Source organism: Rhodococcus sp. NPDC058639, assembly GCF_042717545.1.
In the GTDB taxonomy this organism is placed as follows: Bacteria; Actinomycetota; Actinomycetes; order Mycobacteriales; family Mycobacteriaceae; genus Rhodococcus.
Map to the genome: position 1 here is coordinate 56,386 of NZ_JBHXRF010000009.1, position 57,671 is coordinate 114,056.

At 66.9% G+C, this 57,671-nt stretch carries 50 protein-coding genes (1 of these 50 running past the window's edge); 25 read left to right on the forward strand and 25 right to left on the reverse strand.

The window, feature by feature from the left end; all coding sequences use genetic code 11:
* Positions 1 to 2 precede the first annotated feature (2 nt).
* Both ACFWU2_RS18280 and ACFWU2_RS18285 read left to right on the forward strand, forming a co-directional pair.
* Positions 3 to 500: a hypothetical protein gene (locus ACFWU2_RS18280; RefSeq protein WP_378608961.1), complete on the forward strand. Its 498-nt coding sequence runs from the start codon at positions 3 to 5 to the stop codon at positions 498 to 500.
* Positions 497 to 940, forward strand: a complete 444-nt coding sequence (locus tag ACFWU2_RS18285; RefSeq protein ID WP_378608963.1) for a ferritin-like domain-containing protein — start codon at positions 497 to 499, stop codon at positions 938 to 940. Before ACFWU2_RS18280 ends, ACFWU2_RS18285 begins: the two co-directional genes overlap by 4 nt.
* Before the next feature lie 84 nt (positions 941 to 1,024).
* Here the strand turns inward: ACFWU2_RS18285 and ACFWU2_RS18290 are convergent, their stop codons facing one another.
* Positions 1,025 to 2,002 (reverse strand): DUF5692 family protein, encoded by a 978-nt coding sequence (locus tag ACFWU2_RS18290; RefSeq protein WP_378608966.1) that lies wholly within the window; start codon positions 2,000 to 2,002, stop codon positions 1,025 to 1,027.
* 161 nt (positions 2,003 to 2,163) lie between these two features.
* On the opposite strand from ACFWU2_RS18290, the gene ACFWU2_RS18295 reads away from it, so the two are divergent.
* Positions 2,164 to 2,775 (forward strand): TetR/AcrR family transcriptional regulator, encoded by a 612-nt coding sequence (locus ACFWU2_RS18295; RefSeq protein ID WP_378608969.1) that lies wholly within the window; start codon positions 2,164 to 2,166, stop codon positions 2,773 to 2,775.
* Between the two features lie 37 nt (positions 2,776 to 2,812).
* Here ACFWU2_RS18295 and ACFWU2_RS18300 read toward each other — a convergent pair whose 3' ends face one another.
* From ACFWU2_RS18300 to ACFWU2_RS18310, 3 genes are all read right to left on the reverse strand, one after another.
* Positions 2,813 to 3,628: a phytanoyl-CoA dioxygenase family protein gene (locus ACFWU2_RS18300; RefSeq protein WP_378608974.1), complete on the reverse strand. Its 816-nt coding sequence runs from the start codon at positions 3,626 to 3,628 to the stop codon at positions 2,813 to 2,815.
* A gap of 66 nt (positions 3,629 to 3,694) precedes the next feature.
* A complete protein-coding gene (locus tag ACFWU2_RS18305; RefSeq protein ID WP_378608980.1) occupies positions 3,695 to 4,357 on the reverse strand; it encodes an O-methyltransferase in 663 nt (220 codons plus the stop codon).
* Between the two features lie 35 nt (positions 4,358 to 4,392).
* Complete coding sequence (locus ACFWU2_RS18310) at positions 4,393 to 6,126, reverse strand: proline--tRNA ligase (protein ID WP_378608983.1); 1,734 nt, start codon at positions 6,124 to 6,126, stop codon at positions 4,393 to 4,395.
* Between the two features lie 53 nt (positions 6,127 to 6,179).
* Between ACFWU2_RS18310 and yaaA the strand changes: the two genes are divergently transcribed.
* Positions 6,180 to 6,923: a peroxide stress protein YaaA gene (gene yaaA / locus ACFWU2_RS18315; protein ID WP_378609502.1), complete on the forward strand. Its 744-nt coding sequence runs from the start codon at positions 6,180 to 6,182 to the stop codon at positions 6,921 to 6,923.
* A 45-nt stretch (positions 6,924 to 6,968) separates the two neighbouring features.
* On the opposite strand, the gene ACFWU2_RS18320 is transcribed toward yaaA, so the two are convergent.
* From ACFWU2_RS18320 to mqo, 3 genes are all read right to left on the reverse strand, one after another.
* Positions 6,969 to 8,417: an MFS transporter gene (locus ACFWU2_RS18320; protein WP_378609505.1), complete on the reverse strand. Its 1,449-nt coding sequence runs from the start codon at positions 8,415 to 8,417 to the stop codon at positions 6,969 to 6,971.
* A 59-nt stretch (positions 8,418 to 8,476) separates the two neighbouring features.
* Positions 8,477 to 9,715 (reverse strand): uroporphyrinogen-III C-methyltransferase, encoded by a 1,239-nt coding sequence (gene cobA / locus ACFWU2_RS18325; protein ID WP_378609508.1) that lies wholly within the window; start codon positions 9,713 to 9,715, stop codon positions 8,477 to 8,479.
* Positions 9,716 to 9,839: 124 nt separating this feature from the next.
* Complete coding sequence (mqo, locus tag ACFWU2_RS18330; RefSeq protein ID WP_378608986.1) at positions 9,840 to 11,369, reverse strand: malate dehydrogenase (quinone); 1,530 nt, start codon at positions 11,367 to 11,369, stop codon at positions 9,840 to 9,842.
* A 219-nt stretch (positions 11,370 to 11,588) separates the two neighbouring features.
* Between mqo and ACFWU2_RS18335 the strand changes: the two genes are divergently transcribed.
* Positions 11,589 to 12,653 (forward strand): alpha/beta hydrolase, encoded by a 1,065-nt coding sequence (locus ACFWU2_RS18335; RefSeq protein WP_378608989.1) that lies wholly within the window; start codon positions 11,589 to 11,591, stop codon positions 12,651 to 12,653.
* Positions 12,650 to 14,023 (forward strand): mycothione reductase, encoded by a 1,374-nt coding sequence (gene mtr, locus ACFWU2_RS18340; protein ID WP_378608992.1) that lies wholly within the window; start codon positions 12,650 to 12,652, stop codon positions 14,021 to 14,023. Before ACFWU2_RS18335 ends, mtr begins: the two co-directional genes overlap by 4 nt.
* 59 nt (positions 14,024 to 14,082) lie before the next feature.
* Here the strand turns inward: mtr and ACFWU2_RS18345 are convergent, their stop codons facing one another.
* On the reverse strand, positions 14,083 to 14,649 hold the full coding sequence (locus tag ACFWU2_RS18345) for an alpha/beta hydrolase (protein ID WP_378608995.1): 567 nt from the start codon (positions 14,647 to 14,649) through the stop codon (positions 14,083 to 14,085).
* A gap of 144 nt (positions 14,650 to 14,793) precedes the next feature.
* Here ACFWU2_RS18345 and ACFWU2_RS18350 point away from each other — a divergent pair, with 144 nt between their 5' ends.
* Positions 14,794 to 15,408, forward strand: coding sequence for a DUF1360 domain-containing protein (locus ACFWU2_RS18350; protein WP_378608997.1), 615 nt, complete (start codon positions 14,794 to 14,796; stop codon positions 15,406 to 15,408).
* A gap of 54 nt (positions 15,409 to 15,462) precedes the next feature.
* Here the strand turns inward: ACFWU2_RS18350 and map are convergent, their stop codons facing one another.
* On the reverse strand, positions 15,463 to 16,320 hold the full coding sequence (gene map, locus ACFWU2_RS18355; RefSeq protein WP_169620576.1) for a type I methionyl aminopeptidase: 858 nt from the start codon (positions 16,318 to 16,320) through the stop codon (positions 15,463 to 15,465).
* A 62-nt stretch (positions 16,321 to 16,382) separates the two neighbouring features.
* On the reverse strand, positions 16,383 to 18,011 hold the full coding sequence (locus ACFWU2_RS18360) for an AMP-binding protein (protein WP_378609000.1): 1,629 nt from the start codon (positions 18,009 to 18,011) through the stop codon (positions 16,383 to 16,385).
* Between the two features lie 113 nt (positions 18,012 to 18,124).
* Here ACFWU2_RS18360 and ACFWU2_RS18365 point away from each other — a divergent pair, with 113 nt between their 5' ends.
* The gene (locus tag ACFWU2_RS18365) at positions 18,125 to 18,982 is read left to right on the forward strand and encodes a LuxR C-terminal-related transcriptional regulator (protein WP_378609003.1); all 858 of its coding nucleotides are present in this window, start codon (positions 18,125 to 18,127) and stop codon (positions 18,980 to 18,982) included.
* A gap of 45 nt (positions 18,983 to 19,027) precedes the next feature.
* Complete coding sequence (locus ACFWU2_RS18370) at positions 19,028 to 20,407, forward strand: APC family permease (protein WP_378609006.1); 1,380 nt, start codon at positions 19,028 to 19,030, stop codon at positions 20,405 to 20,407.
* 4 nt (positions 20,408 to 20,411) lie between these two features.
* On the opposite strand, the gene ACFWU2_RS18375 is transcribed toward ACFWU2_RS18370, so the two are convergent.
* The 5 genes from ACFWU2_RS18375 to dxr all read right to left on the reverse strand — a co-directional run bounded on the left by ACFWU2_RS18375 (position 20,412) and on the right by dxr (position 26,764).
* The gene (locus ACFWU2_RS18375) at positions 20,412 to 22,253 is read right to left on the reverse strand and encodes a penicillin-binding transpeptidase domain-containing protein (protein WP_378609009.1); all 1,842 of its coding nucleotides are present in this window, start codon (positions 22,251 to 22,253) and stop codon (positions 20,412 to 20,414) included.
* Between the two features lie 46 nt (positions 22,254 to 22,299).
* Positions 22,300 to 23,136 carry a GNAT family N-acetyltransferase gene (locus tag ACFWU2_RS18380; protein WP_378609012.1) on the reverse strand — a complete coding sequence of 279 codons (837 nt, stop codon included), beginning with the start codon at positions 23,134 to 23,136 and terminating at the stop codon, positions 22,300 to 22,302.
* A gap of 73 nt (positions 23,137 to 23,209) precedes the next feature.
* Positions 23,210 to 24,364 (reverse strand): flavodoxin-dependent (E)-4-hydroxy-3-methylbut-2-enyl-diphosphate synthase, encoded by a 1,155-nt coding sequence (ispG, locus tag ACFWU2_RS18385; protein WP_169620570.1) that lies wholly within the window; start codon positions 24,362 to 24,364, stop codon positions 23,210 to 23,212.
* Positions 24,365 to 24,409: 45 nt separating this feature from the next.
* A complete protein-coding gene (locus ACFWU2_RS18390) occupies positions 24,410 to 25,627 on the reverse strand; it encodes a M50 family metallopeptidase (protein ID WP_378609037.1) in 1,218 nt (405 codons plus the stop codon).
* Positions 25,628 to 25,642: 15 nt separating this feature from the next.
* Positions 25,643 to 26,764, reverse strand: coding sequence for a 1-deoxy-D-xylulose-5-phosphate reductoisomerase (gene dxr / locus ACFWU2_RS18395; protein WP_378609511.1), 1,122 nt, complete (start codon positions 26,762 to 26,764; stop codon positions 25,643 to 25,645).
* A gap of 185 nt (positions 26,765 to 26,949) precedes the next feature.
* Between dxr and ACFWU2_RS18400 the strand changes: the two genes are divergently transcribed.
* Positions 26,950 to 27,198, forward strand: coding sequence for a DUF2631 domain-containing protein (locus ACFWU2_RS18400; protein ID WP_378528274.1), 249 nt, complete (start codon positions 26,950 to 26,952; stop codon positions 27,196 to 27,198).
* A 115-nt stretch (positions 27,199 to 27,313) separates the two neighbouring features.
* Here ACFWU2_RS18400 and ACFWU2_RS18405 read toward each other — a convergent pair whose 3' ends face one another.
* From ACFWU2_RS18405 to ACFWU2_RS18415, 3 genes are read right to left on the reverse strand one after another with little or no spacing between them, the layout of a single operon-like run.
* Positions 27,314 to 28,096 (reverse strand): enoyl-CoA hydratase/isomerase family protein, encoded by a 783-nt coding sequence (locus tag ACFWU2_RS18405; RefSeq protein ID WP_378609040.1) that lies wholly within the window; start codon positions 28,094 to 28,096, stop codon positions 27,314 to 27,316.
* Between the two features lie 16 nt (positions 28,097 to 28,112).
* Positions 28,113 to 29,384: an acetyl-CoA hydrolase/transferase family protein gene (locus ACFWU2_RS18410; RefSeq protein WP_378609043.1), complete on the reverse strand. Its 1,272-nt coding sequence runs from the start codon at positions 29,382 to 29,384 to the stop codon at positions 28,113 to 28,115.
* Positions 29,381 to 30,586, reverse strand: a complete 1,206-nt coding sequence (locus tag ACFWU2_RS18415) for a CaiB/BaiF CoA transferase family protein (RefSeq protein ID WP_378609046.1) — start codon at positions 30,584 to 30,586, stop codon at positions 29,381 to 29,383. Before ACFWU2_RS18415 ends, ACFWU2_RS18410 begins: the two co-directional genes overlap by 4 nt.
* Positions 30,587 to 30,696: 110 nt before the next feature.
* Between ACFWU2_RS18415 and ACFWU2_RS18420 the strand changes: the two genes are divergently transcribed.
* The 3 genes from ACFWU2_RS18420 to ACFWU2_RS18430 all read left to right on the forward strand — a co-directional run bounded on the left by ACFWU2_RS18420 (position 30,697) and on the right by ACFWU2_RS18430 (position 33,873).
* Entirely contained in the window at positions 30,697 to 32,214 is a 1,518-nt protein-coding gene (locus ACFWU2_RS18420) for a class I adenylate-forming enzyme family protein (RefSeq protein WP_378609049.1), read from the forward strand.
* A 46-nt stretch (positions 32,215 to 32,260) separates the two neighbouring features.
* Positions 32,261 to 33,037 (forward strand): SDR family NAD(P)-dependent oxidoreductase, encoded by a 777-nt coding sequence (locus tag ACFWU2_RS18425; RefSeq protein ID WP_378609052.1) that lies wholly within the window; start codon positions 32,261 to 32,263, stop codon positions 33,035 to 33,037.
* Positions 33,038 to 33,513: 476 nt separating this feature from the next.
* Complete coding sequence (locus ACFWU2_RS18430; protein WP_378609070.1) at positions 33,514 to 33,873, forward strand: hypothetical protein; 360 nt, start codon at positions 33,514 to 33,516, stop codon at positions 33,871 to 33,873.
* A gap of 311 nt (positions 33,874 to 34,184) precedes the next feature.
* Here ACFWU2_RS18430 and ACFWU2_RS18435 read toward each other — a convergent pair whose 3' ends face one another.
* Complete coding sequence (locus ACFWU2_RS18435; RefSeq protein ID WP_378609073.1) at positions 34,185 to 35,756, reverse strand: ABC transporter substrate-binding protein; 1,572 nt, start codon at positions 35,754 to 35,756, stop codon at positions 34,185 to 34,187.
* A 277-nt stretch (positions 35,757 to 36,033) separates the two neighbouring features.
* On the opposite strand from ACFWU2_RS18435, the gene ACFWU2_RS18440 reads away from it, so the two are divergent.
* The 3 genes from ACFWU2_RS18440 to ACFWU2_RS18450 are packed head-to-tail and all read left to right on the forward strand — an operon-like array spanning position 36,034 to position 39,955.
* The gene (locus ACFWU2_RS18440) at positions 36,034 to 37,017 is read left to right on the forward strand and encodes an MDR family oxidoreductase (RefSeq protein ID WP_378609076.1); all 984 of its coding nucleotides are present in this window, start codon (positions 36,034 to 36,036) and stop codon (positions 37,015 to 37,017) included.
* 12 nt (positions 37,018 to 37,029) lie between these two features.
* The gene (locus tag ACFWU2_RS18445) at positions 37,030 to 38,226 is read left to right on the forward strand and encodes a MaoC family dehydratase N-terminal domain-containing protein (RefSeq protein ID WP_378609078.1); all 1,197 of its coding nucleotides are present in this window, start codon (positions 37,030 to 37,032) and stop codon (positions 38,224 to 38,226) included.
* Positions 38,227 to 38,251: 25 nt separating this feature from the next.
* A complete protein-coding gene (locus tag ACFWU2_RS18450) occupies positions 38,252 to 39,955 on the forward strand; it encodes an AMP-binding protein (RefSeq protein ID WP_378609085.1) in 1,704 nt (567 codons plus the stop codon).
* A gap of 59 nt (positions 39,956 to 40,014) precedes the next feature.
* On the opposite strand, the gene ACFWU2_RS18455 is transcribed toward ACFWU2_RS18450, so the two are convergent.
* Positions 40,015 to 41,193: an alpha/beta hydrolase family protein gene (locus tag ACFWU2_RS18455; RefSeq protein WP_378609088.1), complete on the reverse strand. Its 1,179-nt coding sequence runs from the start codon at positions 41,191 to 41,193 to the stop codon at positions 40,015 to 40,017.
* Between the two features lie 59 nt (positions 41,194 to 41,252).
* On the opposite strand from ACFWU2_RS18455, the gene ACFWU2_RS18460 reads away from it, so the two are divergent.
* Positions 41,253 to 41,894 carry a TetR/AcrR family transcriptional regulator gene (locus ACFWU2_RS18460; RefSeq protein WP_378609091.1) on the forward strand — a complete coding sequence of 214 codons (642 nt, stop codon included), beginning with the start codon at positions 41,253 to 41,255 and terminating at the stop codon, positions 41,892 to 41,894.
* A gap of 37 nt (positions 41,895 to 41,931) precedes the next feature.
* Here the strand turns inward: ACFWU2_RS18460 and ACFWU2_RS18465 are convergent, their stop codons facing one another.
* From ACFWU2_RS18465 to ACFWU2_RS18485, 5 genes are read right to left on the reverse strand one after another with little or no spacing between them, the layout of a single operon-like run.
* Positions 41,932 to 43,023, reverse strand: coding sequence for an acyl-CoA dehydrogenase family protein (locus ACFWU2_RS18465; protein ID WP_378609093.1), 1,092 nt, complete (start codon positions 43,021 to 43,023; stop codon positions 41,932 to 41,934).
* Positions 43,020 to 44,216 carry an acyl-CoA dehydrogenase family protein gene (locus ACFWU2_RS18470; RefSeq protein WP_378609096.1) on the reverse strand — a complete coding sequence of 399 codons (1,197 nt, stop codon included), beginning with the start codon at positions 44,214 to 44,216 and terminating at the stop codon, positions 43,020 to 43,022. Before ACFWU2_RS18470 ends, ACFWU2_RS18465 begins: the two co-directional genes overlap by 4 nt.
* On the reverse strand, positions 44,213 to 45,010 hold the full coding sequence (locus ACFWU2_RS18475; protein WP_378609118.1) for an enoyl-CoA hydratase/isomerase family protein: 798 nt from the start codon (positions 45,008 to 45,010) through the stop codon (positions 44,213 to 44,215). Before ACFWU2_RS18475 ends, ACFWU2_RS18470 begins: the two co-directional genes overlap by 4 nt.
* Positions 45,007 to 45,960, reverse strand: a complete 954-nt coding sequence (locus ACFWU2_RS18480) for an acyl-CoA dehydrogenase family protein (RefSeq protein WP_378609121.1) — start codon at positions 45,958 to 45,960, stop codon at positions 45,007 to 45,009. Before ACFWU2_RS18480 ends, ACFWU2_RS18475 begins: the two co-directional genes overlap by 4 nt.
* Positions 45,957 to 47,129, reverse strand: coding sequence for an acyl-CoA dehydrogenase family protein (locus ACFWU2_RS18485; protein ID WP_378609124.1), 1,173 nt, complete (start codon positions 47,127 to 47,129; stop codon positions 45,957 to 45,959). Before ACFWU2_RS18485 ends, ACFWU2_RS18480 begins: the two co-directional genes overlap by 4 nt.
* Positions 47,130 to 47,250: 121 nt before the next feature.
* Between ACFWU2_RS18485 and ACFWU2_RS18490 the strand changes: the two genes are divergently transcribed.
* The 8 genes from ACFWU2_RS18490 to ACFWU2_RS18525 form a co-directional block, all read left to right on the forward strand.
* Positions 47,251 to 48,054, forward strand: a complete 804-nt coding sequence (locus ACFWU2_RS18490) for a FadR/GntR family transcriptional regulator (RefSeq protein WP_378609127.1) — start codon at positions 47,251 to 47,253, stop codon at positions 48,052 to 48,054.
* Positions 48,055 to 48,439: 385 nt separating this feature from the next.
* Positions 48,440 to 50,029 carry an SMP-30/gluconolactonase/LRE family protein gene (locus ACFWU2_RS18495; protein WP_378609130.1) on the forward strand — a complete coding sequence of 530 codons (1,590 nt, stop codon included), beginning with the start codon at positions 48,440 to 48,442 and terminating at the stop codon, positions 50,027 to 50,029.
* An 8-nt stretch (positions 50,030 to 50,037) separates the two neighbouring features.
* On the forward strand, positions 50,038 to 50,883 hold the full coding sequence (locus ACFWU2_RS18500; protein WP_378609133.1) for an SDR family NAD(P)-dependent oxidoreductase: 846 nt from the start codon (positions 50,038 to 50,040) through the stop codon (positions 50,881 to 50,883).
* A gap of 26 nt (positions 50,884 to 50,909) precedes the next feature.
* Positions 50,910 to 52,286, forward strand: a complete 1,377-nt coding sequence (locus ACFWU2_RS18505; RefSeq protein ID WP_378609136.1) for an SRPBCC family protein — start codon at positions 50,910 to 50,912, stop codon at positions 52,284 to 52,286.
* A 33-nt stretch (positions 52,287 to 52,319) separates the two neighbouring features.
* Positions 52,320 to 54,146, forward strand: coding sequence for a flavin-containing monooxygenase (locus tag ACFWU2_RS18510; protein ID WP_378609139.1), 1,827 nt, complete (start codon positions 52,320 to 52,322; stop codon positions 54,144 to 54,146).
* Between the two features lie 45 nt (positions 54,147 to 54,191).
* The gene (locus ACFWU2_RS18515; protein ID WP_378609142.1) at positions 54,192 to 55,115 is read left to right on the forward strand and encodes an SDR family NAD(P)-dependent oxidoreductase; all 924 of its coding nucleotides are present in this window, start codon (positions 54,192 to 54,194) and stop codon (positions 55,113 to 55,115) included.
* Positions 55,105 to 56,811 (forward strand): thiamine pyrophosphate-binding protein, encoded by a 1,707-nt coding sequence (locus ACFWU2_RS18520; protein ID WP_378609145.1) that lies wholly within the window; start codon positions 55,105 to 55,107, stop codon positions 56,809 to 56,811. The genes ACFWU2_RS18515 and ACFWU2_RS18520 overlap by 11 nt, the downstream gene beginning before the upstream one ends.
* Before the next feature lie 63 nt (positions 56,812 to 56,874).
* Positions 56,875 to 57,671, forward strand: the 5' portion of a protein-coding gene (locus tag ACFWU2_RS18525) for an aldehyde dehydrogenase family protein (RefSeq protein WP_378609148.1). Its footprint extends 640 nt past the window's final position; 797 of the gene's 1,437 nt are visible here — the first part of the coding sequence; the start codon lies at positions 56,875 to 56,877; its stop codon lies off the right edge, out of view.

A 57,671-nucleotide genomic window follows, 5' to 3' on the forward strand; every position in this document is an offset into this window, starting at 1 on the left:
CGATGTCAGTTACCCGTACCACCCTGTCCCGACGAGCGCTGTTGCGATGGTCCTCGGCGACGATCGGCGGGGTCGGTGTCCTGGGAGTCACCGGATGCGGGCTCTCCGACGACGACACCGAATCCGAGCCGGATCCGCTGCTGGCGCAGGCAGCAAGCGCGCGGCGGGATGCCGCGACCGCCCGCGCACTCACGGCCCAGTACCCGGATCGGGCGGGCGCGCTGAGCGTGATCGCCGACGAACGCACCGCGCACGCCGACGCGTTGGATGCGGACGTCGCTCGCATGGCGGGAATCACTGCCGAGACGACCACGTCGGGTGCCTCGTCCACCACTTCTGCGCCCGGCGCGGAGCAGCCCACCATCGAACAGTTGCGGGAAATGCTGGTCCGGTCGCAGCGCAGCGCGGCGGACCTCGCTCGCACGCTCACCGGCTACCGAGCCGGTCTCCTTTCCTCGATCAGCGCCGCATGTGGAGTCCAGACGGAGGTTCTGCTGTGAGTTCCCCGGAGCTCGGGCCCGAGCAACAAGCCCTTGTCGACGCGCTGGAGGCGGAGCATTCGGCCGTCTTCGGGTACGGACTCGTCGCCGCGTTCGCGGACCCCTCCCGTTCGGGTGAGGTCGCCGCCGACACCGCCGCGCACCGTGCCCGACGCGATGCGACCATCGACGCACTCCAGTCCGCCGGAGTAACACCGCCCACCGCCGCGCCCGGGTACACCGTGCCGTTCCCGGTGACCGACCCCGTCGAAGCCGCGCGACTGGCCGTGCAGATCGAGAGCGACACGGCGGTCGCGTGGCGGTCCGTCGTCGAGCGCGCCCGCAGTGAGGCGACGCGCGGAAACGCGCTCGACGCGCTCACCGAAGCCGCTCTGCGCGCTGCCCGCTGGCGTGTCGTGGAAGGGGTTCCCCCGACCGTCGCTTTTCCCGGCCGGCCCTGACAGCGGCGCCGTGGCCGAGCCCGCAGGCTCGACCACGGCGCGTGGTGTGTGCTGCTTGCCCGGCCGGAGCCGGACGCGCGACGGTCAGACCGTCGCCAGTCGGCCCGACTCCCGGGACTCGGGCAGGACCGACGGCGACTCGACCGGGAGGTTCGCGTCGCGCACCTCGCGGTACTGGCGCAGGTGGGTGTACAACTCGTCGCGCAACGGGTTGCGGTGCCGCGTGACGATGGTGAACACCTGGTAGGCCGCGACGGCGATGTTGGCCGCGAGCGACAGGGCCGACACGACGAACAGTGCGGTCGGGTTGTGCGACGACTCGACGGCGAACTGCGACGAGGTGACGAACGTCGGGACCGCCATCGTGAACATCATCCACAGGGCCAGCGTGTGGGCGCGGTGCTGCAGCCAGGCGCCCTTCTTGATGAAGAAGGCGGGGATGGTGCAGGAGATGAGCAGGGCCGCACCGGCGTAGAAGGCGTGGTCACCGACGCAGTTGTAGACATAGGCGAAGTTCCACAGGTCGTACGCGATGATCCAGAACCACATCATGTCGGGCCAGATCATGTCCTTGGACCGGTCGCGCGAGACGATGATGCCGGCCCAGCCGCAGATGGTGACCAGGTTGAGGATCCCGGCGATGCCGTTCATGTAGTTCCACGGACCGCCGACCATGAAGACGCCGTCGTGCATGCCCTGCAGGCCCGCCACCTCGAAGTCGCGAATGACTGCCTCGCCGATGTTGATCGCCAGGATCAGGGCGGGGAACGTCAGCATCCAGCGGTTCTTCGCCAAACGCGGGACGTACCGGATGAGCATGAAGCCCAGGCACCCGATGAGTGCCGAGTACACCTTCACCCAGTGGAACCAGGTGCCCGTCGACGAGCCTGCGCCGGCCGTCGTCGGCCACACGAACAATGTCAGGACGAGAGGCAGCGCCACGAAGAAGCCGAGACCGGCCCACTTCCAGCGGCGCGTCACCTCGTTGAGGGCGATGAGGGCGGCCAGGACGACGCACCACATCACCCAGGAGTACCAGGGAATGGATTCGAACAAGAACATCGAAGCTCCTCTTCGCGGCCCGCGGCGTGCGTGCCGTCCGGATATCTTTCGCGGCCCGCGGCATGCGTGCCGTCCGGATATCTACGGTAGGAAACCCGGCACAGAACGTCACTAGACATCTGACGCGATGTGTCCAGGGACGTCGGGCGGTACCGTGAGCCATGGCCGACGAACGCGCCGATACGCACCGACGTGCAGGTGCACGCGACGCCCTGGCGGCCGCGCTCAAGGCCCGGCTACGGACCGAGCCGCTCGACAAGGTGACGGTGACGGAGCTGACGCGCGACTGCGGACTGACGCGGCAGGCGTTCTACTACCACTTCCCCGACGTGCGGCACCTCGCGGTCTGGGTGTTCGAGAGCGAGGTCGCCGGCCGGGTCCGCGCGTTCGCTTCAGAGGAGGGCTGGGCCGACGGCCTGGTCCGGTTGATGCTGTACATGCGTGACAACCGCTCGTCGACGCTCGGGGTGCTCGACGGGCTGGGCAGATCCGGGCTCGAGCGCTTCCTGTTCGGGCAGATGCGGCCCATCACCGAGGACGTGATGGACCAGGACGGCGGTGGACCGGCGCGCACGCAGGACCGCGTCCTGGTGGTCGACTTCTACACCTCGGCGGTGCTCGCCGTGGTGCTGCGGTGGGTCTCGGACGGCATGGTCGAGCACCCGTACCGCGTGGTCGGCGATCTCGAGATCATGCTGCACGGCGCGGTGCGGGAGTCCGTCCGCCGGCTCGATGCTCGTGCCACGCCCCCGCGGCGAGCTCAGGGCCGGTGACCGGTAGGGGCCGACCTTTCCCGGACAGTCCGGACCTTCACCGGTTCAGTGCGCGCCGCACCGCCATCTCCACCGGGGCAGTGCCGGTGGCGTCGAGCCGGAAGGGTGCGACCGTCTCGATCGGCGGCTGGGCGATGATGCGCGGTGGCCGAATTCCGTTCCCCTGCCCACTGTTCGGCGGTTGCGCGCTGCGCATCGGCTGGGCCGCATGCACCAGGAACGGGTGGCACACGTAGACGTCGCCCGCGGCACCTGTCGCCTCGACCATGGGCCGGGACGGTGCATCGAGCATGCCGTCCTCGTCCATGGCGCGGCACAACTCCAGCAACGAACGCCCGTCGCGGTAGTCGACGAGGTACTCGGGCACGTCGAGGTGGGAACCCACCTTGATCCTGGTGGGAGCGTCGTCCGGTCCTACGTCGGTGAGCAGGAACAGCACCAGCAGACCCCGGCCGCGTGAGCGGAGATCGACGTACGGCCAGGTCTGTCCCTCGACGACGAAACTACCGTCGACGTGCCATCCTGTATCTCCGGGATCGGCGGGATGCGGAAATCGGATGGGAAACGTGCCGAGACCGCGGGGCCGAACCCAGCGGCCGGTTCCCAGCAGACGGTCGTAGACGTCGAGAAGGACCGGCATCGTGGAGGCCTCGACGAACGGTAAATCCCATCGGCCTCCGACCCGCACGACGGGTTCGGTCCAGGTGCCCGGGTCCGATCGGTCTGCGTCGAGGTCTTCCCAGAGGAGGTCGCAGCACCGTTCCGTAGTCTCCCGCGGAACGGCACCTGCGATCCGCAGATATCCCTCTTCGATGAAGCGCTCGGCGTCGGCGGTTTCCCGGATATCGCTCACACGAACAATGTTCGGCGGCCCGGACACCGGGCGCCACCGATTTTCGGCCGGACCGGCAGTACCGGCCTACGGTTGCTGTTCGACGACGAGTGCCAACGCGAAACCGTCCCAGCCCTTGACCCCCACGGTCTGCAACGCCGTGGCGTCGAGACGGGGTTCGGCCGCCAGCACGGCGAGCAGTTCGCGCGATGCGCGGACCTTCGAGTCGTCGTCGTCCGGATCGCTGATCCCACCGGCACGGACCACGTTGTCGACGACGATCACCGTGCCCGGACTCGACAACCGCAGCGCTTCCCGCACGTAGTTGCTGTTGTTCTCCTTGTCGGCATCGATGAACACCAGGTCGAACGGTCCTTCGAGGTGCGGGAGCGTGTCGAGCGCCGCACCGACACGAATGTCGACGCGCGCTCCGACGCCGGAACGGTCGAGGTTGGCACGCGCCACCTCGGCGTGCCGGGGCTCGTACTCGAGGGTCGTCACGTGTCCCGACTCGCCGACCGCGCGTGCCAGCCAGATCGTCGAGTACCCACCGAGCGTGCCTATCTCCAGCACCCGGCGGGCGCCTCGGATTCGGGCCAGCAGGTACAGGAACTTGCCCTGAACCGGCGCGACGTCGATGGGCCGCAGTCCCGCCGCCGCGTTCGCCTCGAGGGCGGCGTCGAGGGCGGGATCGTCGCCTATGAGGAAATCGGCGAGATAAGTGTCGGTCGCGCTCCAGTTCTCGGACATGGGCCCATTCTGACCCACCGGCTCCGAGTACGCGGTCAACGCCCGAGGATCTCCCGTACTGCCTCGCCCACCGGCACCTCGCTCGACTCTCCGGTGAGGCGGTTACGCACTTCGACGTTGCCGTCGGCGAATCCGCGTCCCACCACGACGACCAGGGGCATGCCGAGCAGTTCCGAATCCTTGAACTTCACACCGGGCGACGCTTTGCGATCGTCGAAGAGCACGTCCAGGCCGGCATTCGACAATTCCTCGACCAGGTTCTCCGCACCGGCACGAGCCTGCTCGTCCTTGTTGGCGATGACGACGTGCACATCGAACGGCGCGACCTCGGACGGCCAGCGCAGGCCCTTCTCGTCGTGCTGCTGCTCGGCGATCACAGCCACGAGCCTCGACACGCCGACGCCGTACGACCCCATCGTCGGGCGCACCGGCTTGCCGTTCTCGTTGAGCACATCGACGGCGAACGCGTCGGTGTACTTACGGCCGAGCTGGAAGACGTGGCCGATCTCGATGCCGCGGGCGGACACCAAGGGGCCGGCACCGTCCGGCGACGGGTCACCGTCGCGGACCTCTGCGGCCTCGACCGTGCCGTCGGCGACGAAGTCACGCCCGGCGACGAGCCCGAAGACATGCTTGCCGTGCTCGTCCGCGCCGGTGATCCACGCCGTTCCGTCGACCACGCGCGGGTCGACGAGGTAACGGACGCCGTTGGCAAGCAGCGCCTTCGGACCGATGTAGCCCTTGACGAGGAACGGGTTGGCGGCGAAATCGGACTCGTCGAGTAGCGCGACCTCCGCCGGCTCGAACGACGCCTCGAGACGCTTGTCGTCGACCTCGCGGTCTCCGGGGATGCCGATTCCGACCAGTTCCCACTCCCCGCCGGGCTGTCGAACCTTGACGAGGATGTTCTTCAGGGTTTCGGAGGCGTCGACCTCACGGCCGAGGATCGTGGTGGCCGCCTCGACGAGCGAACCGATCGTCGGGGTGTCCGGGGTGTCGTGGACGACCGCGTCCGGCAGTCCGTCGAACGGAATCGGTGCGGGCGCGAGCGTCTTGACGGCCTCGACGTTGGCGGCGTAACCGGACTCGACACACCGGACGTAGGTGTCCTCACCGACCTCGCTCTCGGCCAGGAACTCCTCCGAAGCGCTGCCGCCCATGGCACCCGACGTCGCGGACACGATCACGTACTTCACGCCCAGGCGGGCGAAGATCCGCTCGTAGGCGTCGCGGTGTGCCCGGTACGACTGTGCGAGGCCCTCGTCAGTGAGATCGAAGCTGTACGAGTCCTTCATCACGAACTCGCGGCCGCGCAGGATGCCGGCGCGGGGGCGCTCCTCGTCGCGGTACTTGGTCTGCACCTGGTAGAGGGTGACCGGGAAGTCCTTGTACGAGTTGTACTCACCCTTGACGGTGAGCGCGAACAGTTCCTCGTGAGTGGGCCCGAGCAGGTAGTCGTTGCCCTTGCGGTCCTGGAGACGGAACAGTCCGGCGCCGTACTCGGTCCAGCGGTTCGACGTCTCGTAGGGCTCGCGCGGCAGCAACGCGGGCAGGGAGATCTCCTGCGCTCCGATGCTGTTCATCTCCTCGCGGACCACTCGCTCGACCTGACGCAGCACCTTCAGCCCCAGTGGCAGCCACGAGTAGATGCCCGGCGCGATCCGCCGCACATACCCGGCCCGGACGAGCAGTTTGTGGCTGGCGACCTCGGCATCGGCCGGGTCGTCGCGGAGAGTGCGGAGGAACAGGTGCGACATGCGAGTGATCACGGTCGATGAGCCTACCGCTCGCCGGAATCGGGCTCTCGGTACGGTGGGCTGTTGTGCTGGTGCTTCTCCCCCCTTCCGAAACCAAATCCACCGGCGGCGACGGCGGGCCGCTGGATCTCGGCGACCTCTCGATGCCGCAGTTGACCGAGACCCGAGAGCTGCTCGTCCGGGCTCTGGTCGAGCTCGCCGCCGACTACGACGCGTCGAGCCGGGCGCTCGGCCTGGGCGCGAACGGAGCAGACGAGATCGAACGCAACGCCAAGTTGTGGGTCTCCCCCACCCGCCCCGCACTCGAGCGGTACACCGGGGTGCTGTTCGACGCCCTCGACGCCGCAAGTTTCACGAAGGTGCAGCGTGAGAAGGCGTACCGGCGACTGGCCGTCGGCTCGGCGCTGTTCGGTGCCGTGCGTGCGAGCGACCCCATTCCGGCCTACCGCCTCTCGGGGGGCTCGAAGCTTCCCGGGTTCGGCACCCTCGCGGCGTTGTGGCGGCCCGAGTTGACCGACGCGCTCGCCGCCGAGGCCGGAGGTGACCTCGTCGTCGATCTCCGTTCGGGTGCCTATCAGCAGCTCGGTCCGGTCCCCGGCGCGATCACCGCGACGGTGCTGACGGAAAAACCCGATGGCACCCGCTCGGTCGTGAGTCATTTCAACAAGCACCACAAGGGGCTCCTCGCCCGCGCACTGGTGCAGACCCGGGCCGAGCCGGCCGACGTGCGGGGTCTTGCGCGCGTGGCGTCGAAGGCCGGACTGCGGGTGGAGATCGCCTCCCCGACGGAACTGGTCGTCCTCACCTGAATCCCGGACTCCCGGCGGAACGCGCCGGGAGTCCGGGGTGACACCTCACCCGGACTGAGCGGACTTCTCGGCTTCCTGAGCCTGGGCCACCTCTTCGGAGGTGAACCGGATGAAGAACGCCGCGATGCCGGCGATCACCGCGCACGCGGCGCATCCGACGAGGGCGAACATGTACCCCTCACCCTGCGCGGTAAGTTGTGCGGCGGTCATGTCCGCGACCGCGCCGGGCGTGCCTCCGAGCGACATCGTCTTCGAGGTGGCCAGCGCGCCGATGACGGCGAGGCCGAGAGGTCCTCCGAGCGTCTGCGCGACCTGCGCGATGGCGGACAGCGGCCCGATCTCGTGCGCTCCGACGCCCGCGATGGCGCACAGCGGAAGCGGAACCACGGCCAGACCCACCCCGAACCCGACCACGAGCACCAGCACGAACAGCGTCGGGAAGTATCGCACCGTCTCGTCCATCGTCGACCCGTAGAGCAGGCTCAGGCTCATGATGACGGCACCGGTGACCACGAGCCATCGGGGCTGCACCCGTGCCGCGAGCTTGGACGAGGCCGCGGCCGCTCCCCCGAGACCGAATGCGAACGGCACGAACGCAAGCCCCGCCTGCAGCGGCGTGTAACCGAGGATGTCCTGCACGAACAGCGCGACGAACGCCGCGAGGCTGAACATCACCGCACCGGCGAAGAAGATCGCCACGAAGGTCGCCACGCGGTTCTTGTTGCGGAACAGTACGAAGGGCAGGAGGGGGTTCTCGGCACGGCGCTCGACCAGCAGGAAGATCCCGAGCAGGATGACGCCGGCAGCGAGCGCACCGATCACGGCGGCGCTCCCCCAGCCGAGTTCGGGACCTTCGGTGAGGCCGAACACGATGCCGGTGCATCCGAGCGTCGCAAGGATGGCACCCGGAACGTCCAGCGCCAGACGCTCGGACGACGTTTCGCGCAACGCACTGAGGGCCAGCACGACGATCACGACACCGATCGGGACGTTGATGAGGAAGATCCATCGCCACGACACCTGCGTCAGCGCACCACCCAGGATGAGGCCTGCGATCGATCCGACGCCGGTCATGGCCGCGAAGACCGCAATGGCCCGGTTACGGGCGGGACCGGCGGCGAATGTCGTCGCCACGAGCGCAAGCGCCGTCGGTGACGCGATCGCGGCTCCGACTCCCTGTAGCGCACGCGCACCGATGAGCATCGCCTCGTTGGTGGCCAGGCCGCACAGCAGCGACGCGAACGTGAACAGGCCCACGCCGGCGATGAACATCCGTTTGCGCCCGAAGCTGTCTCCGAGGCGGCCGCCGAGCAGCATCAGACCACCGAACGCGAGCGCGTACGCGGTGAGGACCCAATTCCGGCCGGCGTCGGACAACCCGAGTTCCGCCTGCAGTGGAGCGAGAGCAAGGTTGGCAACGGTGCCGTCGAGCACCACCATGAGCTGCAATCCGCTGAGGACCAGGGTGGCCAGAGCGAGTGCGCGAGCGGTCATGGGGTGCGCGGCGCCCGAGGCGTGTGCGGTATCCGAGGTGTGTGCCACGGGGTCCAACGTTACCGACCTTCCGGACCGAACCCGGCGACCGGACCGATGACGATGATGGCGGGTGGACGGGTCCCCTCTTCGCGGACCCGGGCGGCGACGTTCCCGAGATCGGTCCGGAGCACCCGCTGGGTGGCCAAGGTTCCTTCCTGAACCACCACCACCGGGGTGTCGGCGGGCCGGCCCCCGGCCGTCAGGGCGTCCGCGAACTTTTCGATGCGTTCGACGGCCATGAGCAGCACGAGCGTCCCGCGGAGTTTCGCGAGGGCACTCCAGTCGGTGAGCGAATCGGGATGGTCGGGCGCGACGTGCCCACTCACCACGACGAACTCGTGTGTCACCCCCCGATGGGTCACCGGGACACCCGCGGCGGCCGGCACCGAGATCGCGCTGGTGATACCGGGGACGACCGTCACCGGTATTCCGGCAGCGGTGCACGCCTCGAGTTCTTCGTATCCCCGTCCGAAGACGTAGGGGTCGCCGCCTTTGAGCCGGACCACGAACTTTCCGGCCTTCGCCCGATCGATCAGGATGTCGTTGATGACCTGCTGCGCCATCGCACGGCCGTACGGCAGTTTGGCGGCGTCGATCACCTCGACATGCGGATCCAGTTCGGCGAGGAGTTCCTGAGGGGCGAGGTGATCCGCCACCACCACATCGGCACGGGCCAGCAACCGGCGGCCTCGAACGGTGATGAGGTCCGGATCGCCGGGTCCACCGCCGACCAGCGCCACGCCGGTCGGTTTCTGAGCCGCGTCGTCGGCGACCTCGGACAGTGCCGCGCCCGCGAGGGCGTCCCGGATGGATGTGCGCACTGCCGCGGACCTGCGATGGTCACCGCCGGCGAGGACGCCGACGGAGAGCCCGTCGTAGCGAGCGGTCGCGGGTGTGACGGCACTCCCTTCGCGTGCGCTGTCGGCACGCACGCAGAAGATCCGGCGGCGTTCCGCCTCGGCGACGATAGCGGCGTTGGTGTCGGGCTCGTCGGTGCAGGCGATCGCGTACCAGGCGTCCTCGAGGTCGCCGTCGCGATAGTCGCGGACGTCGAGCGAGAGGCGGCCCTTCGTGGCCATGCTCTCCACAGCGGGTGTCGCGGCCCGTGCCACGACGTGGACATCGGCTCCCGAGGCCACCAGCAGGCCCAGACGACGTTGTGCAACGCTGCCGCCGCCCACGACCACCACACGTCGTCCCCGAAGGTCGAGCCCCACCAGGTAATTGGTCTCGTCGTCGGCTACCGGCACCGGCATTCCCATCTCTCGTATCGAAGCGAACCGTCGAGAGATCAACCCCGGGAGCGCTCCTCGTCTCGCCCGCCCGTCGCGGACGAGTGCGGCCCGGCTCGGAGCCGGGCCGCGATATCCGTGCCGCGGATCAGACCGCGGCGGCTTCCATCGGTGCGACCTGACCGCGACCCGGAACGACGTCGAGCTGAAGCGTTTTGGTGGTGTGGTCCCACACCTGACGGAACAGATCCTGGTTGTCGGTGAGCTTGACCCCGAGGGACGGCACCATCTCCCGAAGCTTGGGCTGCCATGCGGCCCACTGCTGCGGGAAGCAGCGTTCGAGGACGTCGAGCATCGCGGGAACCGCGGTGGACGCACCCGGCGAGGCTCCGAGCAGACCCGCGATCGAACCGTCGGCAGCGCTGACCACGGCGGTACCGAACTCGAGCACACCGCCCGCGCCCTTACGGCGGATCACCTGTACGCGCTGGCCGGCGACGATCAGCTCCCAGTCTTCGAGTCGCGCTTCGGGCGCGAACTCCGCGAGGGTGCCGATGCGATCGGCGGGCGACTGGGTGAGCTCACCGACGAGGTACTTGACCAGGCCGAGTTCGGTCACGCCGACTCCGAGCATCGACATCAGGTTGTTCGGCCTGACCGACTTGGGCAGGTCCATGATGCCGCCCTGCTTGAGGAACTTGGGCGACCATCCGGCGTACGGCCCGAACAGCAGACCCTGCTTCCCCCCGATCACACGGGTGTCGAGGTGAGGCACCGACATCGGGGGCGCGCCCACCGCGGCCTTGCCGTACACCTTGGCGCTGTGACGAGCGATCACCTCGGGATTGGTGCAGCGCAGGAAGGCACCGGACACGGGGAATCCGCCGAAGCCCTTGGCCTCGCTGATACCGGACTTCTGCAGGAGGTGGAGGGCGCCGCCACCCGCGCCGACGAAGACGAACTTGGCGTGGACCTTGCGGGACTCGCCCGTGCGCCGGTTGCGCACCTTGACGATCCAGCTGCCGTCGGACTGCTTGGTGATGTTGGTGACCTCGTGGCCGAAGAAGACCGTGCCACCCGATGCCGCCACATTGTTGATGAGCTGCTTGGTGAGGGCACCGAAGTCGACGTCGGTTCCCGTCTCGGTCCAGTTCAGCGCGACCGGATCGGAGAAGTCCCGGCCGGTGGCCATGAGCGGCAGCCGCTCGGCGAAGAACTCGGGGCTCTCGGAGTACTCCATGCCCGCGAACAGCGGATGGCCCGCGAGGGCGTCGTACCGGGCACGCAGGTACTTCACGTCGTCCGCGCCGTGTACGAAGCTCACATGCGGGATCGGGTTGATGAAGTCCTTGGGGTCGCTCAGGATGCCGTTGTCGACCGCGTACGACCAGAACTGGCGCGAAACCTGGAACTGCTCGTTGACGTTGACCGCTTTCGCGATTTCCACCGTGCCGTCGGGCTTGCCGGGGGTGTAATTCAACTCACACAGCGCCGAGTGGCCGGTGCCCGCGTTGTTCCACGGGTCGCTGCTCTCCGCCGCTGCGGCGTCGAGCCGCTCGAAGGCGGTGATCGACCAGTCGGGCTGGAGTTGACGCATCAGCGCGCCGAGGGTCGCGCTCATGATGCCGGCGCCCACGAGCACTACATCGGTTTTCGCCTCTACCACGTTCTCTGACACGGGGAAATCGACTTCCTTGTCTGTTCGCACGCGCCGTCGCGCCTTCGCGCACCGCTTACGTGAGTGTCCCGAACGCGCCCGCACACAATCCTCGAGTTCAGGATTCGTCCGCAGCCGCGCGACTGCGACGCACAGGTTACCCGGGCGTATACCGGCTCTTCATTTTCACCTCATTGTCTACCCGCGGCACCCCCCGCCGAACCCTCCTAGAGTGTGATAGTGACTACTTGGCAGCCCGACATCCTGGGCGACGGATACGAGCAACTCGTGTTGCCGCTGGGCGACGACCCGGACGGTGAGGGCGACATCACCGCGACCCTGGTGCGGTATCAACCCGCCACCGGCGCGGTGACCGAGCCGAGCGCGCTGCCCCACCGCGCGGTTCTCTACGTCCACGGCTTCACCGACTACTTCTTCCAACAGCACCTCGCGGAGCATTTCGCCGCGCAGGGATATCGGTTCTTCGCACTCGACCTCCGAAAATGCGGACGCTCGCGCGCACCGGGCCAAACGCCCCACTTCGTCACCGACCTCGAGTATTACGACCGGGAACTCGACGAAGCGCTGCGCATCGTCTCGGCCGAGGTGTCCGGTGGCGGCGTCGTGCTGGCCGCGCACTCCACGGGTGGCCTCGTGCTTCCCCTGTGGCTCGACCGCCTCGAGCGTCGACCCGGCGGATCTGCCTCGGCCGGGGTGAGAGGACTCATCCTCAACAGTCCATGGTTCGACCTGCAGGGCCCGTCGTATCTGCGCAACGTCGGTACCGCCGCGATCGACGTACTCGGACGGGTTCGCCCACACTCCGCCGTGCCCGGGCGAAAGCTGGATACCTACGGTGTCAGCCTCCAGCACGGTGGCTGGTCCTACGACCTCGACATGAAACCGCTCACCGGCTTTCCGATCCGCTTCGGGTGGCTGCGTGCCGTGCGCATCGGGCACGCTCGCCTGCACCGCGGTCTCGATGTCGGGGTGCCGTCGTTGATCCTGCGTTCCGGGGCGTCGCGCTTCGCCCCGAAATACGACGCCACGATCGACACCGTCGACGCGGTCCTCGACGTGCGACAGATCGCGCGGTGGGCAGGCTGCCTGGGAGACCGCACAACGATCGTGCCGATCACCGGTGCGCGACACGATGTGTTTCTCTCCACACCGGAGCCCCTGGCTGCGGCATTCCGGGAATTGGACCTGTGGCTGGGATGGTTGAACGGAGACGGAACCGCGGGCGAGCCCGCCGGGGCCGGGGATGTATCCGCACCACCACAACCCACGGGAGAACACGCGTGACCCACTACGACCTCGCGATCATCGGCACCGGATCGGGCAACTCGATCCTCGACGAGCGCTACGACGGCAAACGCGTCGCGTTATTGGAGGCGAGCACCTTCGGCGGCACCTGCCTGAACGTGGGCTGCATCCCCACCAAGATGTACGTCTACGCAGCGGACGTTGCCCGCACCATCCGGTCGGCACCCAAGTACGGGATCGACGCCACCATCGACGGGATCCGGTGGAACGACATCGTCGACCGCGTCTTCGGCCGTATCGATCCGATCGCCGCGGGCGGTGAGCAGTACCGGCGCGAGGGCTGCGCGAACGTCACGGTGTACGACGGTCTTGCGCGGTTCGTCGGCGAGCGCACGCTCGATTCCGGGACCGGCGAGACGATCACCGCCGACCAGGTCGTCGTAGCGGCCGGCGCGCGCGCCGAGATCCCGCAGGAAGTGCTCGACGGCGGGGTGACCTACTACACGAGCAACAACATCATGCGGCTCCCGAAGCTCCCCGAATCGATGGTGATTCTCGGAACCGGCTTCATTGCGATGGAGTTCGCCCACGTCTTCTCCGCCCTCGGCACCAGGGTGTCGGTGATCGGACGGAGCGGCAGACTGTTGCGCCACCTCGACACCGACGTCTCCGACCGTTTCACCGCCCTCGCGCAGCAGAAGTGGGACGTCCACCTGGAGAACCCGGCCCGTGCCTTCCGGCCGGTGGGCGACGGAGTGGAGGTCGAACTGGCCGACGGCGCCGTGGTGGCCGGAGACGTGCTGCTCGTCGCGACGGGCCGGCACCCGAACGGCGATCTGCTCGACGCCGCAGCGGCGGGGATCGAACTCGACGCGGCCGGGTCCATCGTCGTCGACGAATTCCAGCGCACGACGGCGGAAGGTGTCTTCGCGCTGGGCGACGTGTCGTCGCCGTACCAGCTCAAGCACGTCGCGAATCACGAAGCGCGGGTCGTGCAGCACAATCTCCTGCACGACGCGTGGGGACCGGATACCTCCGCTCTGCAGCGCACCGACCATCGATTCGTGCCTGCCGCGGTGTTCACCGATCCGCAGATCGCGACCGTCGGGCTCACCGAGGAGCAGGCCCGCGCCGCGGGATACGACATCTCGGTCAAGATCCAGGACTACGGGAATGTCGCCTACGGCTGGGCGATGGAGGACACCGACGGTTTCTGCAAGCTGATCGCAGACCGGTCCACGGGGCTGCTTCTCGGTGCCCACATCATCGGTGCGCAGGCATCGACGGTGATCCAGCCGCTCATCCAGGCAATGGTGTTCGGCATCACGGCACAGGACATGGCCACACGGCAGTACTGGATCCATCCGGCGCTTCCCGAATTGGTGGAGAACGCACTGCTCGGCCTGTAGAGCCGAACTCCTCCGGCCCTCGCGCCCTCCGGGGCTGCGGGGGCCGGATGCGTTGTGGCCTACCAGCTCCCGGTGCGCAACGCGATCGCCGACGCGAACTCTGCCGCTGCCCGTGCGGGCACGTTGTCGATGCTGCCGAGGTCGACCACACGAAACTCTCCGGTCACGTACCGCATCGAGGCGTCCGCTTCCGGCTTGCGGGCCGGGTCTCCGATCACGATGGTGGTGGGTACTTCCGCCACCGGTGCCGACGCGTCGCGTACGGCGCCGTCGAACATCGGGACGACGGGGTGGCCGCGGTCCACCACGACGAGACTCGCGAAGCGGCCGAAGCGGCCGGACGCGGCCGCCCAGGCCATTTCGGCGCCGGCGCCGATGCCGGCGAGATGCACCCACGGCAGCGACAGTTGATCGAGCACGGCGAAGATGCCGTCCGGGGTCAACCCGTCGAGCGTCTCGGGCACGATCGTGCGCAGATCCGAATTGTGCAGTCGCTCGCACACCGCGTCGAATACGTCGGCGCGTTCCCCCGCGTCGGGCAGCAGCAGCACGGAGTGCCGGCTGTCCGGTCCGTCGACGCGCACCTCGATCGAACCCGAATCGGTGGTCACCATCGTCGATTCCATGCCCCGAAACGCTACACGTCCCCGCAGCGACCGGCCTGCGTCCCGTACCCGGGAAACCCATACGGGCACACTTGTCACCTCTACGATCTCCCGGCGGATCGGTGTCTCGGGTTTAACCGGATCCAGCCCGGGAAATCGGCCGCTATGACTCCGACGAGCAACGGCGACCGCTCCCCCCGAAACGACCCGTCCGACACTATCTCCGGCCACGATCCGGTCTCCACCCTCGACCGAGCCACCGAACACGAGGAACGTCACGCACCGGCGGAATCGTCGGAACCGGAGAACACCCGACCCGAGGACCCCAAGCTCGGTGGCTACGTGGCAACCCTCCTGCTGTACGGGCTGTTCGTGGCGGTGGTGGCCGTCCTGACCGCAGTCACCCCTCGGCGCCTGCCGGGACGGCTGACTGTGCGCGACATCGTCGTCTCCGCCGCCGCGGCCCACAAGTTGTCGAGGACGGTGACCAAGACGTCGGTCACGCGCCCACTGCGCGCCCCGTTCACGAAGCCCGGTGAAAAAGGCGGCCCCGGCGAGGTGATGGACCGGCCGGTCGGGCACGCGGGGCTCAAACACAGCATCGGAGAGTTGCTGACGTGCCCGTTCTGCTTCGACGTGTGGGCGATCACCGCCGTCACGGTGGGCAGGGTGTTCGCACCGGCCGCCACGGTTGTCGTGGTGGATGCGCTCGCAGCGCTGACGGGCGCAGATTTCCTGCATCTCGCGTACGCCCGCGCACAGCAGATGGCGGAGGGGTGATCCCAGCGGGTCAGCGGACTCGGCGACGGGTAGGTGAGGCGGCCCGAAGGGGGGTTACGGAACCGTCAGAATCTCGGCTCCGGTGTCGGTGACGACGAGCGTGTGCTCGAACTGCGCACTCCACTTGCGGTCCTTGGTGACGACAGTCCAGCCGTCCTCCCAGATCTCGTAATCCGGAGTGCCGAGATTGATCATCGGCTCGATGGTGAACACCATGCCCGGCTCGAGGACCGTGTCGATGTCCGGGCGGTCGTAGTGGAAGACCACCAGACCGTTGTGGAAGGTCTCGCCGATGCCGTGACCGGTGAAATCGCGCACCACCCCGTACCCGAACCGGTTCGCATACGACTCGATGACGCGACCGACCACGTTGAGGGCTCGCCCGGGCGCGACCGCCTTGATCGCCCGGGCTGTCGCCTCACGCGTACGTTCGACGAGAAGCCGCGCTTCCTCGGACACATCACCGGCGAAGAACGTCGCGTTGGTGTCGCCGTGAACGCCGTGGATGTACGCGGTCACGTCGATGTTCACGATGTCGCCGTCCTCGATCACCGTGGTGTCCGGGATACCGTGACAGATCACCTCGTTGAGCGACACGCACACCGACTTCGGAAATCCCCGGTAGCCGAGATCGGACGGATACGAACCGTGGTCACACATGTACTCGTGTGCGATGCGGTCGATCTCGTCGGTGGTGACGCCCGGTGCGACCGCCTTACCCGCCTCGATCAGCGCTTGTGCCGCGATCTTCGAGGCGATCCGCACCTTCTCGATCGTCTCGGGGGTCTGCACCCACGGCTCGTTGCCCTCGTTCGCGGTCGGCTTCCACACGTATTCGGGACGCTCGATCGACTTGGGTACTTCACGGATCGGTGTCGCGGTTCCGGGGACGAGCGGGGCGCGGGTAGGCATGGAATCAGATTAACCCGCGCGCCCCGCTCGCACCGACACCCCGGCTGAGCCCGGCGTTCTCGTTACGGAGTGGCGCCCTGGCGACGCAGAATGTATCTCTGGACCTTGCCGCTCGGAGTCTTGGGAAGGTGCGGAACGAAATGCACGGTCCGCGGGTAGGCGTGGGCCGCGAACTTCTTCTTCACCAGTTGCTGAAGATCAGCTTCGAGCGCGTCGTCGCCCTCGATGCCTTCGCGCACCACGACGAACGCTTCGAGGACCTCGCCGCGAAGTTGGTCGGGCACTCCCACCACGGCGGCCTCCACCACGTCCGGGTGCATCACCAGAACCGATTCCACGTCGAACGGCCCGATGCGGTATCCGGCCATGATGATGACGTCGTCGTCACGTGAAGAGAAGAAGAAGAACCCGTTCTCGTCGACCCGCCCGGCGTCGCCGGTCAGGTACCACCGGCCGTCGTCGCTGAACCGGTCCGCCGTCTTCTCCGGCGCGTCGACGTAGCCGGTGAACCACACGAGCGGGCTGGCGGGGACGTCGATCGCGACTCTGCCCACCTCTCCCGGGGCCGCGACCTCGTCGCTGTCGTCACGCAGTACCGCGCAGGTCCATCCGGGCAACGGCTTGCCCATCGATTGCGGCGGAACCTGTTCGCGCAGCCCGTCCGCCCAGGCGTCGACCACGAACATGCCGTGCTCGGTCTGGCCGTACTGGTCGCGCACCACGACACCGAGTGTCTCTTCGGACCACGCCAGCACGTCGGGAGTGAGCGGCTCCCCCGCCGACGACGCACGGCGCAGCGTCACCGTGGGATGTGCCGCGGTATCGGCTCGCAGACTGCGGTAGACGGTGGGCGCGGCAGCGAAGTTCGTGACGCCGAAACGGTCGAGGATCTGCCACGTCAGGGCCGGCGAGAAACCTCCGTGGAGGAGGATGCTGCGGCGTCCCGCCGCGAGCGGGCCGAGCAGGGCGTAGTAGAGGCCGTACGCCCAGCCGGGATCGGCGGCGTTCCAGAACACATCGTCCTCACGCACGTCGAGCCCGAACTCGAGGTACGCGTGGAATGACGCGAGAGCCCTCACCGGCACCGGCACACCTTTCGGGGTGCCGGTCGTGCCCGAGGTGAACAGTTGCACGAGACCACCGGTCGCTCCGACCGCGACCGCCTCGGCACGCGGGTCGTCGGCCGAGTGGGATTCGAGCAGGTCCGCAAAGCGCACACCGACTCCGCTGCTCTCTCCCGCGACCACGACCTGCCACGGAGCGTCGTGCGGCATGTCGTCGCCCGGTGCGAGTTTGCCCACCTGATCGCCGTCCGCGACGACGACCCGCGCACCGCCGGCCCGCAACCGGAAGGCGATGGCGGGCGGCGCGAAGGCCGTGAACAACGGCAGGTGTACGGCACCGCGACGCCAGATTCCGAGCAGCGCGACGACCAGGTCGGCTGACTTGCCCATGAGCGTGGCGACGTGGTCGCCGGGTTCGACGCCGAGGTGCGCGAGTGCCGCGGCGAAACGCTGCGATCGTTCGCGGAGTTCACCGTAGGTCAGGTCGGTGGAGGTGAGGTCGGGTTCGATCACGGTGAATGCCACCGCGTCGGCGGGATGGCCGTCGCACAGCAACTGCGCAGCGCACGCGTCAGGGGTGTCGTAACGATCCAGCAGTTCCCGAACGCGTGTCGCTGTGTCGACCATCAGGTCTGTCCTCTCCTCGTATCCCGGCGGGCCCCGCTCTACGCGGCACTCGTATGCCTCTATGATCCGAGTCACACATTGGTTCCGATACCCCCGGAAAGGGGTGACATCCGGTGTCGGTCGTCTCATCGCCGCTGCTTCGCCCCCGTGACGGGGATGCACTGCGTCTCGAACTCCGTCGCACCGCCGCGCAGGCACAGGTGCCCGTGGTCTTCGCCGGCCAGGTCCAGAACAACGACCTGCATCTGAGCGAGTTCTTCGGGACGCGCACCAACAACCTCGCGGGCGTCGTCGTGCCACCCCGCGCGGGGCTGGGAGGCCGTGTGCTCTCGGAGGGCCGCACCGTCACCGTCGCGGACTACGGGAGATCGTCGTCGATCACCCATCACTTCGATCGTCCGGTCCTCGGGGAAGGTCTCCGGTCGATCCTCGCGGTGCCGGTGATGGTCGGCGGAGTCGCGCGTGCGGTGTTGTACGGGGCGGCGCGGGAATGCGCTCCGCTCGGCGAACGCGCGGTGCATGCCTTCGCGCAGACGGCAAGCCGGCTCGCGAACGAGATCGCGGTGCGCGACGAAGTGGACCGGCGGATGGCGATGCTCACGCACCTCGGGCAGAGCGGGCACGATCCGGTCGCGACCGCTCACATACGAGAAGTCCACGCCGAGTTGCGCACTCTCGCACGGGATGCCGGCGACGAGCAACTGCAACGGCGCTTGCGCGGGCTGTCCGAACGACTGGCGGCCGCGATGGGAGGCACAGAAAAGGGGCGGCCGGAGATGACGCTCTCGTCCCGCGAGACCGATGTCCTCTCCTACGTCGCCCTCGGGTGCAGCAACGCCGAGATCGCGAGGCGGTTGTCGGTGGGCACGGAAACGGTCAAGAGCTATCTGCGCAGCGCGATGAGCAAACTCGATGTCCATTCCCGCCACGAAGCGGTGGTCGCCGCGAGAAAATCAGGGCTGCTGCCCTGACCCCTTCGGGTACCGGATCGGTCGGGCATCGGAAAGGAGCGTTCGATGCCGGAGACCACCGCAGCGCCCGAACTCAAACGTGTGATGGGACCGGGACTGCTGCTCCTGTTCATCGTCGGGGACATCCTCGGCACAGGGATCTACGCACTCACGGGCAATGTCGCGAACGAAGTCGGCGGGGTCGTCTGGCTGCCGTTCCTGACCGCGTTCGTCGTCGCCACCATCACCGTGTTCAGCTACCTCGAACTGGTCACGAAGTATCCGCGCGCCGCGGGTGCCGCGCTGTACACGCACAAGGCCTTCGGGATCCATTTCCTCACGTACATGGTCACGTTCACGGTGATGGCATCCGGTATCACCTCTGCATCGACGGCGGCACGCGCGTTCGCGGCGAATTTCGGGGAGGCGTTCGACCTCGACCTCGCGGGCGGAATCGGGATCACCGTGGTGGCGCTGGGGTTCATCCTCGCGGTCGCCGTGATCAACGTGCGCGGGGTCAGCGAAAGCGTGAAGACGAATGTCGTGCTCACCGTCGTGGAACTCTCGGGCCTGCTCATCATCATCTTCATCGGGATGTGGGCGCTGGGGTTCGGTAACGGTGACTTCTCGCGAGTGGTCGAGATCGATACCGGTGATCGCTCCGTCTTCACCGGGGTGGTCGCGGGCACGGCTCTCGCGTTCTTCGCCATGGTGGGGTTCGAAGATTCCGTGAACATGGCCGAGGAGTGCAAACACCCGACGCGGATCTTCCCGAAGGTGCTGCTCGGCGGTCTGTGCATCACCGGGCTCATCTACGTGCTGGTCTCCATCACGTCGGTGGCGCTGGTGCCGCCCAACCTGCTCGGGGAGGGTGAGACACCGCTGCTGCGGGTCGTGGAGGCGGGTGCGCCGGCCTTCCCCCTCAGCATCTTCGCGTTCATCACGATGTTCGCGGTTGCCAACACCGCCTTGATCAACATGCTGATGGCGAGCCGTCTTCTGTACGGCATCTCCCACGAGGGGGTTGTCCCCGCTGCGCTGGGCAAGGTGCACCGGACGCGGCGCACGCCCCAGGTGGCGATCGCCTTCACCACCCTGCTCGCCGTCGGGCTCATCACGTTCGTCGGGGAGATCCCCGAACTCGGCGGCACGACGGCATTGCTTCTGCTCATGGTGTTCACGATCGTCAATGTGGTCGTGCTGGTCCTCCGTCGTGATCGGGTGGACCACGACCATTTCCGGGCACCCACGGTGCTGCCGGTCATCGGTGCCGTGAGTTGCCTGTTCCTCGTCTCCCCGTTGGTGGATCGACCGGGCACCCAGTACCGCATCGCAGGTGTCCTGCTCGGGATCGGGGCACTGCTGTGGGTCGCCACCCGCCTGCTCGCACGATACGGCTGGATGACCCACCAGACGTCCGCGCCGGCGGAGCCACCCGTGGACTGACCGATCAGGCTCCGTCCCGGTAGTCGGGCGGCAATGCGGCGAACATGTCCCGCGTGACCGCGACGGCATTGTCCGAACTACCGCCGCGCACCACGAGGGTCGCAAACGCGAGATCACCCCGGTAGCCGACGAACCAGGAGTGCGAACCGCCCTCCACCTCTGCCTCACCGGTTTTGCCGTACACGTCGCCCTGATCCCGGATGCGATCGGCGGTGCCGCTCGTGATCACCAGGCGCATCATGTCGCGCAGGCCCGCCACCACATCCGGAGAGACCGGAGAGGGATCGCCCTGCACGACCGTCTCCCGGCCTTCGATCAGATACGGGACGGGTGTGCGGCCGCTCGCAACGGTCGCGGCAGCGAGCGCCATCCCGAACGGGCTGACGACCACCTTGCCCTGCCCGAATCCGTCCTCGGTGCGTTCGACGAGATCGTCCGCGGGCGGCACCGACCCGGTGAATGTCGGCATGCCGACCACCTCGTAGTCGACGCCGATGCCGAATCGCGCAGCGGCGGTGTGCAACGCATCCGATTCCATCTCGGAGGCGAGTTTGGCGAACGAGGTGTTGCACGACCTCGCGAAGGCGGTGGCGAGTGTGACCGAGCCGAGCGCGAACTCGTTGTAGTTCGGGATACTGCGGTCGCCGATGGTGATGCGGCCCGGACACGGAACGATCGTGTCGGGCAGTGCGAGACCGCTCGACATGGCGGCGCCCGATGTAATGATCTTGAATGTGGAGCCGGGCGGGTATTGCCCCGCGAGCGCCACCGGTCCGTCGCGGTCGGCAGCGGAGTTCTGGGCCACCGCCAGCACCGCGCCGGTGGAGGCCTCGATGACGACGGTCATCGCCTGCTCCGTCCGGGCGCTGACCGCGTTCTGCGCGGCCACCTGGATCGGACGGTCGAGGCTTATGGAGACCGACGGCACCGGCAGGGGTTTCGTCTCGGTGAGCACATCCGTGTCGACGCCGTACTGGTTGACGACGACCACACTCCACCCCGCGGTCCCGTCGAGTTCGTCGATCACGGTCTTCTTCACCTGCCCGACGAGGTCGGGCGCGAAGGTACGGTCCGTCGAGACCAGGTCGGACTGTTCGGTCACCACTACACCGGGTATGGCGGCAAGCCGGTCGGCAACGAGTTCGTAGTCGTTCTCCGCGAGCCGCATCACCGACCGTGGGCCGGACACCGCGGTCACCGACTCGGCGATCGCCTGGGCGCTCAGCGAAGAGTCGAACTGCACGAGGGCGGCGGCCAGAGCCTTCGCCGCGGACGAGACGTCCCTGTTCTGCGTGGCATCGAAGGCGATGCCGTACACGGTTCCCGGAACAAGCACGTCGCTGCCCGCATGCTCGTTGACGCGGGCGCGCGGCGCCGGGGTGCTGCGCAGTTGCATGGTCTGGCGGTTTCCGAGCTGCGGGTGCAGAGCGGATTTCGCCCACCGGACCGACCACTGCTCGCCGCTTCGGCCCATGTGCAGTTCACCCGTGTACTGCCACACCCGCTCTCTCGGCAGGTGCCATTCGTAGCTGTATCCGACGGTCGCGGAATCACCGTCGATGCGCGTGGAGGTGGTCGTCGCCACCAGGGATTCGGCTTGCAGCCCGCCCCATACCTCGCCCAGCGCGCCCTCGGCCTCGTCCGGCCGGTCCGAACGCGCGGCCGCTGCCGCGAAATCCTGCGCCGCGAAGTCGTCGAGAAAAAGCTGCGCGGCGGCTTGGGGCCCGGTGACGCCCGGTGTACACGCGACGACGAGACCGCACAGCAGCGCCGTCACCGCCCAGGCCGCGACGACACGGACACGACCGGGTCGCGTGGGCGCCAGGGGTGAACGTCGAGGGCTCATCGCCCGTCATGGTAAGCGGACGAGCGCCCGAATCGGCCGAGGCGCGTCAGTCGAGCAGCACGGTCGTAAATGTCGCGACCTGGCGGAAACCGATGCGTTCGTACGTGGCGCGCGCCCGGGTGTTGAAGCTGTTGACGTACAGGCTCGGCAGACGCCCGGTCGCGGTGACGGCCGCGCCGACCGCGGCCGTTCCGGCGGCACCGAGACCGGCGCCGCGTTTGTCCGGGTCGACCCACACGCCCTGGATCTGGCCCACCGTCGAGGACTGGGACCCGACCTCGGCCTTGAACACGACCCGGCCGTCCTCGAAGCGCGCCCAGGCGCGTCCGGCGGCGATGAGGCTCGCGACTCTACGTCGGTATCCCGCTCCCCCGTCGCCGGCACGCGGGTCGGCTCCGACCTCCTCGATGAACATCGAGATGGCGGCGGGGAGGTAGGCGTCGAGTTCTTCCGGGCGTACCCGCCGGACGCGCGGATCGGGGGCGATGCGGGGTTCCCGGTCGAGCACCAGCAGCGGTTGCTCGGCGCGAACCTCACGCGGCGGCCCCCACGCGGATTCGAGTGCGTCCCACATCGGCAGCGCCAACTCGGCGCGGCCCACGATCGACGAGCACAGACGCGGCCCGCGGACGGCTCGCTCGGCGAAGGCCCGGATGTCGTCGGGATTCCCGAGCAGGGGTATGAGGTTTGCGCCGGCGAAGCACAGTGAGGACTCCGGACCGCCGCGACTCCACATGTCGCCGCCGACAGCACGACCGTCGAGACCGTATTCCTCGACGCGACCCGCCACCATGCACGACGCCACAGGGTCTCTCGCGAGCACCCGCAACACCGAGGCCGTATCACGGCCACCCAGCGACCGGACACCCAGAAGCTTGAGCACTCGCTCACCACCCGTCGACAAGCCGATACGAGATCAGGGTGCCACGCGTCACCCGCTCAGGGAAATCGGGGTATCAGCCGACGGACACGACCGGGTTACCGGCTCCGGCGTCGCCTTCCATCTCCTCGGCGATCCGCATCGCCTCTTCGATCAGCGTCTCCACGATCTGCGCTTCCGGCACCGTCTTGATGACTTTGCCCTTGACGAAGATCTGGCCCTTACCGTTGCCTGAGGCGACACCGAGATCCGCCTCGCGGGCTTCACCCGGACCGTTGACGACGCAGCCCATCACGGCGACGCGCAGCGGGATCTCCATCCCCTCGAGTCCTGCCGAGACCTCGTCGGCCAGCGTGTAGACATCGACCTGTGCGCGCCCGCACGACGGGCACGACACGATTTCCAGCTTGCGGGGGCGCAGGTTCAGCGATTGCAGGATCTGCGTGCCGACCTTGATCTCCTCCGCGGGAGGAGCGGACAGCGACACGCGGATGGTGTCGCCGATCCCTTCGCTCAGCAGCGCGCCGAACGCGACCGCGGACTTGATCGTGCCCTGAAAGGCCGGTCCGGCCTCGGTGACACCGAGGTGCAGCGGGTAGTTGCACTGGGCGGCGAGCTGACGGTAGGCCTCGACCATCACGACCGGATCGTTGTGCTTGACCGAGATCTTGATGTCGCCGAAGCCGTGTTCCTCGAAGAGGCCCGCCTCCCACAACGCGGACTCGACGAGGGCTTCGGGCGTCGCCTTGCCGTATTTCTGCATCAGGCGCGGGTCGAGGGAACCGGCGTTGACGCCGATGCGGATCGGGATGCCCGCGTCGCCGGCGGCCTTCGCGACCTCCTTCACGCGGCCGTCGAATTCCTTGATGTTGCCGGGGTTGACCCGCACCGCGGCGCATCCCGCGTCGATGGCAGCGAAGATGTACCGGGGCTGGAAGTGGATGTCGGCGATCACAGGGATCTGGCTCTTCTTCGCGATGGTCGCGAGAGCGTCGGCATCTTCCTGCCGAGGGCAGGCAACACGCACGATGTCACAGCCCGAGGCGGTGAGCTCGGCGATCTGCTGAAGCGTGGCGTTGATGTCGTGGGTCTTGGTGGTGCACATCGACTGCACCGAGATGGGGTGATCGCTGCCGACACCGACATTGCCGACCATGAGCTGGCGTGTCTTGCGTCGCGGCGCGAGGACCGCGGGCAGTTCGGGCATGCCCAATCCGACGGGGCTGGTCACAGTTCGCCTTCTTTCGTAGCTACCCGGCAATTCTAGCGGCGCAGGTCAGAACAGCTGGATGGGGTTGATGATGTCGGCGGTGAGGGTGAGGACCATGAACGCGCCACCGATCACGACGGCGACGTAGGTCAGCGGAAGCAGTTTCATGTAGTCGACGGGCGCTCCTTCCGGGAGTCCGCGCAATCCGCGCACCCAGTTGCGGATGCGTTCGTAGATCGCCACGGCCATGTGCCCACCGTCGAGCGGAAGCAGTGGCAGGAGGTTGAAGGCACCGAGGAAGAAGTTGAGCTGGGCGAGCAGCAGGACGAAGGACTGCCAGATCCCGCGCTCCGCGAACTGCCCGCCGATGACACTGGCACCGACCACGCTCACCGGGGTGTCGATGGCGCGCTCACCGCCTGTCACCGCAGTCCACAGATCCGACACCTTGCTGGGCAGATCCATGAGCGACTGCGCGGTGATCACGGCCAGGTCGCCGGTGAATTGGAACGTCGCCGGAATCGCCGTGAGTGCGTTGTACTCGGTCGGACGATTTTCCTCTCCCGTCACGCCGATCGCGCCGACGGTCTCGGAGGTGATCTCCCCGGTCGCGGTGTTCTCCACGTACCGCTGCACCTGTTCGACGGTGACCGGCACGGTGAGGGTTTCCCCGCCTCGCTCGACCGTGAAGTCGACGGTGCCCGTAGCGGCACGTGTCGCCTCGACCAGCGCGTAGAACCCTTCGACCTCCTGGCCGTCCACAGCGACGATCACGTCACCGGGCTGGATTCCCGCCTCACCGGCAGGCCCGGTGCCGGTACACGGGGCGAGCGCGTAATCGCCTTCTGCCCCCGCCTGGCTGGGTGCCACACAGGACACCTCCGCGACAGTGGCCTTGGGATGCAGTTGCGGCAGCGCCCACGCGACGGCGAGGACATAGATCAGGACGATGCCCAGCGCGAAGTTCATGCCGATGCCGCCCATCATGACGACCAGGCGCTTCCACGTCTTCTGCTTGTACATCGCGCGGTCGTACTCGTCGGGAGCGAGTTCGTCGAGGGCGGTCATGCCCGCGATGTCGCAGAAACCTCCGGCCGGGATCGCCTTGAGACCGTATTCGGTCTCACCGCGGCGGAACGCGAAGATGCGCGGCCCGAAGCCGATGTAGTAGCGCCGGACCTTCATGCCCAGCTTCTGCGCGGTCCACATGTGGCCGGCCTCGTGCAGGGCGACGGAGGCCGCGATGCCAAAGGCGAAAACCACAACGCCCAATACGAACATCATGTGTGGCCGATCCTCCTAGTCGACGAGTGTGCGCGCCCGGCTGCGGGCCCAGCCGTCGGCTGCGAGCACATCGTCCACGGTACTGGGTTGAGCCGACCACTCGTCGGCGTCGTCCAGCACGGCTTCGACGGTCTGCACGATCCGGGGGAACGAGAGCCGTCCCGCGAGGAACGCCTCGGCGGCGATCTCGTTCGCCGCGTTGTACACGGCGGTCAGGCAGCCGCCGCGGCTTCCTGCGGCGCGTGCGAGTTCGACGGCAGGGAACACGGCGTTGTCGAGCGGCTCGAACTCCCATGTCGACGCCGTCGAGAAATCGAGCGCCGGGGCCGCGTCCGCGACACGGTGCGGCCAGCCGAGCGCGAGCGCGATCGGCAGAGTCATCGACGGCGGCGACGCCTGGGCGAGCGTGGACCCGTCGGTGAAGGTCACCATCGAGTGCACGATCGATTGTGGATGGACGGTGACGTCGATCCGGTCGTAGGCGATACCGAACAGCAGGTGCGCCTCGATGAGTTCGAGTCCCTTGTTCACGAGCGTCGCGGAGTTGAGGGTGTTCATCGGGCCCATCGACCACGTCGGATGCGCGCCGGCCTGCTCGGGCGTGACCGACTCGAGACGATCTGCCGTCCAGCCCCGGAACGGCCCACCCGACGCGGTGAGCACCAGACGTGCCACCTCGTCGGCAGTGCCGCCGCGCAGGCACTGCGCCATCGCCGAATGCTCGGAATCGACCGGCACGATCTGGCCCGGAGCGGCCGCTGCCGTCACAAGCGCACCGCCGGCGACGAGGGACTCCTTGTTCGCCAGCGCGAGGCGCGCCCCGGTCTCGAGAGCCGCGAGGGTCGGCGCGAGCCCGAGCGAGCCGACGAGTCCGTTGAGCACCACGTCGGCTTCCACTTCCCGCACGAGCGCGGTTACCGCGTCGGGACCGCTGCGCACCGGACGGTCGAGGCGCGACGCGGCGGTGGGATCGGCGACCGCGACCTCGGAGACACCGAACAGACGGATCTGCTCTGCCAGCAGGTCGATGTTGCCACCGCCCGCGGCGAGGCCGACCACCTCGAACTTGTCGGGATTCGCGTCGATCACCTGGAGCGCTTGGGTCCCGATGGAGCCGGTGCTGCCCAGCAGCAGCACGCGTGTACGGGAGGAGTTCTCTGCTTCGGCCACGGATGCATTGTTCCCGACGCCGGTGTCTACGTCATGAACCGGTGGTCACGGGCCGTGCCGGACTTGCCGTGAGAGCGCCCCCACTTCATACGACGGGCGGTCGTATGTCACGATTAGCGGCAACAGGACCAACTGGCAAGCAGGAGGAAACGGTGGCCGGTACCGAGCTGGAGTCCATTCATGACAGAACGGTGGCGGAGGTGCCCTCGGCGGAGTGGGGCTGGAGCGGTGAAGCACCGCGCGTGTTCCGTGCCGCAGGCTGGATTTTCGCCGCGTTCCTTCTCCTGATGATGATCGGCAACCACACCGGCCGCGTCGAGGACCTGTACCTCATCGGTTTCGCTGCGGTGATCGTGTTCATCCTCGTGCGCGACATCGTCAGTCGCCGTCGCATGCGGTAACACCACTGTCGAACGGCGAGGGCCCGCCCGGAGCGATCCGGGCGGGCCCTCGCCGTCGTGGTCCCTGCATCTCCCGCCACTGTGTTCAGACTCAGCGGCCCGCCACTGGGCAGAATCAGCGGCCCCGCCACTGGGGCGCACGTTTGGCCGCGAATGCCCTCGGCCCTTCCTGCGCGTCCTCGCTGTTGTAACAAAGCTCGGACGCGTGCCGGGCGGCCACCAGCGCAGCCGAGCGTCCCATCTCCGTCGAGAGCATCACCGTCTCCCGCGCCGCGCGGACCGACAGGGGTGCGCCGGCAAGGATCTCGCCCGCCAGGTCGAGTGCCACCGCGAGGAGGTCGCCGGGCTCGGCGAGCCTGTTGACCAACCCGATCTCGTAGGCCCGCTGTGCGGTGATCGGCTTTCCGGTCAGCAGGATCTCCATCATGATCCGCTGCGGGATCATGTGGATCAGTGGAGAAGCCCACGGTGAGCTCCTGCCCACCTTCACTTCTGTCACCGCGAACGTCGCACCGGTACTCGCCACGCACAGGTCGCACGACTGCGCGATCAGCCAGCCCCCGCCGAACGCAGCCCCGTTGACCGCCGCGATCGTGGGCTTCGACAGTTCGACGGTGTCGTACGGGACCGGTATCAGCGTGCGGGGCGGAACCGTCATCCCCGTCTCGACCATCTCCTTGAGATCGCCGCCCGCACAGAACGCCTTGTCCCCTGCTGCGGTGAGGACGGCGACCCGCAGGTCGGGATCATTCTCGAAGCGGTCCCATGCGGCGTACAACCCCGCGCGCACCTCCGCGGTGAGACAGTTGCGCGTCTCCGGCCGGTTCAACGTGATGACGGCGATGCCGTCGTCCCGGGCATCGAACAGCACCGCGGCGTTCGTCGGATCCCCGGTCATCGGACAACTCCGCTCATCAGAAACCTCTCTGTCGGATCACGTGTGCCTCGCGGTCGAGCGCCTCACGGAAGTCGGGGTGGGCGATGGCTATCAACCGTCGGCTTCGCTCGGCGAGGGTCTGTCCACGCAGTTCTGCGGCCCCGAATTCGGTGACGACGACGTCCACCTCGCTTCTCGCGGTGGTGACCGGGCCCGAGAGCCCAGCGGTGATCCGGCTGACGGTGCCGCTCTTCGCGGTCGCCGGCAGCGCCATGATGGCGTGGCCTCCCGGCGAACGTGCGCCCGCACGCACGAAATCCACCTGCCCACCCGTGCCGCCCAGGTACGCGGACCCGCTCTGTTCCGCGTTGACCTGCCCGGTCAGGTCCACCTCCATTGCGGAGTTGATCGTCACCAGGTTCTCCAACTGCGCCAGCACGCCGGCGTCGTGGGTATACGAGGTCGTGCACATCCGGATCTTCCGGTTGCGGTGTGCGAAATCGTAAAGCCGCGCGGTGCCGATCAGGGCGCCGGTGATCGACACCCCTCTGTCGATCTTCTTGCGCGCGTTGGTGAGTGCGCCCGACTCGACGAGATCGACGAGTCCGTCGCCCAGCATGCCGGAGTGCACCCCGAGATCCCTGCGGTCGGAGAGCAGGCGCAGGACGGCGTCCGGGACAGCGCCGACCCCCATCTGCAGGACCGCACCGTCACCGATGTACTCGGCGGCGTGCCGGGCGATCGCTTCGTCGGTCTCGCCGATCCTTCCCGGCGGAACCTGCACGGGTGGGCGCGAGACGTGCACCGCGTAATCGATTCTCGACTCCGGGAGCATTTCGCCGAAGGTGAACGGCACCTGATCGTTGATCTCTGCGACCACTACCCGCGCCCGCGCGACGGCGGCCTGCACATAGTCGCTGACAAGACCGAAACTGTGGTTGCCGTCGCCGTCGGCGGGACCGACCTGCACGAATGCCACGTCGCAACCGATGATCCCGGCCTCGATCATGGGGCCGACCTGACTGACGTGGCACGGAATCACGTCGAGGCGATGCGCCTTGCTCATCGACCTCAGGGCACCGATGGCGCCCATACTGGACAGTGCAAAACTCTCGGCTGATTCGGGAGTGAAGATTCCCGAGAAGCTGGTCGCGACGAACACCGTCAGATCGCCGACGTCGCGACCCTGCGCGATCAGCGCCTCGAGCACGCTCGACGGTTCACCGCACGCCTGGCCGACAACGATGTGGTCGCCCCGGCGGAGGAACTCGCGGACATCGATCGCCGCGTCGGTACGGACCTGTGTCATGGCTCTTCCGTTCCGCGGGCGCCGTTCGAATCGGAATCCCCTGCACGCGAACATGGTTCGGTGACGCGCCGGAGTTGCTCGATGACGTCGGCGGTATCGGCACCGAGCCGGGGCGCCGGTCCCGCGATCCGTCCGGGTGTACGCGAGAACCAGGTGGGCGGCCCGGGATAACGGATCGGTCCGTACGGCGAGTCGACCTCGTCGAAGAAGCCGGTCTGTTCGAGATGTGGATTGTCGAACAGTTCGTCGAGTGTCCGCACCGGAGCGGCGGGGATATCGCGAGAACGCAGGAGATCGAGCCATTCCTGCGTCGTGCGCTCCTCGAAAGTCGTGCCGAGCAGTTCGTAGACCTCGTCGATCCGTCGCGCCCGCTGTTCGAGAGTCGCGAAGTGCTCGCCGGCCCATTCCGGTTTCACGGCGTCGACGAATGCCGCCCATTGCTTGTCGTTGTAGACGAGCGCCGAGATTTGGCCGTCCTTGGTGCGGTAGGGCTTTCGGTTCCTCGCGACGACGCGCGGGTAGACAGCGGGGCCCAACGGCGGCGTGAACATCGCGCCGTTGCCGTGCTCGACGAGCATGAAGGCCGCCATGGTTTCGAACATGGCTACTTCGACTTCCTGGCCCTCTCCGGTCCGTTCACGATGGAACAGTGCCATCATCGTGGCGTAGAGCGCCGTCATCCCGGCGACCTTGTCGGCGATGATCGTGCCCACGTACCCCGCCTCGCCGGTCAACTGCTCCTGTACCGACGGCAAGCCACATTCCGCCTGGATCGTGTCGTCGTAGGCCGTGAGGTTCGAGTCGGGTCCGCCGCGCCCGTATCCGTAACAGTTGGTGTAGACGATCGACGGGTTGAGTGCCGCGACCTCGTCGTACCCGAATCCGAGACCCGCTACGGCGGTCGCACGCATCGAGTGGATGAACACATCGGCGTCGACGATCAACTCCCGGAGCGTCGACGCGCCCTCGTCGGTGCGCAGATCCAGCACGACGCTTCGTTTGCCGCGGTTGACGTTGACGAAGACACCGCCCATCCCGGGCTCGGGACCGACCGAGATGTAGCGGGTGTTGTCGCCCGCCGGCGGTTCGATCTTGACTACGTCCGCCCCCATGTCGGCCATGATCTGGGTGCAGTACGGACCCATCACCATCGCCGTCAGGTCGACGACTCGCACTCCTGACAGGGGACCTCGGTGTTTCATCGACAGAACCTCGCTGCTGCGTCGGGTCGGATTCCCCGGCGCGCGGGCCTTCCGGGAACGGCGCAAAACTATCAGATGAATCTTTACAAGGATAGTGGTATGACTGGGTGGTGGACAGAACCAGCGCCCTCTCGGGCACGATCGACACGGTGCTCGACGCAGCCCTTTCGTCCCACCCGGACGCACCGGCGATCGAGGCCGCCTCGGGAGTGTGGTCGTACGCCCAACTCGACGATCAGGCCCGACGCGCCGCGGGGGCATTGTGGAGCCTCGGCGTCCGGCCCGGCGACCGGGTGGCGGCGTGCCTGCCCAACGACCTCGACATCGTCGCGGCCTTCCACGGAGCGCAACGCGTCGGCGCGGTCTGGGCAGGCGTCGGCGAAGCGCTCTCCGCCGCAGAGCAACAGAACCTGCACGACATCTGCGCGCCGACCGTGGTGCTCGCCGGACCCCAGTACAAGGCCGGCGGGTCGCGGTGTGTCGGTCCCGATCGCTGGGCCGAACTCCTCGCGGCCGGCCACGAGTGCCCGCCCCTCGCCCACGATCTCGATCAGCCTGCCGGAATCGCCTTCACCAGCGGAACTTCCGGGACACCGAAAGCCATCGTGCACAGCCAGCGCAACCTTCTCCTGCCCGGAGCGGTGCTGGTCGCCACCCGGGGCTGGGGCCGGGAACTCCGGAAGGGAGACAGCTTCCCGCTGACGATCCTCAATCTCATGGTGCTCTCCACCCTGCTCACCGCGCAGGCAGGCGGGTGCGCCGTGATCATGAACCGGCGCGACCTCGAGGGTGTCGCACACTGGATATCCTCGCGTCGCGTCACCGTATGGAACGGCGCCCCGGCCCAGCTCTACGATCTCGCCGCGCGACCCGACCTGGATCTCGGTTCGCTGCGCGAGGTGTGGAGCGGCGGCAGCGACACCCCCGACGGTCTGCGCCGATCCTTCGCCGACGCACACGGGCTGATACCGCGCGTCACCTACGGCCTGACGGAAGCACCTACCGTCGTGTCCATCGACCCGGCGGGCACCACATGGCGGCCCGGAACGAGCGGACAGGTACTGCCCCAGTACGACGTCGCCGCGTACGACGACGAGGGTCGTCGCCTTCCTCCCGGTGAGCCGGGTGAGCTGCGGCTGACCGGCATGACCACCGGACGCTGGGCACACGCGTGGACGCCGATGCTCGGCTACCTCGAGGACGGGAACATCCGGGCACCGGAACCCGGAACCGTCCCGACCGGCGACATCGGGACCGTGGACGCCGACGGCTGGCTCACCGTCGTCGACCGTAAGAAACTCGTCATCATCCGGGGCGGAGCGAACGTCTATCCGCTCGAGGTCGAGCGGGTCATCGCCACCCATCCGGACGTCGCGAAAGTCGCGGTGTACCCGGTGCCGGACGACCGGCTCGGCCAGCGTGTCGCCGCGGTCGTCGAAAGTTCCGGAAAAGAACCGGATTTCGACGCGCTCACCGAATTGTGCCGACGTGAACTCTCCCCGTACAAGGTCCCGGAGATCTGGAGCCGGATCGACTCCCTGCCCGTCAACGCCATGGGCAAGATCCAGCGTGCCGGGTTGTGCGAACTCGTCGACGCGCACCAGCGGTCCGTGCCGGACCCGACGTGACACTCTGCTCGTACATCGATCCACCCCCGAACCCGAGGAGCGCCCCGTGGCGTTGAACAACGAGATCGTCACACGAATGTTCGGCCTGGAAGGCCGGGTGGCGATCGTGACCGGCGCGTCCTCCGGACTCGGTGCGACCGTCGCGGAAACCCTCGCGGGCCTGGGCGCCGAGGTTGCCGTCGTGGCCCGCCGGAAAGACCGGCTCGAAGAACTCGCCGAACGAATCGGCGGCTTCGCGGTGGCCGCCGATCTGACCGATCTCGACGCGATCGGACAAGTCGTGCCTGCCGTGGCCGAGAGGCTCGGGCCTCCCGAAATCCTCGTGAACGCAGCCGGAAGCATGTTCACGGAGGAGCGGGCCGAGTCGGAACCGCTCGACGCGATGCGCCGTACCCTCGACCTCAACCTGCTGGCGCCGTTCCGGCTCGCACAGGACGTGTTCCCGCACATGCGCGCTGCCGGGCGCGGCGCCATCGTGAACGTCTCGTCCATCAGTGGACGAGTGGGGGTCCCCGGTATCCCCCAGGCCTCCTACGCAGCAAGCAAACTCGGGCTGTCCGGTCTGACGGCCGAGCTCGCCGTCCAGTGGGCGCGACACTCGATCCGGGTGAACACGGTGGCGCCCGGGTTCTTTCGCAGCGAGATCACCGGGCCGCTCTACGACAGTGAACGCGCCTCCGAATACCTGCGGAGAAACACTCCGCTCCCGAAGGACGGAACCGCCGACGACATCGTCGGCGCGATTGTGTGGCTCGCCGGTGACGCCGGTAGCTACGTCACCGGCCAGACCATCGTCGTGGACGGCGGGTGGACGGCGCGCTGATCTTCCGGCTACCCGGTACGGACGCCGGCCCCCGACCGCCTCGTCGACGGGTCCGGCCGCTGAGAAACACTGCCGGCTGTCTGCCTGCCGCAGAATGTCCGGCGCGCACTTGCACTCCGCGGGCCCTGGACATGCGGCCGATGCCGTCCCCAGGGTAGTTCTGATGCTGCAGCTCCGGTTCCGGTAGCTCGGCGCCTACGCGGCCCGCCGGGAGATATGCAGTCGGGACCGGTCCTGTGCTTGTAACAACCGTGCTGCCGGAACCGGTGTAGTCGACTGTGAAGACATTGGCGTGTGCCGTGGCTCTCGCCGCCTTTACGGCGACGGCGTGTAGTAGCCAGGGCGAGACTGCACCGAGCACGTCGAGTTTTACCGCCATCAGCAGCACAACGACGGTGGCGCCGACCCGCGTGGAAGTCACGGCGACCGAACCTACGCCGGAGGCGGTCGCTCCTGCAGCTGTCGAGCCTTCCACAGTGGAGACCGTCGCCGAGCCGTACATCGTCTCGTGCCAGATCGGGCTCGGGCCGATCGAGACATATTGGTCGGACGGCTCGGTGACCGGGTATTCCAACCACTGCCAGTCACAACACGACCACGTGCTCGCCGCCGAAGTTGCAGCGAACTCGCGAGTGTGCGACGGGACAGTGTGCCGGACCCCGTCCGGGGCAATCCTGCCGGACCCGAACGCAATCCCGACCACGACGAAGCGTCCCTACCCGACCGAAGACGAATCGTTCGTCCAGACGTGTATGGCCAAATCCGGACAGACCCGCGAGGTATGCATCCAGCAGATCCAGGAAGGGATCGATACTGGAACCGTTCGCATACCGTAATCGCAACGCTCACCACCGTTGATGCCCCACGAGACACGGTGATGCCGTCCTCCGACTCGAACGACGGCCATCTCCGGCACGAACTCCTCGCCCTCGGCGTTTGACCGTCGACGTTGACCGCCATCACAGTTCGCTCCGCGCACGGCCGTCTCCGACCCGGCCCCTTCGTTTCCCGACCCGTCGCGCCACCGCAACCCGCGACAACCGTGAGCGACACGAAGGCCACCAGCAACACGTGGCATTGTTCGCCAGCTCACTGTCACTCTGGTATTCCTGTCATAGTTTCTCCGCGGGTGCGGTGGCGATCGGGACTAGTCGGTGACCCAGATCTCCTCGGGCAACGGCGATCCGAGGGCGTACACGTCCACTCCCTGCACGTTCTTGCCCCACACGACGGCGGGCACAGCGCGGTAGTACCAGATGCCCGGGTTCAGCTCGACCAGGCGCTCCTGGACCGTTTTGTAGGCCGCCGTACGCTCTTCGACGGTCACACCGATGCGGCCGGCGTCCAGTGCTGCGTTGAGTTCCGCGTCGTCGACGCCGACCGTGTTGCCGGACGAGTCCTTGTGGAAGGCCAGCCACAGCGGGTTGTCGGGATCCTGGATGACGGCCGACGAAATAAGCATGTCGAAGTCGCGTGCGCCGGTGCGTGCAGTCGCCTGGGCGTAGTCGACGACGTCCACCTTCGCCTCGACGTTCTGGAACGCGCTCAGCTGCGCCTGCAGTGCCTCGCCGAGTGTGCGGCTCTCCGTCGTCGGGTAGGACAGGAATGTGAACGAGACGGGCTTGCCTTCAGCGGCCAACTCGTCGAACAGTTTCTGCGCGGCCGCCGGGTCGGTTTCCTTGAGCGGGATGTCACTGAAGAACTGTGAGCTCTCCTCGAAGAGAGTCCCGGGGATCTGACCTTCGTCGTTGTAGACGGCCGTGTTGATCGCGTCGAGGTCTACGGCGAGGGACACCGCCCGGCGTGCACGGGCGTCGTCGAAGGGAGCGCGTGCGAAGTTCATGCCCACGAACTGCCCGCCACCTGTCGGGACGACCTCGGTGTTCAGCCCTGCGGCTTCGACCTTGTTCAGACTCGCCCAGTTCGTTTCGGACGCCAGATCTGCGGCACCGGTCGTCATCGCGTTCACGCGCTGGTTCGTGTCACTCACGGTCCGGATGGTGAGAGTGTCCAGATACGGCTTGGGCGCATCCCAGTAGTCGGGATTCTTGGCCAGTTCGATCGCATCCTGGCGCGTCCACGATGTCAGGGTGAAGGGACCCGCACCGACGGGGTTCGCATCGAACTCGCCCGGACCCTTCGCCAAAGCGGCCGGCGACGCGATCCAGTTCAGCGAACTTCCCACGATGGACTGCGCGTAGTGCGGGTTGGGGGATCTCATCGTGACCTGCAGCGTGGTCGGGTCTTCGACACGCGTCTCGGCAATCTGGGCCGCCCACCGGCCGGATGTCGAGCCCAGGGCCGGATCGACGAGGCGATCCCAGTTGAACTTCACCGCAGCAGCATCGAGCGGGGTGCCGTCCGTGAACACGAGGTCGGGCTGGAGTTTCAGAGTGAACGTGGCTCCGCCGTCGGTGGTCGAGAAGTCGGTGGCCATCTTGTACTCGATGTCGAGCGACTCGACATCGTTGATCATCAATGTCCCGTACAGCGCGTTGCCGAGGGTGGGCTGGAACGCCCAATAGTTGGTCAGGGCCGCAGGATCGAGCGAACGTGGCTCGCCGGTCTGCAGGACGGTGAGGGAGCCACCCGCGACCGGGTCACCGGCCTCGGTGGTCGACGCGCCTGCGTCGGAACTCGACTCGCCACACGAGGTCAGCAGCAGCGCCGCGGCGCATGCCGCGGCTACCGCGGGCAGGAAACGTCTGTGTCGGAACATGGGGACCTCTCGATGGAGATGGAACAGCCGGGATGAGGCACACGGTGCGCGGGTCGGTGAGCAGGAAATCGGGTGATTTCGGCGCGTGACGGCTCTCGCCGCCCAGAAACGACTCCCACACTCGAACGCGATGCATCGTGACGACGATCACAGGGAGTATCACCGGTCCAGCCCGAACATTCAAGTATTGCCATCCTTGTAATGATTGAAGTACGGTGCGGTCGGAGTGCAACGTCCGAACGCACCACGGGCGGACCAAGGAAGGAAGTCTCTACAGATGTTTTCGGCACTAGTGATCGAAAAGGGCGACGCCGGCCAGACGGTAACCCTGAAGAACCTCGAGGACAGCGATCTCCCCGACGGCGACGTCACCATCGATGTGGAATATTCCACGCTGAATTTCAAGGACGCACTGGCGATTACCGGCAAATCCCCGGTGGTGCGCAAGTTCCCGATGGTCCCCGGAATCGACCTCGCGGGCGTCGTCACCGACAGCGCCCACGCAGAGTGGTCGCCGGGAGACCGGGTCGTCCTCAACGGCTGGGGAGTCGGCGAAACCCATTGGGGTGGACTGGCTCAGCGGGCGCGACTCGACGGAGACTGGCTCGTCCCCCTGCCCGACGAATTCACGGCCCGGCAAGCGATGGCGATCGGCACCGCCGGCTACACCGCGAGCCTGTGCGTGGAGGCCCTCCTGAACTTCGGTATCACCCCGGATCAAGGAGAAGTTCTCGTCACCGGCGCGACAGGCGGTGTGGGCAGTGTCGCGATCGCGCTGCTGACCAAGGCCGGATTCACCGTGGCGGCCGCGACCGGAAAGACGTCCGAAGCCGACTACCTCCAGCAACTCGGCGCGTCCACCGTCATCGACCGCGCGGACCTGTCCGGGCCCGGCAAGCCGATGCAGAAGGAACGCTGGGCCGGCGTCGTCGATACGGCCGGCAGCCATACGCTCGCGAACGCGTGTGCGCAAACACGTTACGGCGGTGCCGTCGCCGCATGCGGACTGGCGCAGGGCATGGATTTCCCGGCCTCGGTCGCGCCGTTCATCCTGCGCGGCGTGTCCCTGCTCGGGATCGACAGCGTGATGGCGCCGCGCGAGCGACGTGTGACCGCGTGGGCTCGCCTGTCCCGCGATCTCGACGCGAACGCACTCGACGCCATCGCCCGGGAAGTGTCGCTGAAAGAAGCGATCACCGCGGCGGACCACCTCATGGACGGCACGGTGCGCGGGCGCATCGTCGTCGACGTCAATCGATAATCGGGAGCACAGATGAGCAAGAAGTCCTCAGCGCCGGGAACCGTGGGACTGGACCTGTCCGACGTCGAACACCGCGTCGGCAAGCCGGTCGGCGGCGGGCAACTCTGGGATCCGTGCAGTACGTCCGACATTCGGCGGTGGGCCATGGCGATGGACAATCCCAACCCCCTGCACTGGAACGAGACGTTCGCGCGCGAATCCAAGTTCGGAGGCCTGGTCGCGCCCCAGTCCATCGCGGTGGCTCTCGACTTCGGGCACGGCGCCGCACCCGCGTGCGTCGGCTACATCCCGAACAGCCACCTGATCTTCGGTGGCGAGGAATGGTGGTTCTACGGCGTCCCGGTCCGCCCCGGCGACAAGCTCTTCCAGGATCGCCGCTTCCACGACTACAAGGTCACGGAAACGAAGTTCGCGGGTCCCACGATGTTCTCGCGTGGCGACACCACGCACACCAATCAGCACGGCGCCCTGGTCGCCCGTGAACGTTCCACTGCGATCCGCTATCTCTCGGCGGAAGCCACCAAGCGTGGCATGTACGAGAATCAGCTCGGCGAGATCAAGAAGTGGACCAACGAGGAACTCCTCGAGATCGAGGCCCTGCGCCACGAATGGCTGTTGTCCAACTGGGCGGGCACGTCACCGCACTTCGACGAGGTCAAGGTCGGAGACACCCTCCCCCGCCGCGTGATCGGACCGCACAGCATCGCCACGTTCACCACCGAATACCGGGCGTTCCTCTTCAACATCTGGGGCACCTTCGAATGGGTGGCACCGGAGGGCGTCGAGGATCCGTGGATCAACCAGGATCCGGGCTGGGTCGAAGGCTTCGGCTTCGACGAAGAAGGCGCCATGATCGACCCGCGCAAGCGGGACGGTTTGTACGTGGGCCCGTCGCGCGGTCACATCGACGCCGAGAAGGCCGGCGAGGTCGGCATGGCCCGGGCCTACGGCTACGGCGCGACCATGGGCGCGTGGTGCACCGACTTCCTGGCCAACTGGGCAGGGCACGAAGGCATGGTGCGCCACATCAAGTCGGACTTCCGCGGCCCGGCCTTCGAGGGCGACGTGACGTACTTCGACGCCGAGGTCGTCGGCAAGGAGACCGACACCACGTGGGGTGTGCCTCTCGTCCAGGTCAAGCTGCGCCTGACCAATCAGGACGGCAACGTCCTCGTCTCCTCCACCGCCGAGGTCGAGCTGCCGCTCTGACGGCACCGTAGACAAGGGAGTCATCATGAGCACTGAAACGAAAACGGAAGTGGTGGAGTCCGTTTCGATCGTGTCGGGACCTCCGCTGAGTGAAGAGCCCGGTCTGGGTGCCCTCACCCTGCCCGGTTTCCTGCGCGAAGTGACAGAGTTGTACAGCGACCGTGAAGCGCTCGTGATGCACGACGCGGACGGCACCACACGCTGGACCTATGCCGACCTGTGGGAACGCGCCATCGAAGTGGCACGGGCACTGCGCGGCGTCGGACTCACCAAGGACGGCCGCGTCGGCGTGTTGATGACGAACCGGCCCGAATGGATCGCGGCGGTGTTCGGCACCTCCCTCGCGGGAGGGGTCGCCGTCACCTTGAGCACTTTCTCGACCCCGGCCGAACTCGACTACATGCTCGAGACATCGGGGGTGTCGGTTCTGCTGTTCGAGCGCACCGTCCTCAAAACGGATTTCGCCGCCGCCCTGGCCGGTCTGGAACCGCAGATCGGCACCACGACGTCCGGCGTGGTGCAGTCGGCGAAGTACCCGTTTCTGCGCTACGTCGCCATGGTCGGATCCCCCGACGGAGTCGCGTCGGTTCCGTCGTGGGAGGAATTCCTGGCCCACGGTCAGGCGCAGCCGCGCGCATTGGTGGAAGCCTCCGCGGCGGCTGTGCGGCCCAGTGACGTCGCCGTGCTGTTCTTCTCTTCGGGTTCGACGAGCAAGCCGAAGGGAATTCTCAGTGCCCACCGCGGCGTGAGTATCCAGATGTGGCGCTTCCGGCGGATGTACCGATTCGCACCGGAACACAACATCCGATGCTGGACGGCCAACGGCTACTTCTGGTCCGGCAACTTCGCAATGGCGTTGGGCAACACCCTCGCCAGTGGCGGCTGCCTGGTGCTGCAACCCACGTTCGACCCCGTGGAAGCACTCGACCTCATCGAGAAGGAACGGGTGAACTTCCCGTTCGCCTGGCCGCACCAGTGGGCACAACTCGTGGGCGCACCCAACTGGGACGGTGCGGATCTGAGCAGTCTGCTCTACGTCGATTTCAACACCCCGGTCGCGCGGCATCCCACGGTGACGGCGGAGTGGTACGAACCGGGGCACGCGTACGGCAACACCGAAACGTTCACGATCAGCGCGTGTTACCCCGCCAACACCCCGGCCGAGGTCGCTGCCGGAAGCAGTGGCGAACCACTGCCCGGCGTGACGATCGAGATAGTCGAACCGCTGACCGGCGCAGTCCTGCCACGCGGCGAGCGGGGCGAAATCTGCGTCAAGAGCCCGACCCTGATGCTCGGATACGTCGGTACACCTCTCAGCGAGACGCTCGACGACAACGGGTTCTTCCACACCGGAGACGGCGGCTACGTCGACGAGGCGGGCCGGTTGTTCTGGGAAGGCCGGCTCACCGACATCATCAAGACCGGCGGCGCGAATGTGTCACCGCTCGAGGTGGACGAGGCACTCGTCGCGCATCCCGGGGTGAAGGTCGCCCGCACCGTCGGCGTTCCGCACGACACGCTCGGTGAGGTCGTCGTCTCGTGCATCGTGGCGCATTCCGGCGCGGACCTCGATGTCGACGGGATCCGGTCGTACCTGCGGGAGCGACTCGCGAGCTACAAGGTTCCGCGCGAAGTGCTGTTCTTCGACGAGGACGAGATCAGTTTGACGGGCAGCGCGAAGATCAAGTCGAACGAGATCCGGGACCTGGCTGTCGCGCGTCTCGGGTGACGGAACGTTGGTAGCTTTCTGCCCGCTGAGCGGGCAGAAAGCTACCAACGTTGTGAGCCTCAGCCACAGGTCGGCTGGGAAGCTTCTCCGGTCCGCACCTTGTCGACGAAAGCCTTCGCCTCGGGGAACGATTCCTCCAGCACACCCCGATGGTCCACACCGTCGTAGACGCTGTAGGTCAGTGCGGCACCGTTGCCGCACAACGCTTCGGTGATCCGGTCGGTGGCGGCCCGGGAGACGAGGACATCTGCGGTGCCCTGCACGACCAGTGTCGGCACGGCCGGCGTGAGTGACTCGAGTTCCTGGGTCGCGTAATACTCCCCGATACGGCTCATCTCGGCATCCGGCGCGAACAGGCTGTCTACGGGAACCGTTTCAGCCACCGCACGCACATCGTCCATGCACCCGGTGCGGGCCGCGGCAAGCAACGGGCGTGCGGAGTCGGTGAGCATCGCGTCGGCCGACAGGCTCGGGTCGGCCGCCTCCGCACCCAGCAGAAGGACCGGCAGGAAACTCAACGCCTGCTCGATCCCCGGGCCGCCGGACGCGAAGAATCCCGCGACGTCGCTGGTTCTGCTTCCGGGCGCGAGCACGACCGCCGCTTGCAGTTCGAGTTCCGGAGCGCGGTCAAGACCACCGGCAGCTGTGAACAAGGCGGCGTGCCCACCTTGACTGTGCCCCATCACGGTCCACCGAGTTCCGACGCCGGCATCGAGTTCACGTGCCGCACGCACGATGTCGACGACCGAATTCCGTGCGCTCTCGCCGTTCATGTAGGGATGCCCACCGGGCGTACCGAGCCCTTCGTAATCGGTCTGGACCACGACGTACCCGTCGGCGACCCAGCGATCGAGCATCGCCCCCGCTCTCGAGACGTAACTGTGTGCGGGTCCGCCTGCCGTGTCGGCCGACGGAGCGCACGCGTCACCGACGCCCGTCGTCCCGTGTGCCCAGCTGACAACCGGCCATCCGCCTTCCGGCGCATCGCCTCGCGGCATCGCGACAGTGCCGGACACCAGGACCGGTTGTCCGGCGGCGTCTTCGGACACGTAGGTGATCAACTCGGTGCGTACCGCGCTCGGCAGCGCCGCAGCGGTGGCCAGCGCCCGGTGGGTGACCAGCGACCCGGGCGAGAGCTCACCTCCTTCCGCGGATTCGTCGTTCGCACACCCCGCGAGGCCCAGCATCGAGGCGAGCACGAAGGCCACGAGGACGGAACGGGTGGAGGAGTCGTTCATGGAGCTCCCTAAGAAGAACGTATTAATACTTGAGGTGAGCTTCTTAGTACAGTAGGGGGATGGCAGTGTCAACAGGTCGCCTCGCTCTTCTGGACGCGGCGGAGAAACTGGTCGCCCTCAAGGGAATTCACGGGACGTCCGCGCGCGAACTCACCAAAGCCGCGGGTCAGCGGAACAACTCGGCGATTACGTACCACTTCGGATCGTGGCACGGCCTGCTCGACGCGGTTTGGAGCCGACATGCGCCGCGGATCAACATCGAGCGCGCCACACTCGTGGAAGTCGCCGAACTCGACGCGCCACCCGCGATCGAGCGCCTCGTATACGCGTACGTCCACCCGATCGCCACAGAGGTCGCTCGGGGTAACCCGAGCTACTGGGCACGTTTCAACGAGCAGTGGCTCGCTGCCGCACCGCTCGAGTTTCTCACCGTTCCCGGGCCGGACAACGTCGGAGCCGACTACTACCCCAGCGATGAGTCCCTCGACGTGCTGACCGCTCTTCTGATCCGGATCGCGGAAAGGCTCGACCTTCCCGATGGCGCTGCCCGACGCCGGGTAGGGCTGATGGTGCGCTTCGTCATCGGCTCGTTCGCCACCTGGGAGCGCGCCGAGGACAGCGGCGCCGCACCGGACCTGACGACATTCGAAACCGAAGTCCTCGACATCGCGTGCGCGATGCTGCGTGTACCTCAGCGGTGAGAGGTGGACTCTCAGCGATCACGAAGACTCTTCGATTTCATCCGGTTCCGGCCCGGTACCGCTCCGCCACACGCGCGCGATGCAACGCCGGCGAGCCGAACAGCGAACGGTTGAGCGTCGCCCGCTTGAGGTATACGTGGATACCGCTCTCCCAGGTGTAGCCCATACCGCCGTGCAATTGCATTGCCTTACCGGCAATCTCGACTGCTCCGGCACACGCATAGGACTTCGCCATCGATGCCGCGACCGACGCGTCCGCGTCCCTGCCTGCGATGCCGCGAACGGCCGCATCGACGAGCCTCCGCGCGACCGTCACCTGAACGAGCATGTCGGCGCACGCATGCTTGACGGCCTGAAAGGAACCGATCTTGCGGCCGAACTGTTCCCGCGCGCCGGCGTAGGCGACCGTGGCCTCGAGCATCGCCTCGCTCAGACCCAGGCTGTCGCATGCCACCGCCACCGCGGCCCGGTCGTGAAGGTGTCCGATCGCCTCCCGGGGGTCGCCGCGAAATCGCCACACCGACTCGGAGGGAACGCGTAACTCTGCCGCAAGGACGGAACCGAAACTGCGGGTCGCGTCGATCACCGGTTGCTCGGTGACCATCAGGCCGGGAGTTCGCCGATCCACGTCGACGACCACGATCGTCCCGTCGGGTTCCTCGGCCGGCACGAGAATGCGGTCGGTTCCGGGCGCCCCGAGAACGAAGGGCGCCGTGCCGTCGAGAACTGCGCCGCCCGGCACGTACTCGAGACGGAAAGGTATCCGGCCCGTGGGCTCACCTGCTGCGGCGAAGACCGGAACAGACGTCCCCGCGACGGTGTCGCGAAGCAAACGGTCACGATCCGGGGAAGGCTCGAGCAGACCGAGTGCCCCCATCGCCAGTACGGCGACCGCCGGGTACCGGCCGGGAGCGGCCGCACGACCGATTTCGCGGAGCACCACCGCCACTTCCGCGAAAGTCGCGTCGGCACCGTCGAACTCCCCCGGTGCCTCGAATCCCAGCCAACCGGAGCCGGCGATCGATTCCCACCCCGGCGCGGTCTCGCTTCCCGATCGGCCGAGGATGTCTCGGGCGACCGCGCGCACATCGTCGTGAAACTCGGAAAGGTCGGTGAGCGACTCCGTCATCGGTTGCCTCTCGGTTCGTAGGGCAGGCCGAGGCCGCGTTCCCCGATGATGGTGCGCTGGATTTCACTGGTTCCACCCGGGATCGTCCATTCCCACGACCCGATGAAATCCAGTACCCATGCACCGGATTCCCATCCGCTCGACGACGGCTTGCGAAGCTGGGTGTGGGCCGAGAGGCCGGCGATCTCGGTGCCGAAGCCGGTCATGCGCTGGAGCAATTCGCTGTAATAAAGCTTGACGATCGACGCATCGGCCGGGCCGGGCCGATCGTCCGCGACGAACTCGGCGCACAGCGCGCGCAGTCCGGTGAGTTCGATCTCGAACTGGGCGAGTCGGTCGGCGACCAGAGGATCGTCGAGTGGCCTCGTCCCGAGCGGCCCCGGTCGGGCGCACAACTCGACGAGCCACCGGAATCCACCGTTGCCCAGCCGCTCTGCGAGTTCGAGCATGGTCATCCCGCGTTCGGCCCCGAGCGTTTCCTGTGCGACGCGCCAGCCTTCGTTCTCGGGACCGACGAGGTCGGTCTCCGGCAATATCACGTCGTCGAGAAAGATCTCACAGAAGTGCGATTCTCCGGTCGCCTGCCGGATGGGCCGTACCTCTATTCCGGGTGTGCGCATATCCATCAGGAAGTACGAAATGCCGCGGCGCTGCGGGGCGCTGGGATCGGTGCGGGCGAGCAGGAGGCACCGATCGGCGTGCATCGCGCCGCTCGCCCACAGCTTCTGCCCGTTGACGACGTACGTATCGCCGTCCTTGCGTGCGCTCGTCGTGAGCGCAGCCATGTCCGATCCGGCGCCGGGCTCGGAAAATCCCTGGCACCAGATCTCTCCGTCGAGGATCGCGGGCAGGTGGCGCTCCCGCTGTTCATCGGTGCCCGCCGCCAGCAGCGTCGATGCGGCGTGATGTATCGATACGAAGGGCAGGACCAGACGAGGCGCGTCGTGTGCGGCCAGTTCCTGATACAGCACGACCTGTTCGGCGACCGGCATCCCGCCGCCCCATTCCTTCGGCCAGTGCGGCACAGCGAAGCCTGCCTCGCGCAGCGTCTGGAACCACTCCTTCTGGAATCGCACGAACTCGCCGTCCGGCACTCCGGTCTGCGCCCGGCGCCAGTCGGCCGGAACGTGGTCGCGACACCAGTCGCGGACCGTGGCCCGGAATTCCGCGAGCGTAGGGGCCGCAGACTTCATCGCGTCGACTCCTTCTGTCTCGACGCGTTCTTCCGGAGCGCGGTCAGCCGGTCCCGATGCTCTGCGGACTGCATGGTCGCGACCTCAGCCGCGAAACCGGCCTGCATCGGACCGCCGAGCGCTTGGGACAGGTACATGTTGACCACTCGCTTCGTATCCCGCAATGCCTGCGCGGGTTGGGCGGCGAGCCGGGCAGCGAGGCGGTGGGCCTCGGGCAACAGATCCTGGGGTGCGGTGACGCGGGTGGCAAGGCCGAGTTCGACCGCCGTGCTCGCCGTGATCTTGTCTCCGGTGTAGAGGTACTCCCGGGACCGCATGATCGGGGTGAGCAACGGCCAGAAGGCAGCGCCACCGTCCCCCGCGACAAGACCGACTGCCACGTGCGGATCGGCCAGGTATGCCTTCTCCGACATGAGGACGACGTCGCAGAGCACGGCGACGCTGCAGCCGAGGCCGACTGCCGGCCCGTTGACCGCGGCAATCACGGGGAGCGGGAAGCGCAACATCTCGTCGATGATCTCGGCACCCTCGCGAATGCTCTCGTCGCGCCCGACCGGGTCGTCGAGGAACGAGGTGATCCAGTCCAGGTCACCACCGGCACTGAATGCGCGGCCGGCTCCGGTGAGGATCACCACCGCGGCGTCGGTGTCGGCCGCCAGTTGCCGCCACACGGTCGCAAGTGCCCGGTGCAGATTCTTGTCGACGGCGTTGAGTTCGTCGGGGCGGTTGATTTCGACGATGCGGATCGGGCCGTCGCAGGTCACGGTCAGGGCGCCCGGGAATTCGTAGTTCATCGCATCGCTTTCTCGTGAGCGTCACCGAACAATCCCGTCAGTCCACGCCGCCCGATCCGGCGGGTGAACGCGTCGAGCGTCCCGGACGGTCCCCACGGGATGCGTCGTATCGGCAAGCTGTACCGCGAGATCCAGGACAGCGTCGTCTCGTCACAGAACCCGCTCGCGCCGTGCAACTGGTGCGCGACCCGGAACACCGTCTGTGCAGCTTCGACGGCCGCCAGGCGCAGTGCGAGCGCATCGTCGACTGCTTCGGCGTTGCCGGCCTGAATGCTCCACAGTGTGTACTTCGCGAGTACGTCCAGTCCGGTGCGTTCGACTTCCGCCTCGGTGAGCTGGAACTGGACACCTTGAAGCTTGGCGAGCGGCGCACCGAATTGTTCACGAAGGAGCACGTGCGAGCGCGTCAACTCCATAGCCCGGTCGAGCATTCCGAGCAACGTCCAGCACGGCAGGGTCAGTGCGAGCGCAAGGTCCGTCGCACCGTTGTCGTCGACGTGCTGCAGGTCGAGTTGCGCGACGAACGCCGAGGTTCTCGGCGGGGTGCTCGGGGGCCGTGCCACCGCGATACTGCGCCGTCCGTCCAGCGAGACTGCGGCCCAACGTAGATCGAGACATCCGACGGGCGCCTTGGGGTCGGAGTCCGCGACGACGAGCAGTCCGTCGACGTCGAGATCGGTAGGGCGCGCCAACCGCTCCGCGACCGGGTAGGGCACCGCCCAGTAGCCCACGCTGCGGCACAGGGCGGCGGATGCCTCGAGTTCGTCGGCGTTGCCACGCGGATCGAGATCCCACGCACCCAGCTCACCGAGCAGTGGTGCCACGGTCGTTCGGCGACGGTCGGGGTCGTTTTCGACTGCGAGGGTGAGGTCGTCACCTCCGGCCGCTTCCAGCGCTCGGACCACTTCGCGTCCGTAGTCGGTTGCTTCCGTGCTCAGTTCCGTGTTCATGATGCCGCCAGAAGGGTTCGGGCCAGCAGTATCCGCTGCATCTCGATGCTTCCCGATGCCACGGTGGCTGCTTGTGAATACCGCCAGTGATCTTCGACCGCGCGCCGGAACCATTTGGCGGTGTCGTCGTCGAATCGGTTCGCATCGGCGTCGGGCGGTGTCGCGTAGGCAGCTATCTCGGTGAGTACCTCGGCACTGTCCTGATCGAGCGTGGTCACGGCGATCCGATATGCCGCGGCGTCGCCCGGTTGCACGTCGCCGGCACTTTGCAGCGACACCACCCGGTAGGCGAGAAGCCGGGCCCGGCGGCAATGGGTGAGCATCCTTGCCCAGCGTGCTTTCAGTTCGTCCGGCACATCGTCCCACCGGTCGCCGAGGACCGACGGCGCCGCTTGCAGGAGACGCTCGCATCGGGCGTACCGGGCGATGCCCACGCGTTCGTAGGCAAGCACTTCCTGCACCACTTTCCAGCCTTCGTCCACCGTGCCGAGAACATCGGCGTCGGTGACCCGGAGGTTGTCGAGGAACACTTCGTTGAGGTGGTGGGGCCCGAGCATGGCGCGGATGGGCCGGACCTCGATGGCAGGATCGGACATCGGCACGAGGAACACTGTGAGGCCCTGCTGTTTCCGCGCGCCGGTCGAGGTCCTCGCCAGCAGGAAACACCACTGCGCCATCGTGGCGTAGGAGGTCCAGATCTTCTGGCCGGAGATGAGCCACCCGTCGCCGTCACGGCGCGCAGCGGTCCGCAACGAGGCGAGGTCCGAACCGGATCCCGGTTCACTGAACCCCTGGCACCAGATCGCCTCGCCCCGCGCGATGGGCGGCAGATGGGTGCTCTGCTGGTCCGGGGTCCCGTGACGCATTATCGTCGGCCCCACCCAGTTCACGCCCATATACTGTGCGCCCCTGGGCTCGTGGTGCGCCCACATCTCTTCGCGGACCACCGTCTGCTCCCAGATCGACGCTCCACGACCACCGAATTCCTCGGGCCACGTCATGCACAGCAGGCCACGGTCGGCGAGGAGCCGACAGAACGCCTGTGCCGCTTCGAGATCGGCGGGGTCGTCGGTAAACGCCCCCAGAAAGTGCGAGGGGACGTGCTCGTGTACCAGCCGGCGCAGCTCACTCCGGAGTTCCGGGGCCGCCCCACCCATCGTGAAGTCCATGCCCGGACATTACGACAATCCTAACAAGGATAGCAATGCTTAAGAGAATTAACCTCCTAATACTTGGTAGAATAGACAGCCTGTCGCTAGACTCACGTTCCATGTATGGAAGGCGCATTTCGTGACGACCCCGCGGCGCGGCCGGGTACCCCAACGCCGCATCGCCGAGACCGTTGCCGCCGAATTGCGCGACCACATCCTGTCCGACGACAACTACCGCCTGCCGACGCAAGATCAGTTGGTCAAGGACTTCGGCGTCAGTTACCCCTCGATCCGGGAAGCACTTCGCATCCTCGAAACCGAGGGCCTCGTCACGGTGCGCCGAGGCAATGTCGGCGGCGCGGAAGTGCATCGCCCCGACGAATTCTCCGCGGCCTACCACCTCGGACTCTCGCTTCAGGGCGCCCGTGTGACCCTGCGCGACCTCGCGGCCGGGTTGCAGATGCTCGAACCGATGTGCGCAGCCGAGTGCGCGCGACGCGAGGACCGACTCGAAGTGGTCGTGCCCGTCCTCGAAGCGGCAGTCGAGAGTTCCGCCCAGGTGGTCGGCGATGGCGTCGCCTTCACACAGACAGCGCGCGAGTTCCACGATCTCGTCGTCTCCTTCACACCGAACGTCACGATCCGCTACGCCGTCAGCAGCTATGTCGCACTGTGGTCGGCGCAGGAAGAGGCATGGGCAGAGGCCCTCACCCGACGCGGTGAGTACCCGGCCGAAGAGGATGCGAACGAAGCGGTCCGGGCCCACCAGCGCATCGTCAAGGAAATTGCGGCCGGCCGTGCAGACGAGGCCGAACGTCTGGCGCGCGTGCACTTGGCCGCGACTCAGACCCTCGTACTCGAACGCTTCGGCGACAGCGTGGTCAACGCGTCGGCCGCACTCGAGCGCAACGCCATTCGCTCCGGCCGGCGTTCGCGAATGTAAGCACTCCCCAACTCCACGGGCACTCCCACCCGGTACGCCACCGAACGGCCGGGCACCGCGTTTCGACGCCGTGCCCGGCCGTTTCGTCGTGTAGCGGGCCGAGTCGGCGTCGGTCCAGCCCTTCGGATCCCCTGGGCGATTTGACGAGAATGCGATTCTCGCCGTAGCCGACGTGCACTTCGTCTATCCTTGTAAGGATAACAATACTTGTAACGCTGTCGCGTTCGTGGTTAACTGCGAAACACAGCCGGGAGTGGCTTACGTCACTACTTTTACACCGATTCTCCGCATGCACGTCACGACAGGCCCACTCTCGCGCCCATGACGGCAGAACCATGTTCTCGAATAACGCAGAACTCGGTTCTCTTACAGAAGGGGACCCACCTTGACGCAAGGGTCGCGCTACACAGGTTCATCGACCAGCCTCGCCGAAGGATGGAGTCTCGAACGGCTCACGCCTCCCAGCCGGCTGTTCGGCGCAAACGGGATCCGTGCCGGCGCGGACGGCCGCATCTACGTCGCACAGGTGGCCGGGAGCCAGATCAGCGCCTTCGACCCGGAGACCGGCGCACTGGAGACGATCAGCGCCATGGGCAGCGACATCACCGCGCCCGACGACCTGGCTTTCCACCCGGACGGCGAGCTCTACATCACCGAGTACTACGACGGCCGAGTCAGCGTGCGGGGCAAGGACGGAAGCACCCGCCTGTTGCGCGACGACCTTCCCGGCGCGAATGGCATCACCTTCCACCAGGGCCGGCTCTTCGTCGACGAATGCCGCCCCGACGGTCGCCTCATGGAGATCGATCTCAACGGCGGTGCACCGAAGATCCTCGCGGAAGGCCTCCAGCTCCCCAACGCCCTCGAAGTCGGGCCGGACGGAAAGCTGTACTACCCGATGCTCGGCACCAACGACATCTGGCGGATCGATCCCGACGGTGGTGAACCCGAGCGTGTCGCCGGCGACCTCGGCGTGCCGGTCGCGCTGAAGTTCGACGCCGAGGGCTACATCATCTCTCCCCAGGTGGCCTCGGGACAGGTGCTGCGCATCAACCCCCGCAACGGCGAAAGCACCGTCATCGCGGACATCGGTTCGGGCCTCGACAATCTCACCTTCGTCGGCGACCGCCTGTTCGTGTCGAGCTTCACCGGGCAGATCACCGAGGTGCTCGGGGGCGGCGAGACGAAGACGGCCCTCGCGGACGGGCTGACCTGGCCGCTGGATCTGACGGTGGGCCCGGACGGCACCCTCTTCGTCGCCGACGGAACCTTCCTGCTCGCGCTCGGCTCCGACGGCGAACTGCACACCGCCGGAATGCTCTTCCACCCCGGCTGGCCCGGTTACATCCGCGGCGTCACGGCCGTCGGGGACGGCGAATTCATCGTCGCCGGCGACACTCACGTCTCCCGCTACCGTCCCTCCACCGCCGAGAGCGAGACGCTCTTCGGCGGACTCTCCCAGGCCTACGGCGTCGCGGTCTCCGGGAACGGAACCGTGGCGGTCGCGGACCTCGGCACCGGCAAGGTGCACTCCGTCCGGTCCGGACAGTCGGAAGTGCTGGCCTCCGGATTGCAGGACCCGACCGGTGTGGCATTCACCGCAGGCGGAACCCTTCTCGTCTCCGAAGCCGGAGCGGGACGCGTCGTCTCCGTCACGAGCAGTGGTGTCGACACGCTCGTCGACGGTCTCGAACGGCCGCAGGGGATCCTCGTGCACGACGGAAAGCTCTACATCGTCGACGCCGGGTCGAAGCAGTTGATCAGTGTGGACCTGGACACCAAGGCGCAGCAGATCATCGCCCGGCACCTGCCGGTCGGCGCGCCCGAGGGCGTGACACCCAAACCTCTCAAGGGCATCGTTCCGTTCGCCGGCCCGCAGGGACCGTTCGCCGGAATCGCCGCAGGCCCCGACGGCACGCTGTACGTCTCCGCCGACGCCGAGGGCAGCATCCTCGCGATCCGTGAGCAGAGGTGAGCACCCCGATGAACAACAGCTTCCTCGATCTCAGCGGACGCACGGTCATCGTGTCCGGGGCTGCGGGCGGCGGCATCGGCACGTCGGTGACCAGAATGGTCGCCCAGGCCGGCGCGACAGTCGTTGCGGTGAGCCGCTCCGAGGAGAACCTCGGTAAACACATCGAACCTATGGCTGCCGAGGGGCTTTCAGTGGTTCCGGTCGCAGCGGACGCATCCACGGACGAGGGGATCGCCGCAGCCCTGGAGGCCGCTCGCCGGACGGACGGCGAGCTGTACGGACTGGTCAACGTCGCCGGTGGCGCCGCACCGGCCACGTGGATGCCGTCGACCCGAGTCACCCGGGCGGATTGGCGAGCCCTATTCGCCCAGAACCTCGAGACGATGTTCTTCATGAGCCAGGCGGTGGCGACCGAACTCAAGTCGCGGTCACTGCCCGGATCGATCGTCTCCATCTCGTCGATCAGTGGCATGAACACCGCGCCGTTCCACGTCGGATACGGCACTGCCAAGGCCGCACTCGTTGCGGCAACACGCACGATGGCCGTCGAACTCGCCACGGACAACATCCGTGTGAACGCCATCGCGCCCGGGGTCACCGCGACCCCGGCCTCCGGGACCTATGTCGACGACGACGTCGAGCGCGACCGTCGTGCCATCGCCATGGGCCGCCGCGGCAGACCCGAGGAACAGGCAAGGGCAATTCTCTTCCTGTTGTCCGAACTGTCGAGCTACATCACGGGGCAGACGATCCTCGTGGACGGCGGACTGAACCTCAAGTGGACCCACATGGGCGCCGACCACACCTCGCTGTTCCTCAAGGACGACACCTTCCGCGCCGCCATCACACGCTGACACAGCACGGTTTCAGAGGAGATCCCATGACCGACACTGTCGACAACATCGAAGACACTGCGTCCACCGAACCGCTTTCGACCCCGCTCACGATCGGCGTGGAGGCGTACACCTCCCGCGAATACGCACGCGCCGAGGGCGACAAACTCTGGGCGAAGGTGTGGCAACAGGTCGGCCGCGTCGAGGAACTCGCCAAGGTCGGGGACTTCCTCACCTACGAGATTCTCGACGACTCGATCATCATCGTGCGCACGTCCCCCGAGACGATCCGCGCGTATCACAACGTCTGTTCGCACCGGGGGCGCCGACTCGTCGACACCCCGGCCGGCGCCCGCGAAGCGCACGGGTGCGCAAAGCAATTCGTGTGCGGTTTCCACGGATGGCGTTACGACCTCGACGGCAACAACACCTTTGCGCCGGAACGGGACGACTGGAAGGAAAGCCTGACGGCCGAGCGGTCCCGTCTCGTGGACGTCAAGGTCGACACCTGGGGCGGCTGGATCTGGATCAACATGGACCCGGAGTCCGAGCCGCTGCGGGACTACCTCGAGCCGGCCGCTTCCCTGCTCGATCACTTCCAGCTCGAGAACATGCGGTACCGCTGGCGCAAATGGCTGGTCTTCGATTGCAACTGGAAGGTCGCGCTCGAAGCCTTCATGGAGACCTACCACGTGCCGTACACCCACCCGGAGTTCATGAACTTCGGCAACTTCCTGGGATGGTCGCGAGCGCAGGGCAAGCACAGCAACATCGGTTACGACGCGCCGAAGGGCATGGAGGAGAACCAGGCGAAGCTCCGGGTCGGAAACGGTCCGGACGCGCGCAAGGCCACCATCCAGCTGCAGAACTTCACGTGGGAGAACGCGAACACCAACACCACCCGGACACTGGTCGACGCCGCACAGCGGCTGATCGACGAGCTGCCCGAAGGCACGCCTCCCGATCAGGTGCTGCGGCACTGGCTCGACTCGGCCCGCCGGGACGACGAGGCACGCGGCGTGGTGTGGCCGACCGTTCCACCCGAGGTGGTCGCCCAGAGCGGTACCGCGTGGCAGATCTTCCCGAACTTCCAGATCGGGCATGCCCTCAACAACATGCTCTGCTACAGCGCCCGTCCCTACGGCGACGACCCCGACAAGTGCATCTTCGAAGCCGCTGTGTACGAACTCTTCCCCGCCGGTGAGGAGCCGAAGACGGAATGGGAGTACACCCCGGCGGACGACCCGGGCTGGCGCACGGTGCTTCCCCAGGACTTCCACAACATGGCCGCAGTCCAGAAGGGCATGAAGACCCGCGGGTTCTCCGGTCCCAAGCCGAATCCGTACCGCGAACGCAGCGTCGCCAATCTCCACCACAATCTCGCCACCTACATGGGTACCGGCGCTCCGCGCGATCTCGCCTGAGCCCGAATCCCACCCCTAGCCGAGGACCTCCGCATGCAGAACTGCGCCCCCACCCAGACGCCCGACGTCGACATCCCCGCCCTCAGAGAGAAGTACCTCGCCGAGCGCGACAAGCGACTTCGCCCCGAGGGCCAGAAACAGTACCTCGAAGCCGACAACGAGTTCTCGGAGTTCTACGAGGGCGATCCGCACATGCCGGTCGTGCCACGGCAACCGATCACCGACGACATCGAGGTAGTCATCCTCGGCGGCGGGTTCTGCGGTCTCATCGCGGCACATCGTCTTCAGCAGGCCGGCGTCACCGACTTCCGCATCGTCGAACTGGGCGGCGACTTCGGTGGCGTCTGGTACTGGAATCGCTACCCCGGCATCCAGATCGACTCTGACGCGTACTGCTATCTCCCCCTGCTCGAGGAAACCGGCTACATGCCGAAGGAGAAGTACTCGAAGGGGGACGAATGCTTCGAGCACGCCCAGCGCATCGGTAAGCAGTTCGGCTTGTACGACAACGCGATCTTCCACACCCTGATCCGCTCCCTGGAGTGGGACGACGAGATCGATCGCTGGCAGATCCGCACGAATCGGGGCGACGAGATCCGTGCTCGCTTCGTCGTCATGGCGCAGGGTCCCTACAACCGCCCGAAGCTTCCGGGCATTCCCGGGATCACCGACTTCAAGGGCCACACCTTCCACACCGCCCGCTGGGATTACGACTACACCGGTGGCGACCTGCACGGCGGGCTCGACAAGCTTGCCGACAAGAAGATCGCCATCATCGGCACGGGCTCGAGCGGCGTCCAGGCGATCCCGCACCTGGCGCGTGGCGCGAAGCACCTGACGGTGTTCCAGCGGACCCCGTCCTACATCTTCGAGCGGGCCAACTACCCGACCGACCCCGAATGGGTGGAGAGCCTCGAACCGGGCTGGCGGGCGGCGCGGCAGCGCAACTTCCACAATGCGGCCTTCGCCTTCTACAACCCGGGCGAACCCGACCTGATCTGCGACGGGTGGACCGAGGTCGCCCGCAACATGGCGGCCAAGCTCAACGAGACCAACGGCTGGGCAGCGTTGGCGGATCCGGCGAAGTTCATGGAATTGAAGGAGATCGAGGACTACCGGGCGATGGAGCGCCTCCGTCGCCGGGTGGACGAGATCGTCGAAGACCCCGAGACGGCGGAGAAACTGAAGCCGTACTACCGCAACATGTGCAAGCGGCCGGTGTTCAACGACGAGTACCTTCCGACGTTCAACCTCCCGAACGTCACCCTCGTCGACGTGTCGGAGACCAAGGGCGTCGAACGGATCACCGAGAAGGGCATCGTCGTCGACGGCGTCGAGCACGAGTTCGACTGCATCGTCTTCGCGAGCGGATTCGAGATCACCACCGCGCTCGAGCGCCAGTTCGACATCGCGCCGTTCGCCGGCCGCGAAGGCACTTCGCTCTACGACCACTGGGGTAAGGGTTTCCGCACGCTGCACGGCATCATGGCGCACGGGTTCCCGAACCACTTCGCGACCGGATTCGTCCAGGGCGGTGTCACCGCGTCGACCACCCTCATGTTCGAGCAGCAGGCCGACCACATCGCCTACATCATCAAGGAAGCGCAGACCCGCGGCGCCACCGTCGTCGAGCCCACGGCCGAGGCGGAGGAGGACTGGATCCAGACCGTCCGGACGTACTCGGTGGACAACAGCACCTTCACGACGGAGTGCACTCCCGGCTACTACAACAGCGAAGGCGAGCCGAGCGGCCGTTCGTTCCTCGGCGATCCCTTCTGGGGCGGCTTCTACGAACTCACAGAGCTTCTCGAAAACTGGCGTAGCACAGGGAAGCTGGAGGGTCTGGTGCTCGAGAAGTGACACCTGCACCCCACCCCCACATCGCGACGGCACGAGGAGTGTCCGATGTCTGACCTGCGGTTCGACGGCCGCGTCGCCGTGATCACCGGCGCCGGCCGCGGGTTGGGGCGCGACTACGCGCTCCTGCTCGCATCCCTGGGTGCCAAGGTCGTCGTCGACGATCCGGGCGCCGCCATCAACGGAGACAACGTCGACTCCGGCCCCGCGGACGAAGTCGTTCGCGAAATCCGCGCGGCCGGCGGCGAGGCCGTCGCGTGCACCGAATCCGTCGCGACCGCCGAAGGTGGCCGCGCGATCGTCCAGGCCGCGCTCGACAACTACGGCCGCATCGACATCCTCATCCACAACGCCGGTAACAATCGCTATGCGTCGCTGTCGGAGATGTCGTACGAGGACTTCGACGCGGTCCTCGACGTTCACCTGCGCGGGGCGTTCCACGTCGTCCGTCCGGCATTCCCCCTCATGTGTGAAGCCGGATACGGGCGAATCGTGCTGACCTCGTCGATCGGCGGCATCTACGGCAACGCGAACGTCGCCAACTACGCGGCGTCGAAAGCCGGGATGATCGGGCTGTCCAACGTCGCCGCGATCGAAGGCGCGGACCACGGCGTCACGTCCAACGTCATCATCCCGGCGGCTCTGACGAGGCTTGCCGACGGACTCGACACGTCGTCGTACCCCCCGATGGGACCGGAACTCGCGGCTCCGGTCGTCGGGTGGCTCGCCCACGAGTCCTGCTCGCTCACCGGCGAAATGTTCGCCGCGATCGCCGGCCGGGTGGCGAAGGTGTTCGTCGCCGAAACCCCAGGGGTCTACCGCCCGTCATGGTCGATCGACGAGGTTGCGGAAAACATCGACGCCATCCGGAACACGGACGATCCGTGGATCCTGCCGGCCGTCTCCGGTCACGTCGACCACATCACGAAAAGCTTTGCGATAGCCATGGAGGGCAGCACGCATGTCGGTTAAGGTCTACGAACGCATTTTGGATCTCTTCGAAGCCGAGGGCATCAACACCCTCTTCGGCATTCCCGATCCGAACTTCGTTCATCTGTTCCATCTCGCGGAGGAGCGCGGCTGGAACGTCGTTGCGCCTCACCACGAGGAGTCCGCCGGCTTCATGGCCGAAGCCGTCTCCCGTATGACGGGCAAGGCCGCGTTGTGCATCGGCACGCTCGGGCCGGGACTCGCGAACCTCGCGGGCGCCATCATGTGCGCCAAGGTCGAGAACTCCCCCGTCATCTTCCTCGGCGGGCAACGCGCCCGGATCACCGAACAACGCGTCCGGCGCGGACGCATCCAGTTCGTGCAGCAGATGGCATTGGTCGAGAACTCCGTGAAGTACAGCGCCAGCATCGAATACGCCGAGCAGACCGACGAGATCATCCGCGAGGGCCTGCGCAAAGCCCTCTCCGGCACTCCCGGTCCGGTCTACATCGAGTACCCGCAGCACGTCATCCAGGAAGAACTCGACCTTCCCCCCGTTCTCCCGCCCGAGGCCTACCGCCTCGTCGGGCAGACCGCCGGTGCGGACCTCGTCGCCAAGGCAGCCGAATTGATCGGTGCCGCAAAACAACCCGTTCTGCTCATCGGTCACGGTGTGCATACGTCCCGGGCGGGCGCATCCGTGAAGGCCCTCGCCGACCTGATGGCCTGCCCGGTCATCCAGACCTCCGGCGGCACGTCCTACATCGAAGGACTCGAGGACCGGACCTTCCCCTACGGATTCTCTGCCGCCGCCATCGACGCGGTCGTCAAGTCCGACCTGTGCCTGGCCATCGGCACCGAACTCGGTGAGCCGGTGCACTTCGGTCGCGGACGGCACTGGGTCGCGAACGAGGCAAACCGTCACTGGATCCTCGTCGAACAGGATCCCTCGGCCATCGGAGTGAACCGGCCGATCGACGTTCCGCTGGTCGGCGACCTGCGGGCGATCGTGCCCCAGCTTGTCGACGCGCTGAAGGACTCCCCGCGCACCCCGTCGCCGGAACTCGAGGGCTGGATCAAGCAGGACGCCGATCAGCTGGCGGAGCTCGCGGAGACGGCACCGTCCGGCATGTCCCCGGTGCACCCGGCCCGCCTGATCGTCGAGGCCACCAAGGCATTCCCGGAAGACGGCATCATGGTCCGCGACGGCGGCGCCACCACCATCTTCGGCTGGACGTACTCACAGGCGAAGCCGCACGACGTGATGTGGAACCAGAACTTCGGCCATCTCGGCACCGGTCTCCCCTACGCCGTCGGCGCGGGGGTCGCGGCCGGAGGCAAGCGGCCGATGATGCTCATCACCGGCGACTCGTCGTTCCAGTTCCACATCGCCGAACTGGAAACGGCTGCGCGTCTCGGTCTCCCGCTCGTCTGTGTCGTCGCGGTCGACTACGCCTGGGGCCTGGAAGTCGGTGTCTACAAGCGCACCTACGGTCAGGGATCGTTGGAGACCGGTGTCCATTGGAGCAAGGACACCCGCTTCGACAAGGTCGCCGAAGGGTTCGGATGCTACGGCGAGTACGTCGAGCGCGACGAAGACATCGCGCCCGCGATCAAACGCGCCTACGCCAGCGGCAAGCCGGGCGTCATCCACGTGGCCGTCGACCCCAAGGCCAACTCGGAGGAAATGCCCAGCTACGACGAGTTCCGTACCTGGTACGCCGAAGGTCAGCAGTGACACCGCCTTTCCGGAGTTCGGCAGTGACCTCCGGGTCGAACAACACGAGAGAATCGGGCAAACATGCGTGAGTACCGGAAGTTCTATATCGACGGGCAGTGGGTCGATCCAGCGCAGTCGGAGACCTTCGAGGTCGTCAACCCGGCTACCGAGGAGGTCGCGGGGATCGTCGCACTCGGCTCCGCCGCGGACGTCGACAAAGCGGTCGGAGCCGCCCGTCGCGCCTTTCTCGCTTGGTCCGAGACGAGCCGCGAGCAGCGACTGGGCGTGCTCCGCAACATACTCGACATCTACCAGCAGCGAATGGGCGATCTCGCGTCCGCACTGACCGAGGAGATGGGCGCTCCGAAGGCGCTGGCGGGTGGCTTCCAGGTGAACCTGGGACTCGGTCACCTGACCACGGCGATCGACGTACTCGAGCACTTCACGTTCGAGGAGCAGCGTGGCGGCACCCTCATCGCCAAGGAGCCCATCGGCGTCTGTGGCCTGATCACACCGTGGAACTGGCCGCTCAACCAGATCGCGGTGAAGGTGTTCCCCGCCTTGGCCACCGGCTGCACCATGGTGCTCAAGCCGTCGGAGCAGTCGCCCTTCAGCGCACAGGTCTTCGCGGAGATCCTGCACGAAGCGGGTGTCCCCGCGGGCGTGTTCAACCTGGTCCAGGGTGACGGCGCCGGCGTCGGCCGGGCGATCTCCGGCCATCCCGATATCGACATGGTGTCCTTCACCGGTTCGACGCGCGCCGGAATCGACATCGCCGCCGCCGCGGCGGTGGGCGTCAAGCGCGTGACGCAGGAACTCGGCGGCAAGGGCCCGAACGTCATTCTCGACGACGCCGACTTCGCCGCGAATGTCGGAGC

Coding starts and splice junctions, on each gene's coding strand:
- ACFWU2_RS18280 (WP_378608961.1), top strand. CDS start 3: ATGTCAGTTACCCGTACCACCCTGTCCCGACGAGCGCTGTTGCGATGG.
- ACFWU2_RS18290 (WP_378608966.1), bottom strand. CDS start 2,002: ATGTTCTTGTTCGAATCCATTCCCTGGTACTCCTGGGTGATGTGGTGC.
- ACFWU2_RS18295 (WP_378608969.1), top strand. CDS start 2,164: ATGGCCGACGAACGCGCCGATACGCACCGACGTGCAGGTGCACGCGAC.
- ACFWU2_RS18305 (WP_378608980.1), bottom strand. CDS start 4,357: ATGTCCGAGAACTGGAGCGCGACCGACACTTATCTCGCCGATTTCCTC.
- ACFWU2_RS18320 (WP_378609505.1), bottom strand. CDS start 8,417: ATGACCGCTCGCGCACTCGCTCTGGCCACCCTGGTCCTCAGCGGATTG.
- cobA (WP_378609508.1), bottom strand. CDS start 9,715: ATGCCGGTGCCGGTAGCCGACGACGAGACCAATTACCTGGTGGGGCTC.
- ACFWU2_RS18345 (WP_378608995.1), bottom strand. CDS start 14,649: ATGGAATCGACGATGGTGACCACCGATTCGGGTTCGATCGAGGTGCGC.
- ACFWU2_RS18350 (WP_378608997.1), top strand. CDS start 14,794: ATGACTCCGACGAGCAACGGCGACCGCTCCCCCCGAAACGACCCGTCC.
- map (WP_169620576.1), bottom strand. CDS start 16,320: ATGCCTACCCGCGCCCCGCTCGTCCCCGGAACCGCGACACCGATCCGT.
- ACFWU2_RS18360 (WP_378609000.1), bottom strand. CDS start 18,011: ATGGTCGACACAGCGACACGCGTTCGGGAACTGCTGGATCGTTACGAC.
- ACFWU2_RS18370 (WP_378609006.1), top strand. CDS start 19,028: ATGCCGGAGACCACCGCAGCGCCCGAACTCAAACGTGTGATGGGACCG.
- ACFWU2_RS18375 (WP_378609009.1), bottom strand. CDS start 22,253: ATGAGCCCTCGACGTTCACCCCTGGCGCCCACGCGACCCGGTCGTGTC.
- ACFWU2_RS18390 (WP_378609037.1), bottom strand. CDS start 25,627: ATGATGTTCGTATTGGGCGTTGTGGTTTTCGCCTTTGGCATCGCGGCC.
- ACFWU2_RS18405 (WP_378609040.1), bottom strand. CDS start 28,096: ATGACCGGGGATCCGACGAACGCCGCGGTGCTGTTCGATGCCCGGGAC.
- ACFWU2_RS18410 (WP_378609043.1), bottom strand. CDS start 29,384: ATGACACAGGTCCGTACCGACGCGGCGATCGATGTCCGCGAGTTCCTC.
- ACFWU2_RS18415 (WP_378609046.1), bottom strand. CDS start 30,586: ATGAAACACCGAGGTCCCCTGTCAGGAGTGCGAGTCGTCGACCTGACG.
- ACFWU2_RS18435 (WP_378609073.1), bottom strand. CDS start 35,756: ATGTTCCGACACAGACGTTTCCTGCCCGCGGTAGCCGCGGCATGCGCC.
- ACFWU2_RS18440 (WP_378609076.1), top strand. CDS start 36,034: ATGTTTTCGGCACTAGTGATCGAAAAGGGCGACGCCGGCCAGACGGTA.
- ACFWU2_RS18445 (WP_378609078.1), top strand. CDS start 37,030: ATGAGCAAGAAGTCCTCAGCGCCGGGAACCGTGGGACTGGACCTGTCC.
- ACFWU2_RS18450 (WP_378609085.1), top strand. CDS start 38,252: ATGAGCACTGAAACGAAAACGGAAGTGGTGGAGTCCGTTTCGATCGTG.
- ACFWU2_RS18455 (WP_378609088.1), bottom strand. CDS start 41,193: ATGAACGACTCCTCCACCCGTTCCGTCCTCGTGGCCTTCGTGCTCGCC.
- ACFWU2_RS18460 (WP_378609091.1), top strand. CDS start 41,253: ATGGCAGTGTCAACAGGTCGCCTCGCTCTTCTGGACGCGGCGGAGAAA.
- ACFWU2_RS18465 (WP_378609093.1), bottom strand. CDS start 43,023: ATGACGGAGTCGCTCACCGACCTTTCCGAGTTTCACGACGATGTGCGC.
- ACFWU2_RS18470 (WP_378609096.1), bottom strand. CDS start 44,216: ATGAAGTCTGCGGCCCCTACGCTCGCGGAATTCCGGGCCACGGTCCGC.
- ACFWU2_RS18475 (WP_378609118.1), bottom strand. CDS start 45,010: ATGAACTACGAATTCCCGGGCGCCCTGACCGTGACCTGCGACGGCCCG.
- ACFWU2_RS18480 (WP_378609121.1), bottom strand. CDS start 45,960: ATGAACACGGAACTGAGCACGGAAGCAACCGACTACGGACGCGAAGTG.
- ACFWU2_RS18485 (WP_378609124.1), bottom strand. CDS start 47,129: ATGGACTTCACGATGGGTGGGGCGGCCCCGGAACTCCGGAGTGAGCTG.
- ACFWU2_RS18500 (WP_378609133.1), top strand. CDS start 50,038: ATGAACAACAGCTTCCTCGATCTCAGCGGACGCACGGTCATCGTGTCC.
- ACFWU2_RS18505 (WP_378609136.1), top strand. CDS start 50,910: ATGACCGACACTGTCGACAACATCGAAGACACTGCGTCCACCGAACCG.
- ACFWU2_RS18510 (WP_378609139.1), top strand. CDS start 52,320: ATGCAGAACTGCGCCCCCACCCAGACGCCCGACGTCGACATCCCCGCC.
- ACFWU2_RS18515 (WP_378609142.1), top strand. CDS start 54,192: ATGTCTGACCTGCGGTTCGACGGCCGCGTCGCCGTGATCACCGGCGCC.
- ACFWU2_RS18520 (WP_378609145.1), top strand. CDS start 55,105: ATGTCGGTTAAGGTCTACGAACGCATTTTGGATCTCTTCGAAGCCGAG.